Origin of the sequence: Alteribacter keqinensis (genome assembly GCF_003710255.1) — a bacterium.
Classification (GTDB): domain Bacteria; phylum Bacillota; class Bacilli; order Bacillales; family Salisediminibacteriaceae; genus Alteribacter; species Alteribacter keqinensis.
In genome coordinates this window covers 514,106-570,726 of the sequence record NZ_RHIB01000003.1, presented here as the reverse complement: position 1 = coordinate 570,726, position 56,621 = coordinate 514,106, and the positions used below count along the sequence as shown (strand labels likewise).

The 56,621-nt window shown below is 47.4% G+C and carries 64 protein-coding genes (2 of these 64 running past the window's edge); 14 read left to right on the top strand and 50 right to left on the bottom strand.

Going from position 1 to position 56,621, the window contains the following annotated elements; translation table 11 throughout:
• The 8 genes from EBO34_RS18205 to EBO34_RS18175 form a co-directional block, all read right to left on the bottom strand.
• Positions 1-960, bottom strand: the 5' portion of a protein-coding gene (locus EBO34_RS18205) for a hypothetical protein (RefSeq protein ID WP_183163952.1). 186 nt of this gene lie to the left of the window's left edge; 960 of the gene's 1,146 nt are visible here — the first part of the coding sequence; it begins with the start codon at positions 958-960; its stop codon lies beyond the left edge, outside the window.
• Positions 953-1,831, bottom strand: a complete 879-nt coding sequence (locus EBO34_RS18200; RefSeq protein ID WP_122901244.1) for an ABC transporter ATP-binding protein — start codon at positions 1,829-1,831, stop codon at positions 953-955. The genes EBO34_RS18205 and EBO34_RS18200 overlap by 8 nt, the downstream gene beginning before the upstream one ends.
• On the bottom strand, positions 1,815-2,633 hold the full coding sequence (locus tag EBO34_RS18195; protein WP_122901242.1) for a hypothetical protein: 819 nt from the start codon (positions 2,631-2,633) through the stop codon (positions 1,815-1,817). The genes EBO34_RS18200 and EBO34_RS18195 overlap by 17 nt, the downstream gene beginning before the upstream one ends.
• Positions 2,611-3,180, bottom strand: coding sequence for an RNA polymerase sigma factor (locus tag EBO34_RS18190; RefSeq protein ID WP_346725813.1), 570 nt, complete (start codon positions 3,178-3,180; stop codon positions 2,611-2,613). Before EBO34_RS18190 ends, EBO34_RS18195 begins: the two co-directional genes overlap by 23 nt.
• 296 nt (positions 3,181-3,476) lie before the next feature.
• Complete coding sequence (locus EBO34_RS18185; protein WP_122901240.1) at positions 3,477-4,358, bottom strand: aminoglycoside 6-adenylyltransferase; 882 nt, start codon at positions 4,356-4,358, stop codon at positions 3,477-3,479.
• Positions 4,359-4,370: 12 nt separating this feature from the next.
• The gene (locus EBO34_RS18180) at positions 4,371-5,183 is read right to left on the bottom strand and encodes a class I SAM-dependent methyltransferase (protein ID WP_249414148.1); all 813 of its coding nucleotides are present in this window, start codon (positions 5,181-5,183) and stop codon (positions 4,371-4,373) included.
• A gap of 110 nt (positions 5,184-5,293) precedes the next feature.
• On the bottom strand, positions 5,294-5,449 hold the full coding sequence (locus EBO34_RS20830; protein ID WP_183163951.1) for a hypothetical protein: 156 nt from the start codon (positions 5,447-5,449) through the stop codon (positions 5,294-5,296).
• A 115-nt stretch (positions 5,450-5,564) separates the two neighbouring features.
• The gene (locus EBO34_RS18175) at positions 5,565-5,882 is read right to left on the bottom strand and encodes a hypothetical protein (RefSeq protein ID WP_122901236.1); all 318 of its coding nucleotides are present in this window, start codon (positions 5,880-5,882) and stop codon (positions 5,565-5,567) included.
• A gap of 242 nt (positions 5,883-6,124) precedes the next feature.
• Between EBO34_RS18175 and EBO34_RS18170 the strand changes: the two genes are divergently transcribed.
• A complete protein-coding gene (locus EBO34_RS18170) occupies positions 6,125-6,532 on the top strand; it encodes a DUF5391 family protein (protein ID WP_122901234.1) in 408 nt (135 codons plus the stop codon).
• A 175-nt stretch (positions 6,533-6,707) separates the two neighbouring features.
• Here the strand turns inward: EBO34_RS18170 and EBO34_RS18165 are convergent, their stop codons facing one another.
• A complete protein-coding gene (locus EBO34_RS18165; RefSeq protein WP_142996813.1) occupies positions 6,708-7,271 on the bottom strand; it encodes a hypothetical protein in 564 nt (187 codons plus the stop codon).
• 115 nt (positions 7,272-7,386) lie between these two features.
• On the opposite strand from EBO34_RS18165, the gene EBO34_RS18160 reads away from it, so the two are divergent.
• Complete coding sequence (locus EBO34_RS18160) at positions 7,387-7,689, top strand: hypothetical protein (RefSeq protein WP_122901230.1); 303 nt, start codon at positions 7,387-7,389, stop codon at positions 7,687-7,689.
• A 15-nt stretch (positions 7,690-7,704) separates the two neighbouring features.
• Here the strand turns inward: EBO34_RS18160 and EBO34_RS18155 are convergent, their stop codons facing one another.
• The 8 genes from EBO34_RS18155 to EBO34_RS18120 all read right to left on the bottom strand — a co-directional run bounded on the left by EBO34_RS18155 (position 7,705) and on the right by EBO34_RS18120 (position 13,215).
• Positions 7,705-8,271 carry a DUF3267 domain-containing protein gene (locus tag EBO34_RS18155; protein ID WP_122901227.1) on the bottom strand — a complete coding sequence of 189 codons (567 nt, stop codon included), beginning with the start codon at positions 8,269-8,271 and terminating at the stop codon, positions 7,705-7,707.
• A 23-nt stretch (positions 8,272-8,294) separates the two neighbouring features.
• Positions 8,295-8,477, bottom strand: coding sequence for a hypothetical protein (locus EBO34_RS18150; protein ID WP_122901225.1), 183 nt, complete (start codon positions 8,475-8,477; stop codon positions 8,295-8,297).
• Between the two features lie 98 nt (positions 8,478-8,575).
• Positions 8,576-9,373, bottom strand: coding sequence for a serine hydrolase (locus tag EBO34_RS18145; RefSeq protein ID WP_183163950.1), 798 nt, complete (start codon positions 9,371-9,373; stop codon positions 8,576-8,578).
• Positions 9,374-9,467: 94 nt separating this feature from the next.
• Entirely contained in the window at positions 9,468-9,872 is a 405-nt protein-coding gene (locus tag EBO34_RS18140; RefSeq protein ID WP_142996812.1) for a hypothetical protein, read from the bottom strand.
• Positions 9,873-9,993: 121 nt separating this feature from the next.
• A complete protein-coding gene (locus EBO34_RS18135) occupies positions 9,994-10,482 on the bottom strand; it encodes a hypothetical protein (protein ID WP_122901219.1) in 489 nt (162 codons plus the stop codon).
• A gap of 298 nt (positions 10,483-10,780) precedes the next feature.
• On the bottom strand, positions 10,781-12,199 hold the full coding sequence (gene hemG, locus EBO34_RS18130; RefSeq protein ID WP_122901217.1) for a protoporphyrinogen oxidase: 1,419 nt from the start codon (positions 12,197-12,199) through the stop codon (positions 10,781-10,783).
• A 189-nt stretch (positions 12,200-12,388) separates the two neighbouring features.
• Positions 12,389-13,027, bottom strand: a complete 639-nt coding sequence (locus tag EBO34_RS18125) for a histidine phosphatase family protein (RefSeq protein ID WP_122901215.1) — start codon at positions 13,025-13,027, stop codon at positions 12,389-12,391.
• Positions 13,024-13,215: an SE1561 family protein gene (locus EBO34_RS18120; protein ID WP_026690909.1), complete on the bottom strand. Its 192-nt coding sequence runs from the start codon at positions 13,213-13,215 to the stop codon at positions 13,024-13,026. Before EBO34_RS18120 ends, EBO34_RS18125 begins: the two co-directional genes overlap by 4 nt.
• Positions 13,216-13,439: 224 nt before the next feature.
• Here EBO34_RS18120 and EBO34_RS20825 point away from each other — a divergent pair, with 224 nt between their 5' ends.
• From EBO34_RS20825 to EBO34_RS18105, 4 genes are all read left to right on the top strand, one after another.
• Positions 13,440-13,610: a hypothetical protein gene (locus tag EBO34_RS20825; RefSeq protein ID WP_183163949.1), complete on the top strand. Its 171-nt coding sequence runs from the start codon at positions 13,440-13,442 to the stop codon at positions 13,608-13,610.
• A gap of 22 nt (positions 13,611-13,632) precedes the next feature.
• Positions 13,633-13,773: a hypothetical protein gene (locus EBO34_RS21255; RefSeq protein WP_429699529.1), complete on the top strand. Its 141-nt coding sequence runs from the start codon at positions 13,633-13,635 to the stop codon at positions 13,771-13,773.
• Between the two features lie 608 nt (positions 13,774-14,381).
• Positions 14,382-15,059 carry an N-acetylmuramoyl-L-alanine amidase family protein gene (locus EBO34_RS18110; RefSeq protein ID WP_122901210.1) on the top strand — a complete coding sequence of 226 codons (678 nt, stop codon included), beginning with the start codon at positions 14,382-14,384 and terminating at the stop codon, positions 15,057-15,059.
• 333 nt (positions 15,060-15,392) lie between these two features.
• Positions 15,393-15,680 (top strand): HesB/YadR/YfhF family protein, encoded by a 288-nt coding sequence (locus tag EBO34_RS18105; protein WP_122901209.1) that lies wholly within the window; start codon positions 15,393-15,395, stop codon positions 15,678-15,680.
• Between the two features lie 196 nt (positions 15,681-15,876).
• Here the strand turns inward: EBO34_RS18105 and EBO34_RS18100 are convergent, their stop codons facing one another.
• The 5 genes from EBO34_RS18100 to EBO34_RS18080 all read right to left on the bottom strand — a co-directional run bounded on the left by EBO34_RS18100 (position 15,877) and on the right by EBO34_RS18080 (position 19,967).
• Complete coding sequence (locus tag EBO34_RS18100; RefSeq protein ID WP_122901207.1) at positions 15,877-16,713, bottom strand: ABC transporter permease; 837 nt, start codon at positions 16,711-16,713, stop codon at positions 15,877-15,879.
• Positions 16,710-17,684, bottom strand: a complete 975-nt coding sequence (locus EBO34_RS18095) for an ATP-binding cassette domain-containing protein (protein WP_122901205.1) — start codon at positions 17,682-17,684, stop codon at positions 16,710-16,712. The genes EBO34_RS18100 and EBO34_RS18095 overlap by 4 nt, the downstream gene beginning before the upstream one ends.
• Positions 17,685-18,220: 536 nt before the next feature.
• The gene (locus tag EBO34_RS18085; protein ID WP_122901201.1) at positions 18,221-18,565 is read right to left on the bottom strand and encodes a YolD-like family protein; all 345 of its coding nucleotides are present in this window, start codon (positions 18,563-18,565) and stop codon (positions 18,221-18,223) included.
• A gap of 134 nt (positions 18,566-18,699) precedes the next feature.
• The gene (locus EBO34_RS21125; protein ID WP_283234599.1) at positions 18,700-18,831 is read right to left on the bottom strand and encodes a hypothetical protein; all 132 of its coding nucleotides are present in this window, start codon (positions 18,829-18,831) and stop codon (positions 18,700-18,702) included.
• Positions 18,832-19,124: 293 nt separating this feature from the next.
• Positions 19,125-19,967 carry a pirin family protein gene (locus EBO34_RS18080; protein WP_249414147.1) on the bottom strand — a complete coding sequence of 281 codons (843 nt, stop codon included), beginning with the start codon at positions 19,965-19,967 and terminating at the stop codon, positions 19,125-19,127.
• Between the two features lie 319 nt (positions 19,968-20,286).
• Between EBO34_RS18080 and EBO34_RS18075 the strand changes: the two genes are divergently transcribed.
• Together EBO34_RS18075 and EBO34_RS18070 are read left to right on the top strand one after the other, a co-directional pair.
• On the top strand, positions 20,287-20,724 hold the full coding sequence (locus EBO34_RS18075) for a MarR family winged helix-turn-helix transcriptional regulator (RefSeq protein WP_122901197.1): 438 nt from the start codon (positions 20,287-20,289) through the stop codon (positions 20,722-20,724).
• Between the two features lie 90 nt (positions 20,725-20,814).
• The gene (locus EBO34_RS18070; protein WP_122901195.1) at positions 20,815-21,441 is read left to right on the top strand and encodes an FMN-dependent NADH-azoreductase; all 627 of its coding nucleotides are present in this window, start codon (positions 20,815-20,817) and stop codon (positions 21,439-21,441) included.
• Positions 21,442-21,663: 222 nt separating this feature from the next.
• On the opposite strand, the gene EBO34_RS18065 is transcribed toward EBO34_RS18070, so the two are convergent.
• The 3 genes from EBO34_RS18065 to betB all read right to left on the bottom strand — a co-directional run bounded on the left by EBO34_RS18065 (position 21,664) and on the right by betB (position 24,913).
• A complete protein-coding gene (locus tag EBO34_RS18065) occupies positions 21,664-21,975 on the bottom strand; it encodes a hypothetical protein (RefSeq protein ID WP_122901193.1) in 312 nt (103 codons plus the stop codon).
• A 124-nt stretch (positions 21,976-22,099) separates the two neighbouring features.
• Complete coding sequence (gene gbsB, locus EBO34_RS18060; RefSeq protein WP_122901191.1) at positions 22,100-23,308, bottom strand: choline dehydrogenase; 1,209 nt, start codon at positions 23,306-23,308, stop codon at positions 22,100-22,102.
• 144 nt (positions 23,309-23,452) lie between these two features.
• Positions 23,453-24,913: a betaine-aldehyde dehydrogenase gene (gene betB, locus EBO34_RS18055; protein WP_249414153.1), complete on the bottom strand. Its 1,461-nt coding sequence runs from the start codon at positions 24,911-24,913 to the stop codon at positions 23,453-23,455.
• Between the two features lie 282 nt (positions 24,914-25,195).
• On the opposite strand from betB, the gene cudC reads away from it, so the two are divergent.
• Both cudC and EBO34_RS18045 read left to right on the top strand, forming a co-directional pair.
• Entirely contained in the window at positions 25,196-25,750 is a 555-nt protein-coding gene (cudC, locus tag EBO34_RS18050; RefSeq protein WP_122901187.1) for a choline uptake/conversion transcriptional regulator CudC, read from the top strand.
• Positions 25,751-25,874: 124 nt separating this feature from the next.
• Positions 25,875-27,506, top strand: a complete 1,632-nt coding sequence (locus tag EBO34_RS18045) for a high affinity choline transporter 1 (RefSeq protein ID WP_122901432.1) — start codon at positions 25,875-25,877, stop codon at positions 27,504-27,506.
• 128 nt (positions 27,507-27,634) lie between these two features.
• Here the strand turns inward: EBO34_RS18045 and EBO34_RS18040 are convergent, their stop codons facing one another.
• The 4 genes from EBO34_RS18040 to EBO34_RS18025 all read right to left on the bottom strand — a co-directional run bounded on the left by EBO34_RS18040 (position 27,635) and on the right by EBO34_RS18025 (position 31,649).
• Positions 27,635-28,903: an MFS transporter gene (locus tag EBO34_RS18040; protein WP_122901185.1), complete on the bottom strand. Its 1,269-nt coding sequence runs from the start codon at positions 28,901-28,903 to the stop codon at positions 27,635-27,637.
• Positions 28,900-29,400, bottom strand: a complete 501-nt coding sequence (locus EBO34_RS18035; protein ID WP_122901183.1) for an ArsR/SmtB family transcription factor — start codon at positions 29,398-29,400, stop codon at positions 28,900-28,902. The genes EBO34_RS18040 and EBO34_RS18035 overlap by 4 nt, the downstream gene beginning before the upstream one ends.
• Positions 29,401-29,632: 232 nt before the next feature.
• Positions 29,633-31,054, bottom strand: coding sequence for a serine hydrolase domain-containing protein (locus EBO34_RS18030; protein ID WP_122901181.1), 1,422 nt, complete (start codon positions 31,052-31,054; stop codon positions 29,633-29,635).
• Positions 31,055-31,082: 28 nt separating this feature from the next.
• Complete coding sequence (locus tag EBO34_RS18025) at positions 31,083-31,649, bottom strand: TetR/AcrR family transcriptional regulator (RefSeq protein WP_122901179.1); 567 nt, start codon at positions 31,647-31,649, stop codon at positions 31,083-31,085.
• 160 nt (positions 31,650-31,809) lie between these two features.
• Here EBO34_RS18025 and EBO34_RS18020 point away from each other — a divergent pair, with 160 nt between their 5' ends.
• The 3 genes from EBO34_RS18020 to EBO34_RS18010 all read left to right on the top strand — a co-directional run bounded on the left by EBO34_RS18020 (position 31,810) and on the right by EBO34_RS18010 (position 35,479).
• Positions 31,810-33,243 (top strand): 4-hydroxyphenylacetate 3-hydroxylase family protein, encoded by a 1,434-nt coding sequence (locus EBO34_RS18020; protein WP_122901177.1) that lies wholly within the window; start codon positions 31,810-31,812, stop codon positions 33,241-33,243.
• A 266-nt stretch (positions 33,244-33,509) separates the two neighbouring features.
• Positions 33,510-34,637 (top strand): radical SAM/CxCxxxxC motif protein YfkAB, encoded by a 1,128-nt coding sequence (gene yfkAB / locus EBO34_RS18015; protein ID WP_122901175.1) that lies wholly within the window; start codon positions 33,510-33,512, stop codon positions 34,635-34,637.
• Between the two features lie 38 nt (positions 34,638-34,675).
• Complete coding sequence (locus EBO34_RS18010) at positions 34,676-35,479, top strand: AAC(3) family N-acetyltransferase (protein WP_221175162.1); 804 nt, start codon at positions 34,676-34,678, stop codon at positions 35,477-35,479.
• Positions 35,480-35,970: 491 nt separating this feature from the next.
• On the opposite strand, the gene EBO34_RS18005 is transcribed toward EBO34_RS18010, so the two are convergent.
• The 3 genes from EBO34_RS18005 to EBO34_RS17995 form a co-directional block, all read right to left on the bottom strand.
• The gene (locus EBO34_RS18005; RefSeq protein WP_122901171.1) at positions 35,971-36,783 is read right to left on the bottom strand and encodes a YfkD famly protein; all 813 of its coding nucleotides are present in this window, start codon (positions 36,781-36,783) and stop codon (positions 35,971-35,973) included.
• Positions 36,784-36,861: 78 nt separating this feature from the next.
• On the bottom strand, positions 36,862-38,226 hold the full coding sequence (locus EBO34_RS18000) for an MATE family efflux transporter (RefSeq protein WP_249414146.1): 1,365 nt from the start codon (positions 38,224-38,226) through the stop codon (positions 36,862-36,864).
• A gap of 58 nt (positions 38,227-38,284) precedes the next feature.
• A complete protein-coding gene (locus EBO34_RS17995; protein WP_122901169.1) occupies positions 38,285-38,665 on the bottom strand; it encodes an OsmC family protein in 381 nt (126 codons plus the stop codon).
• Between the two features lie 353 nt (positions 38,666-39,018).
• On the opposite strand from EBO34_RS17995, the gene EBO34_RS17990 reads away from it, so the two are divergent.
• Complete coding sequence (locus EBO34_RS17990; RefSeq protein WP_122901167.1) at positions 39,019-40,221, top strand: MFS transporter; 1,203 nt, start codon at positions 39,019-39,021, stop codon at positions 40,219-40,221.
• A gap of 501 nt (positions 40,222-40,722) precedes the next feature.
• On the opposite strand, the gene EBO34_RS17985 is transcribed toward EBO34_RS17990, so the two are convergent.
• From EBO34_RS17985 to EBO34_RS17900, 18 genes are all read right to left on the bottom strand, one after another.
• Positions 40,723-42,003: a TRAP transporter large permease gene (locus tag EBO34_RS17985; RefSeq protein ID WP_122901165.1), complete on the bottom strand. Its 1,281-nt coding sequence runs from the start codon at positions 42,001-42,003 to the stop codon at positions 40,723-40,725.
• Positions 42,000-42,479 carry a TRAP transporter small permease gene (locus EBO34_RS17980; protein ID WP_122901163.1) on the bottom strand — a complete coding sequence of 160 codons (480 nt, stop codon included), beginning with the start codon at positions 42,477-42,479 and terminating at the stop codon, positions 42,000-42,002. Before EBO34_RS17980 ends, EBO34_RS17985 begins: the two co-directional genes overlap by 4 nt.
• Positions 42,480-42,504: 25 nt before the next feature.
• Complete coding sequence (locus tag EBO34_RS17975) at positions 42,505-43,545, bottom strand: TRAP transporter substrate-binding protein (RefSeq protein WP_249414145.1); 1,041 nt, start codon at positions 43,543-43,545, stop codon at positions 42,505-42,507.
• Between the two features lie 38 nt (positions 43,546-43,583).
• Positions 43,584-44,114 carry an FAD synthetase family protein gene (locus EBO34_RS17970; RefSeq protein ID WP_122901161.1) on the bottom strand — a complete coding sequence of 177 codons (531 nt, stop codon included), beginning with the start codon at positions 44,112-44,114 and terminating at the stop codon, positions 43,584-43,586.
• Positions 44,115-44,129: 15 nt separating this feature from the next.
• On the bottom strand, positions 44,130-44,330 hold the full coding sequence (gene thmT, locus EBO34_RS17965) for a 2-hydroxymuconate tautomerase (RefSeq protein ID WP_122901159.1): 201 nt from the start codon (positions 44,328-44,330) through the stop codon (positions 44,130-44,132).
• Between the two features lie 12 nt (positions 44,331-44,342).
• Positions 44,343-45,122 (bottom strand): 2-keto-4-pentenoate hydratase, encoded by a 780-nt coding sequence (locus tag EBO34_RS17960; protein WP_122901157.1) that lies wholly within the window; start codon positions 45,120-45,122, stop codon positions 44,343-44,345.
• Positions 45,123-45,131: 9 nt separating this feature from the next.
• Complete coding sequence (gene dmpG / locus EBO34_RS17955; RefSeq protein ID WP_122901155.1) at positions 45,132-46,151, bottom strand: 4-hydroxy-2-oxovalerate aldolase; 1,020 nt, start codon at positions 46,149-46,151, stop codon at positions 45,132-45,134.
• 2 nt (positions 46,152-46,153) lie between these two features.
• Entirely contained in the window at positions 46,154-47,065 is a 912-nt protein-coding gene (locus EBO34_RS17950) for an acetaldehyde dehydrogenase (acetylating) (RefSeq protein ID WP_183163947.1), read from the bottom strand.
• Between the two features lie 39 nt (positions 47,066-47,104).
• Complete coding sequence (locus EBO34_RS17945) at positions 47,105-47,887, bottom strand: 2-keto-4-pentenoate hydratase (RefSeq protein WP_122901151.1); 783 nt, start codon at positions 47,885-47,887, stop codon at positions 47,105-47,107.
• A gap of 20 nt (positions 47,888-47,907) precedes the next feature.
• Complete coding sequence (locus EBO34_RS17940; RefSeq protein ID WP_122901149.1) at positions 47,908-49,389, bottom strand: aldehyde dehydrogenase; 1,482 nt, start codon at positions 49,387-49,389, stop codon at positions 47,908-47,910.
• A gap of 74 nt (positions 49,390-49,463) precedes the next feature.
• The gene (locus EBO34_RS17935) at positions 49,464-49,925 is read right to left on the bottom strand and encodes a RidA family protein (protein ID WP_122901147.1); all 462 of its coding nucleotides are present in this window, start codon (positions 49,923-49,925) and stop codon (positions 49,464-49,466) included.
• A complete protein-coding gene (locus EBO34_RS17930) occupies positions 49,918-50,934 on the bottom strand; it encodes an amidohydrolase family protein (protein WP_122901145.1) in 1,017 nt (338 codons plus the stop codon). Before EBO34_RS17930 ends, EBO34_RS17935 begins: the two co-directional genes overlap by 8 nt.
• Entirely contained in the window at positions 50,919-51,458 is a 540-nt protein-coding gene (locus EBO34_RS17925; protein ID WP_122901143.1) for a 3-hydroxyanthranilate 3,4-dioxygenase, read from the bottom strand. The genes EBO34_RS17930 and EBO34_RS17925 overlap by 16 nt, the downstream gene beginning before the upstream one ends.
• A gap of 73 nt (positions 51,459-51,531) precedes the next feature.
• Positions 51,532-52,281: an IclR family transcriptional regulator gene (locus EBO34_RS17920; RefSeq protein WP_122901141.1), complete on the bottom strand. Its 750-nt coding sequence runs from the start codon at positions 52,279-52,281 to the stop codon at positions 51,532-51,534.
• Positions 52,282-52,303: 22 nt separating this feature from the next.
• Positions 52,304-53,788, bottom strand: coding sequence for a 4-hydroxyphenylacetate 3-hydroxylase family protein (locus EBO34_RS17915; protein WP_122901139.1), 1,485 nt, complete (start codon positions 53,786-53,788; stop codon positions 52,304-52,306).
• A gap of 14 nt (positions 53,789-53,802) precedes the next feature.
• Positions 53,803-54,282 (bottom strand): flavin reductase family protein, encoded by a 480-nt coding sequence (locus EBO34_RS17910; RefSeq protein WP_122901137.1) that lies wholly within the window; start codon positions 54,280-54,282, stop codon positions 53,803-53,805.
• A 371-nt stretch (positions 54,283-54,653) separates the two neighbouring features.
• The gene (locus EBO34_RS17905; RefSeq protein ID WP_122901135.1) at positions 54,654-55,448 is read right to left on the bottom strand and encodes a VLRF1 family aeRF1-type release factor; all 795 of its coding nucleotides are present in this window, start codon (positions 55,446-55,448) and stop codon (positions 54,654-54,656) included.
• A 639-nt stretch (positions 55,449-56,087) separates the two neighbouring features.
• Positions 56,088-56,621: the 3' end of a CitMHS family transporter gene (locus EBO34_RS17900; RefSeq protein ID WP_122901133.1), read on the bottom strand. It continues 798 nt past the right edge of the window; the window shows 534 of its 1,332 coding nt (coding positions 799-1,332); its start codon lies off the right edge, out of view; the stop codon is at positions 56,088-56,090.

Here is a 56,621-nt window from a genome sequence, read left to right as displayed (position 1 = left end):
GTACTCCATCATCCCGTGCTCCAGCCCCAGCTGCCTGATCACATAAGGCGCCGCCAGAACACAGCCACTGATAAAAAATGCAACCATGGCATTTCTCGTAAGCTGGGAGCATACAAGAACCAGCACACCGAAAACGAGACTTCCGAAGAATTGAACGGTCAAAGTGGCACCCCAAAATTCAAGAACGTTCCACGCAAACGGGGACTGACCATAAGGACTCCACCAGGCAAACATGGACGACCACAGGCTCTGGATCGGAGCGTCCCACCCTCCCAGACCGCCAAATTTGACTACATGGATAACGGTATTTACCACATGCAGGGAAACAAAAATCGCTGCAATATACGTGATTCCGGCCAGAAGCTTTGCAGTAACCAGTTTCTTTCTTCCATGCTTCGTTGCCAAAAGTAAGCCAGCCATTCTTTTCCCGTGCTCGTCTGCGAAAACGGGAGAAAGCCCCACCAGAATAAGAACAGCCAGCAGTATGACACTGAAAAAAGGTTCAAGAAAATCAAACATCCCCCGCCACCCTTCAACAATGAAAAAACCATGGGCTTCTCCTACTTTTTCGTACATCTCCTGCTCTTTTGAAGCGACACGCCAGGCATACGATGAAGGAGTAAGCTCCTCTTTCTTCATCTGCAGATCGGCTTTTCGTTCTTTCATTGCTTCTTTATTTCCCCATGCACTTGCGATTGAAAAATGCACGTTGCCTTCAATAGGATGGAGGTTGTCAGGACTCTCTCCACCGTCCTGCATGACCATCTCTTCCCTGACGATCTCATTCATTTCTTCCGTTACCGGTCCTCCCCAACGCTCAATCAGTTCCTCATGACTCTCATCGAAGACCGGTTCCGGAGGTATAGATTGTTCTCCCCACAGAAGGAGGCCTGTAATGAGGGCAAACACGAGATAGATGCTTGGCTTTGAGAAGATTTTAAAACATTCATGCTTATACACCGTCATCCGCCTCCTCATCAAAGAAATGAACATACACATCTTCCAAAGTGGGTTCTGTATTTCCAGCACGGACATGGGGTTTTTCTTCACTAATGATTCGAAGTGTATTGCCCGCGGCCGTCCGCATTATATTGCTCACCTGATAACGAGCCTGAATCACCTTGGCTTCTTTTTCATCCACAACCGTACGCCACACTTTCCCGGTCATTTCTTCAAGAAGTACCTCTACCGGACTCTGTCTCACCAGCGCTCCCTCTTTCATGAGCAGTACCTCTTTGGCAACCGACTCGATATCAGACACAATATGGGTGGAAAGGAGCACAATTCTGTCCTGGGAAATGTCAGAAAGAAGGTTCCGGAAGCGGATCCGTTCTTTTGGGTCGAGCCCCGCTGTCGGTTCGTCAACAATGAGCACCTTCGGATCGTTGAGGAGCGCCTGAGCAATGCCGAGCCTTCGTTTCATTCCCCCTGAGAATCGGCCGGCTTTTCGTTTCCTGTCACCTTGAAGGTTCACAAGGGTCAGCAGTTCATCAATTTTTTCCTCAGCTTCTTTTTTCCCAAGCCCTTTCAGGCTGGCAAAATACCGGAGAAACCGCTCGGCGGTGAAGTTTTTGTACACACCGAATTCCTGAGGCATGTAGCCCAATACATCACGGTAAGCGTCATCAAGGGTCGCAATGTCCCTGCCGTCGAGGAGAATCCTCCCGGAGGTTGGCCTTAAAATCGAGGCCATCATCCGCATGAGCGTGGATTTCCCGGAACCGTTTGGACCGAGGAGGGCATACACACCTTCTTGAAGATCTGCTGAAAAATGATCTACTGCTTTTTTATCTTTGTATGTTTTTGAGACACGGTCAACGGTCAGATTCAATGTACTCTTCCTCCTCAAACGTAGAAAACCTTTTTGCCAGTTGTTTTGCCTGCATTAAAAACAAACCCACTCCTGTTACAAGTACAGCCCCCTGAAACAACAGACTTCCGTGAACATACTTCTCAATCCAGGTATAGTTGCTTGCAAGAGCCACCATTGTGACAAACCAGATCGAGATGATCGTGATTGGAGCGTTTCTCCCTCTCAGGCGGGATAATACCGCTAATGAGACAGCCGCAAAAATCGTAAACGCTGTTAATGATACGAGAATCATCTCCCACAGTGAAACACGGGCATTCACTGGGACAAAACCGATGATCAGCACGCCATTTAACAGGACATTGTAAGCACCGATAATGAACAACCGCGAAAGCATGACTTCATGTGAGGAATGCCTGCAGCTCATCTCCATTTCCAGCATCCCTTGTTCACGTCCTTTCACAACCTCGGAAACACCTATGATAAAAGGCAGAGATCCGAGTACAATAAACATTGTCAAAGGTGCATCGGTAGAAACCGTCGTCATGGCGTACCCCAACACAAAAAGGAGAACACTCAGCACCCAGTAGGCCGGGCTGATGAGAGATACTTCTGCTGCCGACCGCTTTACAAGCGCGTGCAGACGCTCCATGGACCGGACACGGCCCTTTTGGGGAACATACTGGCGGAGCGTACTGATGGTGGCATCGATCTGTTCTTCGTCCGGATACTTAACAAGAAACTGGTCGAGCTCTTCCTTCAATTCCTTATCGTCCAAATGCCACATGCCGTCCGTTTCATTATCCTTCACGTCTCTCCTCATCTCGGTTCCCTCCTTGTAACAATGCCTTTAACTTCCCCACACCCTGTTTGAGTCTTGATTTCACTGTTGCTTCTTTTGAATCTGTAATCGTAGCGATCTCGTTAATTTTCATTTCGTGATAGTATTTTAGAATGATTGCTTCCCGTTGCATTTCCGGGAGCTCTTTGATCGCAGTCTTCACCTTTTCGCTGTCTTCTTTTTTGCTGAGCATGTCCCAGACGTTTTGTTTGTGATCAGGGATGAGCGGGTTAAGCTCGTTTTCCCGGTTCTGCTGCTTGTATGGCCGGCTTCTGAAGTAATCCCGGCAGTGATTCACCGCAATTCGTGACAGCCAGTGGGTAAACTTCCCGTCATTCTTGTACTGGTCCAGGGCTTTCATCATTTTCACGAACACGTCCTGGGTCAGGTCGTAAGCAAGATGATGATCACCAATCTTGCGGTATATGTAGGCAAACACTGTTTTGTAATGCTTCTTGACGAGTACTTCCATGGCCGCTTGACTGCCGTCTTTTATTTCTTTAATGAGTTCTTCATCTGTAGGCATCATTTTGCTGCGGCGCCCTGCCACTCCCGGGGTATTGTCGACATAAAAGCGGGCACCTCTTTCACCACCTCTACTAATAGTAACGAATTTTATTTGGAAATGGTTTTATGAATTTGGAAAAAAGAGTAGATTTGGATAAAAAAAGAGCCCGGGCTTCTGGCTCGGGCTTGTAGGTGAGGAGAGGATTCATGATAAACCGGACAAATTCATGATATTCTCCTACGGATTCATGATAAACTCCTGCGGATTAAGGAAAATCTAATAAATTCATGATAAACCACCGTCCCGGCTCACTCCGGTCAGAATATCCCCTCCGCATCCCGGGGCAGTTCCCGCACACGCTCCAGATACACGGTCATATTCCGGTCGTCCGCCTCCGGATATTCATAGGACAAGTTCTCTGCGACCTCTCTTGCAAGCGTCCGGAACAATTCGCATGCGGCGAACACCGCTTCCCACGATTCCTCCACACCAGGCCCTGCATACGTCTTTTTATACAGATCCCAATAATGCTCCGGAAGGTACGTCTTAAAGTACTTTCCCATCTTCCCCGGCGACATGACGAAATCTTGTTGCATGCTGATCCACCAGGAAACGATCTGATCCAGCGGCCTTCGTACCACCTGCTCAAACATCCCTTTCGCGTAGGGAAGTTCATCACGCCACAGCCCTTTCCCGACGTTTTGCATGCACCACCAGAACTCATTGCATGCACCTTCGAATCTCGCTTTTTCAGGCCACGTCACATGATAATCAACGTCCGTCGACTCTGGAATGGCAGGCAGAACAGCATCTTTATCCAAAAGCGGTATCGTAAGTGAATCCTGACCATACTCTTCTCTCATGACCTCTTCTGTCTGAATGTGAAGATCAATCCGGTTCCCGTCCTTAAACAGCATCAGGTAGCAGTAGGAACGGTTCAGGTTCACATCCATGCCGAGCAGCTTGTCATTTTTGTCCGGCTCCTGAATCATAAGCAGGTCACCAAACACAGAGATCCATTCTTCATCCTGGATAAAGCTCATTGTCTCTGTCACCACATAAACAATATCGTAATCCTGGAAAATATCTTTCGGCACATTGGGATTTGTACGCGACCCGTTCATATAAACCGCTCGGATCCGTTTGTCCTCTTTTGCCACAGTTAAAATCACATCCAGCATTTCCTGTTCCTTACGCAAGTATCGTCCCTCCTAGTCTTCCCTTCCTACGGTGCCACCCTTTTTTATAGCCAGCTTAAGTTTTAACGTGATTGTTTCTTTAAAAACACCGGACGGGTCAATCATCATAAGGGCCTCTCTCATATGCCCTTCAAATGCTTCCGCTTTTTCTCCTAAAAATGCTTTTCTCCCATAAGACGTGGAATACAGGTAGCCGATAATAACATCCACGGTCCAGCTGACCTGAAAGGGAGGCAGCTCGTGAACCTCCAGGGTAAACCGCGAGTCTTCGATTACTTCTTCATGACTCACCTCTGGATGGGAATACGTCGTCTTCCCTGCACGCCTGTTCCTGCCGTACCATTCTTCAACCACGTCATTGACCGTCCCCTTCCACAAAGGACGGCTTTTGGGCGGGGCTTCATCAATGATGATCACCCCGCCTCCCGGGGAAACCTTCGGGTACAGCGAATCCAGCAAAGCACGACGGTCCATCCAGTGAAAGGCTTTTGCGATGATAACAAGCCTGAACGATGAAGGAGCGGTCTTAACAAACGTTTCCGCATCACTGTGAATCCACTCCGCATTGTCCACTCTGTTCTCTTTACTTAGGCGGCTCGCTTCATCAATCATTTCCTCCTCTGTATCGATCCCGGTTATCGTTTCAAACCAATCGGAGAACCGGCATGCAAGCTGACCGGGACCACACCCGGCATCAAGCATCCGGCCGGTACCATCAAGACCAAAGCGCTTCACAGCAAAACGGACGAGCGAGGCCGGATACAAAGGACGGCAGCGGGAATAGTAGCTTGCTGTTCCTTTAAACAAAGTGCTTCCATATTCCATCACACAGATCCTCCTCTGATCATTCTTCTTTGACCATTTTAACATCTTTTTCCATTTTCTTGCGATAAAAAATACCAGCAACTTTCCACAATGTATGCGGTATCCTGTTGCTAAATGTGATTGTAATAGTTCTCTTCAATTCCAGCTTTTTGTTCACTCACTTTTTCATTGAGTAGAGCTTCTTTCGTACGTGCGCTCCATCTCTTGCAGCACAACTCCACCTGTCTTATACCGAACCATCTGAGCAACCGGCTGTTTCTTATCATATCGTATCCTCCTCATGTAACTGTCTCTCTTACATAAAGAATACGCGCTGACAGCTCCCGCTTCCCCGGAGCACCGGTTGAACTTTTCTAAGACTACAGGTGGAGTTTTTACCGGTTAAAACAGCAGTTCCCCTTTGAAAAACGGTACGGTCACTATGTATAAAGCTCCGGCAAAACCAACCAAGAAAGAAATGGACCTGATCCTTTTACGGTAAAATTCATTGCTTTTTACGAAAACAAATTTGGCAGCCAGCGAATACACCGCAAACAGGAGAAACGATACAGCGAACCAGGTCACCCATGTGTTACCTAGAAACATGATTCCAAAGCCTTCGTAAATGTCCCTCAGGACCAGAAGTGTGACAACAAGTCCGAGTCCCAGGAATATGAATGCTTCTGTGTACCTGATCATCTCCTTTTTCCACCAGACCATTTTGATCACCACCTTTACTAGAACAAATGCAGTAAACCGAGCTTCGCGATTCCACTGCAAATGTAACCTTCCTCCTGTTTGTTCTTATCACCTGAAAAAAACAGCGTCAGTCGAATACTTTCATTATCCAATACAAGTTCGGTTACGACTAAAAGAGCCTTGCGTTTCATATAAAAGTAAAAGTTTTACAGATCATGCTATAGTAAAATCAATTCAGGGATTTGGAAGGAGTTTCGTTACTTATGAATAAACAAAGACTAATCTGGCTTACCCTGCTTTCGGCTTGCTGCTTTGTCTGCTTCATGATCGCCGCTTCGTTATCCCCACTCAGCAGCACAGGACCCAATGCAAACGAGTACGGCTCTCCGGTTATGTGGGCAGCTGTCTTTTTCGTTACTGTTCTTTACACAGTCCCTCTTGCTTTATACACGCTCGGCATCGGCTGGATGAAAAAAGTGATGACTGTGTTATGTATCGGAGGCATTTTGACATTAGCGGTTGCCAGTATCGTTATTGCTGGATACAGCTTCTTTTTCGTTACCTTTTCGTCACCAATGGTCTGGACACTGATCTTTTCGTTAATGACGGTTCTCGTGAATGCTGTATGGTTAACTACCGCATTCCGTCCTGTGCATTTGGCACCTTCATAAAAACAACCGTTATTCCCTGCCTCCTTTTTTATATGACTTAAATGTTGTAACCTCTGTAGTAATCTCTGGTATTGTTCGGACAAAATGTCCGTTCGGCCTGAGAAATGGATTCTTGAAGCTTCAAAATATTAATGCCGTAAGTAGTACCCCCTTTTATCTCTGCAAGTACCGAGCGCTATATAATCGCTCCCTTCCCACGGTTATCAGTGGGCTTCTCTAAAGAACACTGCGGTCTATCCTTAACCCTTTTCGATTCGAAATATTTTACAAATGATTCAACATTTCTTAAATTGACCCCATAATCAATCAAAGTAAAACGATAAGACGGTTTACTCTCTATCCAAACCTTCGTTGTTATTTCCGATACAGCTTCAGCCTTACATTCCAGCTTCTCACCAAATGAATAGACCGACGTTTCTTTCTCCCCTCGAATCACGCCTTCCTCTTCATTTACGTATGTGAGCTTTGTTTCTTCCATCACAGATAAAGCCTCTTTACATAAGGAGAATGTTTCTTTATAAGGCATCGAGATAACCATTCCTCTTCTTTGCTTAAGTCTTCCGTCCGCCTTTCTTGCGTCTTTATGCATTAAAATATTCATTGATCCCAGAAAAACAGCCATTATACCGCCAAAGGAAAGGCCGGTTATGAGTGCGATTTGAACAGAAAAAAAGTAATAGTACATGCCTGCTCCAAAAAAAACAGACATTATCACAAACACGAGAAACATTCGTATCATAATATCCCCTCTCATTCTTAATTACTCGTTCCAATTCTACTAATCTACCTCTTTTCAAGAAACCGTTTTATTCTACTTAACTAATGGGAAGAAGTTTGTAAGGAGGGGATTGACCATGAATCCGTATGCGAAGTTCTTAGGGGTAAAAAAAGAAAAGGACCGGCACACGGGATTCCGGCTTCTTAATTATTTTTGCTATGCCGCTTTTATCCTGCTTCTGGCAGCCATTAACACCCCGTTTACCTTGTTCCCCGAAGAGGTTTATTATGTGCCTGCTGTTTTTCTCCTCTTCACTCTTTACCTGGGTGGAAAGACCATTGAAGGCTTTGTGGATGGCCTGCTCCGAGTTGTGTTTATTTTTGGCCTGCCTGCTGCGATATCTCTCGTAACAACCATCGTGTTGTTCCTTGCAGCCTGACAGCTCTTTTTTCATTCAACCGGGAGTAACATTCAGCGGGATCCCGGGCTTCTTATCCCCGGGGGATGCGAGTGTCATAAACACCCCGATGAGAAAAAGAAACGGACTGCCGGTAAAAAAAGCATATGTAAGAGGAATCACCCCGAGAATAACAGGAAGAAAAACGGCCATCCGGTAATGATTAATTCGAAGCGGTCCCCTGCAGTGAGCATAGGGCATAAACTGCTTCCAAATAATGCCGAACTTCACATCCCTCCACGACGCTTTCCCGATATAAACATACCCTGCCGCGTGCAGAAACTCGTGAACAACGATCAACACAATAAATGCAACACCCAGAGGGAATAATATTTCAAATCCGAAACCTTCAACTCCCCAAATGAGGGAGAAGAGAACAAAAAAGAAGAAGTAGCATCCAACGCCCCAAAGGAAGGTGTATTTATTTACTTTTTTGGGGCTGATGGTCCGGTCCTCTATCACGTAATCCTCATTATTCACCTGCATCATCCTCCACCTGCTTTCCCCGGAAAAATGAGCACCGACGAATGCCGGCGTTGCAGCACCGCCAATAATGATTCTCATGGAAACTTCCCAAGTGTGAACGTTTATTTGCGCTCCTCATCATCCAGATCCCTATTCAGAAACGATTCTTCCTCTTCTTTGATCCCGTGCTTTTCTTCTAAATACCTGCCTAAATTTGAGCGGTTAATGCCTTTTCGAACTTCAATGACCAGGAAAAGAATAAGCATGAATACCGAGAAATAGAAGATGGTAAATAAAATATCCATAGTTCCTTCCTGGAATTTGCCGTGCTCAAAGCCTATCGAACATCCGGAGATTTACCATTTCAGTCTCCAAAGGGGAGAAGACGAAACTCCCAATCTATTTAAATGTACCCGGAAAGATAATTATACACAGCTTTTCCTACTTTTCTTATGTACTCCTGTCCCTCAATGTTTGTTTCCAGTTTAACCGTCATCACTGTCACATAAGCCGTTTTCCCATTGAGACAAATCATTCCTCCGTTATGTTCCATGCCGATGTCATCTCCGGTTTTATGGGCAACACGCACGGTTGGAGGCAGTCCGTCGGAGAACAAGTACGGAAGCTTATGATTAATCTGCTGCCCGGTCAGACTTGAGAGAATAAATTCCCTGTTTTCTTCAGTGAGGTTTTTTCCCTGATTGATTGCCATTAAAATGCGGTTGAAATCCCGTGCTGACATGATGTTGTTTAAGGGCTGGGTGTTCGGGTCCGTGTGAATGATTTTTCGTTTGATCCAAGACGAATCGCACCCTGCAGAAACCATCGTTTTTTGAATATAAGGGATGCCAATCCGGTCAATAATGACATTGGTCGCCGTGTTGTCAGAGACCGTAATCATAAGGGAGAGGAGCTGCCGGTTCGTGATCCGGACCTCCCCCGGCATATGGAAAAGCACACCGGTTCCTCCTATTTTCTGTTCCGCTGAAACGATTGTTTCTTCGTCCAACTCAAATGTCCCTTCCTTACTCTTAAGCACCGCTGCGTACACACACGGCACTTTTATCAGACTTGCTGCGATCAGGGGAGTGGCCGAGCCGTATCCGATCTCTCCTTCCTCTGTGTGGATGTGAAGGGAAATGTCCCCTTTTACTTTTTTACTAAGGGTTTGAACGGTGTGGCCAAGTGTCTCAAAATCCAAGTGATTTCTCTCCTTTATTATGCAGCATTTATTACGACCACAAACTTTCAAAAAAAGAACCTGCTCCCTGCGTTGGGCATCGGCTTACTGGATTTTATTCAGCCGTCACCAGCAGTTCTTTGACATGATTGATATCATAATCGCCCCTGATAATATGAGTCGACTGGCTCGAAGGGGTTGTACGGTCGGCAACTTCAAGGTAACCGTCCTTATAAAACGTGAGTGTTGCTACAGGTGCGGAAGACGTCCGGAGTAGCTGGACATTGACGTTTTCACGGGGATGGACATACGTGCTTCCTGGCTTTCTTAAGCTGATTTCACCCAGGGACTCAAGCACTTCATTGATCTTTTCTTCCTCTTCAATAACGGTTTCTTCAACCACGTGGTAATGGTCATTATAATGAGTAATGCTGATCGTACTTACATGATCCCGCTCCAAATCATCAAGGACCGCCTGCTGGACGGAGGTGAGTGTACTGATATAAAACCAGCCAGCCACAGCGGCGGCAGTGAGACTGAAACCTATGAGAACCAGATATGTTTTCTTAATGAAAAATCCCTCCCGTACAATGAACGAATCTACCTTACTTTATACCCTTTCCGCTTAAAACAAGTCTGTTTCACGGTTTAGGAATGGACCAATTTACTGCGTAGTCGTTCTCTTCTGCTTTTTCACCATCATAAAGCAGGTTCATGATCTCACCCGGACCTGTATAGATAAATAATGACGTCTCCACTTTCTCATCCGGCTGGAGTTCCCCGGTAAAAACGTCAAAAGGAAATAAATCAAGGTCCATTCTGGCGAGATGCTCTCTTCCTGTGATCTCATCATCCATAAGAATCGCAAACCTCCCATAGTAAAAGTCCCGATCGATGATTACTGGTGTCTCCGAACGGTTTGCCGCTTCAAACTCAATGATTGCAACCTGTCCAAACTCGATTACTTCGAACTTCTCGATTTGATTATCGTAGCTTCCATTCCGAAAGGTTAACGGTGTGACATGAACCGATGATTGGTCGGCCGTTTCTCCCCAGGCAATCTCAGAAGTCTCTGAACCGGTGCAGCCGATCATAAGTAAAAAGAAAAATAGTGTTAGCGTGTTTTTCAAAACGGCTCCCCCTCTGCTCTCACTGTTTTACGGCTGAAAAGGGTGAGAGGTTTCGCTTTTTTAGAAGATGTTGGTAAAAAAGGGGCAGGTGGTGGACCACAGAAAAACGCCGGTCCCTAAATGGGTCCAGCGTTCGTAGTTGCTCTATTCATTTTCCGAATAAAGTCCTATGGTTTCGACAAAATCCGGGTGGTGACAGGCACCAACTCGTGGATACGTTTGATGTCATAAAGCTTCCCGATCCGCTCCCGGATGCATTCTTTTTCCTGATTATGAAGCGCGTTGTCGTATATAGATTTTACTGACCATCATCTTCGCCCCTATCCATTTGCCGTGTCAGGTGCGCCACCGTTTCAGCCGTATCTTTCCCGTTTTGAATACACGCCCCGATGCCGACGCCGTAATAGGAGCATCCGGCAAGGATCACATTCGGATACAGTGACGCCATCTTGGCTTCCAGCGCCGCTACTGATTCCGTATGCTTCTTATGATAGTTCGGCATGAGGTTATCCCAGTTTGTGACTTCCACTGTGGTCGGCGCTTCCTGAATGCCGAGGCTTTTCTCAATGTCTTTACGGGCAAACGCGGCAAAGGTCTCATCATCCATTTTCTTAAGCTCCGGGTACGACAAGTTTGTGCTTTTATAAAACAGCCTCACAAGGAGTTTCCCGTTCCTGGAGGTGTGGGCCCATTTTTTGCTCGTCCATGTGCACGCATCACAGTGGATGTCATTTTCACCCGAAACGATAAAACCCGTACCGTCAGCCGGCAGCCTGTCTGCCGGGATGTCATACCCGAGGTAGACGGTTTTGATTGAAGAGTTCTTTAACTCGTTAAAATTCACATCCACTTCAGGGCTTCCGAGGAGGCGCTGGGTCACGTCATGAGGAGTACTTAAAACAACCCCGTCAACGGTGAGCTCATTGCTGTTTGACAATTCCAGCCTGTACATTCCGTTTTCTTTATAAATCTTGGACACGTGGACACCTTTAAGGATCGTGTGATCACCGAGCTTCTCTTCCATCCGGTCAATGATGGTGGAAAGCCCACCCTTAAACGAAAGGAACTTCCTGCTCGATCCGGCCTTAAACTGTTCTTTATGTGCTTCCAATCCTTTTATGATGGAACCGTACTTTTCCTTATAATCGATTAAAAAAGGCAATGTTGCGCCTACTGTGAGCTTATCGAGCGTTCCTGAAAAGACTCCGGATAACACCGGTGCAATCTGTTTTTCCACCAGTTCTCCGCCTAAAAAGAACGTAAGGAAGTCCCCCACAGAGCTTTCCTTTGTAAACCCTTCGTTTGGCGTTTCAAGGTCTTTTAAAGCGGCCTTTTTTCCCGCTTCAGATACGAGGGTACTTTCATACAAGGATTTCACACTCGTTGGAATGCCGAAAATCGTATCCACAGGGATCGGGAAAAGCGTATTGTCTGTATAAATGAATGAAACACCCGAGGAATTGTAAACAACGTCGTCCTTTAACCCCAGGTCTTCAATCAACGGCATTACACTTTCGTGCCGGGCCACGATGGAGTCTGCCCCTGTTTCCATAATAAAGCCGTCACGCTCGACTGTATGTATTTTCCCGCCGAGGTGATCGTTCGCTTCGATCATCACAAGCTCTGTGTCCGTCCCGCGTTCTTTCATTTTCCTATTTAAATAGTACATGGCTGTGAGGCCTGTCATGCCTCCGCCGATAATCGCAATCTTCTTCATCGTCATCACACCTACACTGATTTGTCTACCTTCACTTTACCATAACCAAGCTGTGGAAAAAATGAACATACCAAGGACATTTGCGGTCACTCAGACAAAAAAATACCGGATTCCAAGGAAGGAACCGGTATTCAAACATCTATAAAAGTCCTATGAATTCGACAAAATCCGGGTGGTGGCAGGCACCATTTAGTACAGCACCGTTGTGGTTTTCAGGTCCTTCTCCCGCTCAAGATGATTGGTCCGGTTCACATAGTGAAACTTTACCTGCTCATCCGAGCGCCATTCGACCTTTGTAATCCCCGTGTTTCCGATCATAAACGGACGGGTCAGCTCCTGCCACTTCGGTCCGGCAATTAAATACATAAGGAAAATACTAATAAATCCGCCGTGAGACACAATCACAACTTTCTTGTTGTCGTACCCTGCACGAAGTTGTTCAAGAACATATTCGCAGCGAGCAGTAATTTCTTCGACGGTTTCTGAGCCTTCAATACCCGATGTCAAAAGAGATTTTGTTTCAAGATCGGGAAAAGCGGCTTTCATTTCCGCCCGGGTCTTTCCTTCAAGGGGACCGAGCCCAACCTCCCGCACTTTGTCCCAGGTGTGAACCTCAAGTGGGTGGTGCTTGGCGATCGCTTCTGCCGTCTTTTTTGCCCGCCCCAAATCACTTGTGAAAATAGCGTCGAGGTGTTCAACTTGAAATGCCTCTCCTGTAAGGGCCGCCTGTTCTTTTCCCAGGTCGGATAAAGGGAACTCTGCGTGCCCTTGAATGATGCCCTTCAGGTTGGCTTCAGACTGTCCGTGCCGGACCAGATAAAGGATCATTGGCCGTCCCAGCTCTTACGGTATTGTTTTGCCTTGTTTTCAAGTTCATCAAGCATTTCAATAATGCGGTCGATATCTTCAACGCCCGCTTCTTCCGGGTCAATGCCATCAAGCATCGTCATGAGAAGCTCAATACGCTGGTGAAGATATTTCATTTGTTCCTGTCTATCATTAATTGCTCCGCCCATAAATTACGGATCTCCTTTCGAATAAAAACCGTAGTTCTAACAGTAGTTAATTGTAACAAAGGCAGAACAGAAAACTCAATACTCCACGCTGTTTTTCGACAAATTTCTATTCATTCGTTAACCTGCCTTCATTGGCAATCTGCAATATTTCCATATTGGTCAGTTGTGTAGGTTTCTTCTTTATTCCAATACTGACGAAGCATTTCTTTAAGAAACACATTCTCATGACGATTTTAATTATCGACATTGTTGTTCGGATTGCTTTCTTCATGTCTGGTTACTCAAACACCATGGTTGTTATGGCATTTCTGACGGTGACGATGATTCTGTATACAGCACCCGGTCCGCTTATTTCCACGATGCTTGCTGAAACGATTGAATTTACCCGAGCTTAGAACCGGTCAGCGCTCTGAAGCTGTGACGTTCTCCGGACAGACATTTACGGGGAAATTATCCGTGGCCATCGCAGGTGGTGCAACAGGGGTCATCTTAACCATTATCAACTATGTGCCGAATCAGGCCCAAAGCCCCGTACGTTACAAGGTCTGTTCTTTGTGATCGCCTTACTTCCTGCAGTCGGGTCCCTTATCCGTCTGATCATCATGTACTTCTACAGATTCACGGAAGACAAGTACAAAAACGTAGTTGCATAGATTCATGCCAAAAAAGAAAACTGATTTTTCTTCTAAGGAGCCTGGGACAGAAATGTTTTAGTCAACGAGAATCCGAACGAATAATATGCGGTGCAAAAAATCGCTCCTGAAATATACTTCGCTTTCCGCGGGAAGCGGGTTACCCTCCTCTAACATACCTGCTTCTTCCTCTGCCAGCTAACCTTTGCAGCTGTCTGCGTCGAAGCAACTCGTCGCATTGTCATGAAGTAAACGCTCGTCACCATGGGGGCTCACCTTTGCTTTTTATCCCGCAGGAGTCTGCGTATATTTATGTTAGCGCATGGTTCGGATTCTCAGCTAAACACTTTCTTTATGTCCCAGCTTCTTTTATTCCCGTAATCGACCCTTATGATCGTCTCGAATACGATACAACAAATGTGGTTATGACCAAAAACCTCTAATACCAACTCTATCTATTTTTTAAAAATCTAGTCTCCCACCTCTACCAAAATGATTCAGATGCATATGCTGATATAAAGAGGAGGTGAGAATATGGTAAAAATTTATATAGATCCTGGTCACGGAGGAACAGATCCAGGCGCAACAGGAAACGGACTTTTGGAGAAGAACGTGAACTTGAATCTGGCACTCAGACTGAGAGACATTCTCTTAAATGACTACCAGGGTGTTGAGGTACGTATGAGTCGTACAACGGATGTTACACGGACCCTCGCCCAGCGAACGAACGATGCCAACAGCTGGAGCGCTGATTATTATATTTCCATTCACTGCAACGCTTTTAATGGAACCACAAGAGGATATGAAGATTTCATTCACAGTTCCTTGTCGCCCACTTCCGTTACCGCACAAAGACGGGATATCATGCATCAGGAGATCACGCGTGTAAACGGCCTCGTTAACAGAGGAAAGAAAAGCGCAAACTTCCACGTCCTGCGTGAAACCAATATGTCTGCCATCCTTACGGAGAACGGATTTATTGATAACGCCCAGGATGCTGCATTAATGAAAAGTTCCGACTGGCTTCATGCAGTGGCAAAAGGGCATGCAGACGGGGTTGCAAGAATCTTTAACCTCACTCCAGTATCCAGAGTTTTCAGAGTCATCGTTGATGGCGTCCAGATCGGCGCTTTTCAGGAACCGCAAAACATTTCAAACGCCGTGCTTCAGGCCCTTCCTACTGCCGGCAGCATTGTTATAGAAAGAACGTAACAAAAGGCCCAAAAAATCAATGAGAAGCCTGTTTGCAGTGTAAACATCCGATCATCTGCAAATAAGTACTATTCTGGTATTCCTTTCCTTTCCTCAATTCACCTACTTTTCACCTGTTTCAGCCTCAGCCAGAATGCTTCGAAATCCATGTTTACTAACAGGCTCAACCATTGTACGATTTTAGTAACCCCTTTATTAATAAAATAAAAAAAGGCAGAGCCAACCGTCTGCCTTTTTTTGCTGTCTTTTTTCCAGCTTCCATCACCTTCTCCTCACTTTTCTGTCAATTATCTGATAAGATAGAGAAATCAGTTTCAGAGGGGAAGTGAACGTGTGGAAATCAAGATTACACAACCGGCTATCCGCTGGTTTCAAGATGAATTTGACCTCACTGAAGGAGACTCTGTCAGAATCCATGTGCGGTATGGAGGATGCGGCTCGGTGCAGACAGGCTTTTCCCTGGGGTTAGGTAAGGAAAAGATCGACGAACCTGGCGCTCTGTTTGAAAAAGACGGCATTACATATGGAATAGAAGCGAAAGACCTCTGGTACTTTGAAGATAAAAACCTCACAGTCAAATACAGCCGTAAATTCGATGAAATTCAGTTCGTCGTTGAATAACCACACCAAGGCAGCTCCTGATGCATATCTCAGGAGCCGCCTTTTTTTATTCCTTTCTTATGGAGCTGATTCGTTCCCGTCCCTAACGACGGGTGTTATTTGTAGTGCAAAGACGTGAAAGATCCCTTTTTCATTGATTTTTCCCCATAGAAAAAGCCTTTAGAGAATGCACCCTAAAGACTTTTTCAGGTTGAAACTATTTTTTGTTGCGGTACAGATACATCGTGAGGGGGGCGAAAATAACAAGGAAAATTCCCGATGCAACAAACACCCACATAATTGCTTCTCCCGTTACATTCCCATGCATGAATCCGCGAACGGCGTTCACAAGAAGGGAGATCGGGTTCACATCCACAAAGCTTTCCAGCCATCCCGGCAATGTCTGGGGATCGACGAATACGTTACTTACAAACGTGAGAGGAAAAAGAACCATGAAACTCATCATCATGAGTGACTTCTCCGAGCGCATGATGATTCCGAGCGTCGTCCACACCCAGGAAAGACAAAAACAGAAGATTAAAATCATCCCCACTGCACCGAGAACCCCGACGACTCCTCCGTCAGGCCGGAACCCGAGAATCAGACCGAGGGTAATCATAATCGCCGATGCTCCCGAATAGCGGACCATATCCACAAGGAGCGCACCGACCAAAGCCGATGGCAGCCAGATCGGCAGCGTTCTGAACCTGTCAAAAATTCCTTTCCGGATGTCGTTATTTAAATCAATGCCTGTATACATTGTAATCTGCGCCACTGTCATGACGAGGATCCCCGGAAGAAGGAACTGCAGATATTCCGCAGTGGAGCCTGCAATCGCCCCGCCGAAAAGATACGTAAACATGAGTAAAAAGATAACTGGAAACACCGTTACATCGAAGAGCTGTTCCGGAACGTGCTTGATCCGGAGGAGTGCCCGTGATGAAAAAGTAAGAGAAGAGCTGAGCGGGCTCGGACGTTTCGGACGCGTCCTGGAAGCAATCGCATCCCTGAGACGTTCTTCATTCATCGCTGTCTGATCGGTTTGGTTTGTCATACTCCGCCCTCCTCTTTGTGTTCTGCTTTTTGCCCTGTAAGGGTGAGGAACACCTCATCCAGACTCGGCTGCCCGAGTGAAAAGTCGCTCACACTGATTTCCTGCCGGACGAGTTCCCCTAAGGCTTCTGCCACGAGTGACGCATCGGAAGCCTGGGCAGAAAGAGAAGCTGAATCTCCTGATGGGTGAATGGCGGTCCCCAGTTTTGCCTCCAGAATTTGAATTGCTCTTTCCCGGTCTAAAGGATCGGCAAGACGGACATTCAACGTGCCCGCTCCCACTGATGCCTTCAGCTCACTGCTCGTTCCTTCTGCAATGATTTTTCCCTGGTTGATCACTGCAATGCGGTCAGCCAGCTGGTCCGCTTCTTCTAGGTATTGTGTTGTGAGAAGCACTGTCGTCCCTGCGCTTACCAGCGTCCGAACGATGTCCCAAACCTGGTTGCGGCTTCTCGGATCAAGTCCCGTTGTCGGTTCATCGAGAAAAAGAAGTTCCGGTGTGACCACGATACTCGCGGCAATATCAATCCGTCGCCTCATCCCTCCGGAGTAATTTTTTACCTGTTTTTTCGCTGCGTCTTCAAGACCGAAAGCAGCGAGGAGCTCTGCGGCACGGGCTTTTGCTTCTTTTCTCTTATAACCCATGAGCCGGGAGATCATGACGAGGTTTTCCGTTCCCGTAAGGTCTTCATCGATGGAAGCGTACTGGCCGGTCAGGCTGATCCGCTCTCTAACGTCAGCTGCTTCTGTTACGATGTTGTGCCCGAAAATATGCGCTTCTCCTCCGTCCGGCTGAAGAAGAGTGGCAAGCATGCGAATCGTTGTTGTTTTCCCGGCCCCGTTTGGCCCTAAAAAGCCGTACACCGTTCCTTTTTGAATGGACAAATCGACCCCGTCTACAGCCCGGTGTTTCCCGAACACTTTAACGAGCCCTCTGGCTTCAATTGCTAATTGGTCATTCACTTGCTTCACCCTTTGCTTTAATGATTGATTCCACTGAAAATCATACTCCGGCGAAATGGTTTTACTACACTTATTTTCTCATACTTTTTCTTTAAGTCACCACCCCGGGGATGATTTTCCGTGAAATGTTGACACAGAGATCGTTATTTCCGTTCTTCTTTACGTTGTTTTCTTATAAATTGTTTCTATTCGCACTTCCTTTAGAGTACAAAGATTAAAGATGAGGCCGAAGTGCACTTTGCTTTCCTGGCGGTGCCGACAAGCCTTAAGCTAAAGCAAGGCCACTATCTTTAAAATACGCTCAGAAAAGGCAGGTGTTGATTTCCGCTCTTTTGCGCTCCCTTTCCGCGGGCGGTTCGGGAGCCTCCTCGACGCTTTGCGTCTGCGGGGTCTCCCCGGAACCCGCTTTTCCCGCAGGAGTGTCACGCATTCGCTCCAATCAACACTTTCTTTAAAAATAACAATGACCTTTAGGACATCCAAAAATCAAAACCCACTTTATGCTGCAAAGAACCCTAAAGTGGTGACGTTCTTAAAAATCGTGCTCAACCGCTTTTTACATCGATTATGTTTTTAAGGGGAATCACGTGCTGCTCCTCTTCTTTATCCCGGATATACAGTAGCTTTTTGTGCGTATTCACGTGCTCGGCATACCCTGAGACCTGATAAAAAAAGCCATCCTCCCAGAAGGTGAAGACGAGCTCCGAATGAAAGGCCATTCCTTCGCAGACGGTCTGCCCGATCTCTTCCCACTGCTGTTCGTCAAGCTCAGGCCGCGGCTGCTTTTTTGTCCCCTCAAACCAGGTATTCAGCATCCCAACGTGCTCCGGCAGCATGAGACTCGTCCACTTGATCGTACCCCGGTCTCTTAGTTTGTTGTCTTTTTTCATCGTTCCTGAGCCTCCCTTCCGTCCAGTTTATGCGAACGTATGTTCTTTTATGCCCCGTGCTAAAACATCCTCCCTTTCTGCCCGTACTGACGGGAAGGAAGAAGCCCTTTAGGTAATCGGACCATTTGTCTCTCCTACCGCCTGGATAAGTGGTGTTGTTTACGGACGATCTTTTGGAGGGCATCGAGAATGTCCTCTTTTGTTTTGCCTTCCTTTATAAGAGTATGCAGGGTCTCTTTGAGCACATAGGTATCGTCTTTCTTCATTGTTCAGCACCTCTTTTTTCCCTTTGTTTTATTTTAGCGGAAAAAAGGCAGATGAACAAGAACGTTTGTTCTTATTTAAATTTGGAGATACCATTCAAACTGGATGTCACAAGAGTCTCAGGCACTTCAGTTTCATTACTTTTCAGCTGAAGCAACACCATTTTACGAAATAGCTAAAATAAAAAAAGCTGTACGAGCAGTCAACGCTCGTACAGTTTTTCGGTTAGTTTTCAGATCAGAAAATTCCTTTTACATATACACCTGAGGTCATTCCGGCTTCATTCAACCTGACATTACTTAGGCGCTTTAAATTTCCCGGCATGAAAATCCTGAAAAGCCTGTTTGATTTCATCCATGGAATTCATCACAAACGGACCGTAGGGAACGATGTCCTCTTGGATCGGCTTCCCGGAGTAGACGAGCACTTTTGACCGGCGGCTCTTTGCTTTGATCTCAAGCTCGCTCTTCCCCTCTGCTCCTCCTTCGTACGTAAGAGTTGCGACTCCGTGCCTTTTCAGCGTGACCGGGTCTTCGCCAAAGGCCATTTCTCCTCTTAATACATAAAGAAAGGCGTTGTGACCGGCAGGCAGCTCGTGGATGTACGAAGCTCCTTCCTCAAGAGACACTTCAGTCACAGTCATAGGAACAACGGCGTTTAACGGTCCTATCTTCCCGTGTACCTCTCCGGCAAACACCTTCGCCGATCCTCCTTCTACTTCCACAACGGGTGCGTCTTCACTTAGCACGTTCTGATAAAACGTTTCCGAGTTTTTCAATTCAGCAGGAGAATTAATCCAAAGCTGCAGTGTGTGAGCGATGTCGTCCTCCACGCCCTCTTCGGCATGGCGCGCCGTCCAGCCTGCGTTCATATACTGAATGTCACCGGGCTCGAGAATTCCGTGTCCACCAGCGTTATCGCTGTGTTCCAGCCGTCCGTCAATCACATAGGTGAGCGTCTGAAAGCCCCTGTGGGGATGATCGGAGAATGCCCCCTTTTTAAACCAGTCTTCGGCCATCAAAATGAATGGATCAAAATCCTTCCACCGGTCAGCGGGCAAAACCCAGCCTTTCTGGATCAAGGGAAAATCAGCCTCTTCATACTTCACGTACCAATGCTCTTTTACATTTCGTCTCACGGTAATCACTCCTCTGATTATGAAGGTACCAGCAATTCGTTGCTATAGCAACTTATTTGCTCAAACCTATTGACAAAGGACCTGAGCTTTCTTTATACTCGTACCAGCATCAGCGAAGGTACTGAAAAAGTTCGATCTTTACCTTTTTCCAGTGCCTTCTAAGCAATGAGCGTAACGGTTGCATCATTTAAAAGCCAGTTATGTGTGGGATTCCCGTAACAGGCCGAATGGAGCCATTGCAACTTAAATAAAAGGTACTGAAAAAGTTGTTTTGTACTTTTTCAGTGGCCTCAGCATCAGCAGCCAGGAGGCGAACCCGATGAAGCTATCATTTACAGACTATATCAGCATTAAAATTCATAAGACAGACCTCATTCTCACGAGCTTTATTAAAGAAAAGCTCAAGGAATTTAATCTGGCACCTGAACAGAACCTGATTATGATGCTTCTCTGGGAAAAAGACGGCATGGAACAAAGCCAGCTTGCCTTTCACTTAAACAAGGACAAAACGAACATTGCCAGAATGGCGTCCAGCCTTGAGAGGAAAGGGTTTATTAAACGGCTCCCTGTAGAAGGTGACCGACGCTCGCTGCGTCTTTGTCTGACCGAAGAGGGAAAAGCTCTCGGAGATCAAGTCATTCCTGTGGCAGAGGCGTTCAACGAGACCGTCTGTGACGGCATTTCCAAGGAAGAACTGCTGGAGCTGGAAAGATTGCTTACGAAAATGAACAGCAATGTGCTTCATGCTGGACAATAAGCTTCATGATCCTTTATAGTTGCTATAGCAACATTATCCATCCCTCAAGGTTGCTACAGCAACTAAAATACTCTAATGGAGGAATTCACCATGGCAAACGTATTATTCATCAAAGCAAATCCTCGTCCCTACGAGCAATCCGTGAGCGTGCAGCTTTACCACACGTTCCTTGAGAATTATAGAAAATCCCACCCGGACGATCAGATTACAGAGCTCGACTTGTTTGAGGAAAACCTTCCTTACTATGACCTTGATAAAATCAACGGTATGTTCAAACGTGCGAAAGGAATGGAATTGACCGAGTCTGAAATAGAGGCAACAGAAACGGTTTCCCGCTACCTGAATCAGTTCCTTGATGCAGACAAGATTGTCTTTGCTTTTCCACTTTGGAACTTCACCGTTCCTGCGGCGCTTCATACGTATCTTGACTACCTTGCACAGGCCGGCGAAACGTTCAGCTACACGCCGGATGGACCCGTTGGTCTTTTAGACGATAAGAAGGCTGTGATCCTGAACGCCCGCGGCGGTGTGTATTCCGAGGGGCCGGCGCAGTCCGTTGAGATGGCGGTGAACTACGTGCAGAATATGCTCGGCTTCTGGGGCATACAGGATATTTCTACGGTTGTTGTTGAGGGCCACAATCAGTATCCGGATAAAGCACATGAAATTATCCGTGATGGTCTTGAGCGTGCGGAAGAACTGTCCCATCAGTTTTAGAGTCTGAATATGCACATTTCCCCCGGGACGATCACCATTCACAGGTGATCGTCCCGGGGTTTTGGTTTTATGAACTCGACCGGAGGATTGCTCCTCCGAACAGCATCATGCTCAGGTCTAAACGTTTGTTTATCCTGAACATTTAGAGATATATCCTGACAAATTCTATTTTATCTTAAACAATCGAAGGCTTATCCTGAAAACCATATCATTTCAGCCCCATTATATCAGGATAAAAAACCGGACGAGCAAAACGAAAAAAATGGTTCCCAACAATATATAGGAAACAACTCTTCCAACCTTCTGTTTTTTCGAAGGCTTTTTCGAAGGACCGTTCTTCACCGCTTCCGGCTTCCATTTCACGGCTAAAAAATTACCGATGAAAAACCCCGTCATAATTCCAAACAATGAAACAGGATTCGGCCAGCCAACCTCAAGCAAGATGAGCGTAACAAAACCAGCGGCGCTCATCATCACCGGCCTGTATAAATAAACACGGCGTTTCTCTTTCTTCGTTAATGAAACGTCTGCCATAACGAAGCCTCCCATATAAATCCATCTTCTACACTCATTCCCTTTTCCCTGGCCAGATTAAACGCATCCTACCAACAAAAACACCCCGGAACCAGTGTCCCGGGATGTCTGTCTGAATCAATAATTAAACTTTCTTATCAACCTGGCCGAAGCAGCGCTTGTAGATCCACTCGTAGTCACGGACAGTGAGGTCACGTGGGTTTCCTACAGTCTGCGGATCATTCATCGCTTCTTTAGCAAAGCGCTCAAGCTGATCTGCAGGTACGCCTTGCTCTTCAAGGGATGGAATGTCGAGGTCTTCCACAAGCTCGTACATCCAGTTTACTGCAGCTCGTGCCGCTTCTTCTGTTGTCATGTTGAATGTGTTAATGCCGAATGCCTGTGCCATACGGGCAAACTTCTCAGGGTTTCCTTTCCAGTTGAACTCCATCACTGGTCCCATCATCGCTGCCACAGCCTGACCGTGTGCGACAGGGATGATACCGCCCAGTGTCTGACTCATGGCGTGGGCAGCACCGGCAGATTCACTTCCATAGGAAAGCCCTGCAAGCATCGCAGCCTGAGCCATACCATAGCGCGCTTCAAGGTCTTCCCCGTCAGCGTAGGCACGGCGGATATACGTTGCTGCGTATTCCATTGCTGTTAACGCAACAGAGTCCGTAATCGGCTGGGCAAATTTCATTGTGTAGCACTCGATGGCGTGGGCAAGTGCGTCTACACCTGTCATTGCCGTTACATGTGGAGGCATGGATACGTGCAACTTAGGATCAATGATTGTCAGGTGAGCCGCGATTAATGGCCCGCCAGTGTTAAATTTGAATTCACGGTCTTCGTCTGTGATAACTGCCCACTGCGTAACTTCAGAACCAGTACCGGCAGTTGTCGGGATGGTTGTCAGTGGAGGAATGCGGTTTTCCAGCGGCTTTTTGCCTTCTGCTGCTTCATAGTCAAGAACCGTTCCTTCGTGTGTCGCTTCTACCCCGATCGCTTTCGCTGTATCCATGGAGCTTCCGCCTCCAACAGCTACAAGACCGTTACAGCCTTCTTCTGCATACACTTTAGAGCCTTCAGATACAAGGCGTACTGGTGGGTTTGGCTCAACTTTGTTAAAGACAACCACGTCAACGCCGGATTTTTCAAGATGTTCAATTACCGGGTTTACAACACCTGCATCATAAATACCAGGGTCAGTTACGAGAAGAACTTTGTCTGAGCCCAATGCTTTAACTTCTTCCCCGATATGCTCAATCGCACCGATTCCGTGCTTGATAGTAGTAGGAATTTCAAATGTGTGATAGTTCATCATGTGTTCGACTTTCATGTTTAAACTCATGGTAAAAAACCTCCTGAAAAAGTTTTAGTCTTGTATTTGTTACCCAGGCGGCGGACGGACCGCCAGCCCGGTTTTTAAAATCTGTATGTTGATTTCCGCTCCTATGCGCTTCAATCAACACTTTTATAAATCAAAGAATACGGCCTAGGAATTAAACCAGTTAACCGGTGCCGGCTTTTTGTTTCGGAAAATGTGCTTCGCTTCCGTGTACTCTTCAAAGCCGATTTTCCCCAGCTCACGGCCGAAACCGGACTGCTTGAAGCCGCCCCATGGCGCTTGCGCGAAGTATGGGTGGAAATCGTTGATCCATACCGTTCCCATGCGGAGTTTCGCAGCGGCGTCTTCCGCTTTACTGATGTCATTTGACCAGACAGCGCCGGCAAGACCGTAAATCGTGTCATTTGCCTTTTGAACCGCTTCGTCAGCTGTCTTGAACGTTTCTACAGTGAGCACCGGACCGAAGACTTCTTCCTGAACGACACGCATGTCCGATGTGCATCCTGTAAAGATCGTCGGTTCAAGGAAGAATCCGTCTTTCAGCTCGGAAGCTTCAGGGCGTTTACCGCCAACGGCCAGCGTCGCGCCTTCATCCTGGCCGATCTTAATATAGCTTTCTACTTTATCACGGTGTTCCGCTGAGATTAGAGGACCGCTTTCTGTCGCATCGTCAAATCCGTTACCAAGACGGATGCGTTTCGCACGCTCCACAAGAGCTTCAACGAACTTGTCGTGGATGCTTTCTTCCACAAGAAGACGGGACCCTGCTGAACATACCTGACCAGCGTGGAAATAAACCGCATTAAGGGCCTGGTCCACAGCTGTTTCAAAATCAGCATCTGCAAAGACGATGTTCGGGTTTTTCCCTCCAAGCTCAAGGGCAATCTTTTTCACATTGCCGCTTGCCGCCTGCATGATCTTCTTGCCTGTTTCAATTCCGCCTGTGAAAGAAACGAGATCAACCAGATGGCTTTCGGACATTTCAGCGCCGACAGTGCTTCCTGCACCAAGGACAAGGTTCGCTACGCCCTTAGGTACTCCTGCTTCTTCCATCAGCTCAAATACTTTTACTGTCGTAAGCGGTGTGATTTCACTTGGCTTCATAATGATTGTATTTCCTGTTGCAAGAGCCGGAGCAATCTTCCATGCTGCCTGTAACAGCGGATAGTTCCAAGGTGTGATCTGCGAACATACACCTACAGGCTCTCGGACAACCCGGCTTTCAGAATCAAGAATTGGTGATGCGATTACTTCGCCCGCATCTTTATCTGCAAGTCCGGCAAAATACTGAAAGACATTTGCAATGTCTGCCATATCTGCACGGCTTTCTTCTATTGTTTTTCCTGTATCAAGGGTTTCAAGCTTGGCCAGTTCTTCCTGATCGCGACGGATGAGGTCGGCAATCTTCTGAACGAGTTCTCCCCGTTCACTGGCAGGCGTTTGGGCCCAGGAACCTTCATCAAAGGCACGGCGCGCAGCTTCAATAGCTTTTTTCGCATCGTTTCGGTCACCTTCTACTGCTGTTGCAATGACTTCCTGGTTAAATGGATTAATAATTTCGCGAGTCTCACCGGACTGCGCATTGATCCATTCACCATCGATAAACATTTTTTGTAGTGTCAATGAACCTTCCTCCTTTGGCATTCATTCCAGGAATTAAGTTTGTTAAATTTTTATTTAATGTTCTGAACGAACAATACAAACCTAACATGACTAAAAAAAGTTGTCAAAGGATAACCTAAAAAGATTTTCACCGCCAAATCAGCCTATATAAGAAGAAAAAATAAATTCGGACATATGTTTGACAAATCTCTATCTTTCGTTAGTATAAAGGTTGTAAAGAAAAAACTTAACGAACTTAATTTTGATCTGGGCGAAGGAGGTTGTTATATGAGCCCTAACGAAGATCAAGATAAGCAGATCATCGATGACGCCAAAGATCTTGTCATTGATTCTATTGCAGAAACAATGGATTTGTATGGGGTCACACGAAGTACGGGTACGTTATACGGTACGATGTACTTTGAAGAGGATATGACGTTGGACCAGATGCGCACGAAGCTGGAAATGAGTAAACCGAGCATGAGTACCGGTGTCAAAAAACTTCAGGATTATGAAATTGTGAAGAAATCGTTTAAGCGGGGCAGCCGCAAAAACATCTACCAGGCTGAAAAAGATTTCTTCCGCTTCTTTAATAAGTTCTTTACACATAAGTGGGAACGGGAAGTAAAGCTGAATCTTGAAGCGATTGCCGATGCTCAGAAGATGCTGGACGAAGTGTTACACTCAGAATCTTCTTCACATGAAGCGAGAGAAGAAGCATTGAAAGTGTACAGACAGCTTGAAAACTCGAAGCCATACTACTACTGGCTTGAGAGTCTCGTTGCAAGCATCCGAAGCGGAAGGATTTTTGAATCTGTTCCGGTGGAAAACAAAAAGGAGTAACATCTTATTTAAGAAAATGCGCGCACCTTTGGAATAGGTCCGTCTATTTTTTCAAAAAGGCGCATTTCCGAATGTAAATAACTGAATATTTAGAATTATCAATAAAACATCGTCGTTGGAGTTGATACAAGTGACAGAAACACAGAAAAATTCGTACAAAACCATAGGGTTTATTGCAATATTTGCAGGACTATTTGTGTATTTGGCTTTTAGCAACACCGACATGCACTGGGGCGGCTTTATAAGCATGCTCGTCTTTTATGCTCTCATCTATTACATCGGAGCCTTTGTTGCTGCCAAGCAGTCGAATACACTGAGTGATATGATGGTGGCAAAACGTAGCATCCCGATTACCGTTGCCATGTTCACGATGGCGGCAACCTGGGTCGGAGGCGGATACATTAACGGAACCGCCGAATTTACTTACAGTGACGGGCTTGTCTGGGCGCAGGCTCCGTGGGGATACGCACTCAGTTTAATTGTCGGGGGTATCTTTTACGCACGAAAGATGCGCCGCTATGAATTTATGACAATTATTGACCCTCTTGAACAGCGATTCGGAAGCAAGCTGGCCGGGGTTCTATACATTCCGGCGCTTCTCGGTGAACTGTTCTGGAGTGCGGCAATCCTGACTGCTCTCGGGACTACCTTTGGCACGATTTTAGGGATTGATTTTACAACTTCCATCATTATTTCAGGTGTTATCGCAATTGCCTATACGGTACTCGGCGGTATGTGGGCCGTTGCCTACACCGATTTGATTCAATTAGGTATTTTAATTGTAGGTTTATTCCTTGTTCTTCCGTTTGCCTTGCCACACGTCGGAGGTCTGAGCACGGCATGGTCAACGTACTCAGCTGAGCTAGGCTCCTATGCGAACCTGTTTCCTCCGCTGGATGGCTGGCGTCATGAAGACTGGGGCAACTGGTACTGGCACTGGTGGGACTACGCCCTCTTACTAGTATTTGGCGGTATCGCCTGGCAGGTCTACTTCCAGCGTGTGTTATCGGCGAAAAATGAAAAAACAGCCATGTGGCTTTCCATCGCGGCCGGTTTCATCTGTATTTTAGCTGCTATTCCGGCTGTCCTTATCGGGGTTATCGGGTACAATGCAGACTGGGCAGCTGTCGGTACAACGGCACCTGACAACCCGGCAATGGTTCTGCCGATGGTACTGCGCTTTTTAACACCAGAATGGATTGCAGCAATCGGGCTCGGAGCCCTGGCTGCGGCAGTCATGTCTTCCATGGACTCCTCCATTCTTTCTGCTTCTTCCATGGCAGGATGGAATGTGTACCGTCCACTGGTGAAAAAGCGTGTATCTGATGAACAAGTAAAGAAAATGATCAAGCGAAGCATCATTATCGTAGGAACAACAGCCATGATTATTGCCTTAAGCGTACAGAGTGTTTATACGCTCTGGTATCTGGCATCGGACCTCGTTTACTGTATTTTATTCCCGCAGTTAACGATGGCCCTCTTTTACCGGAACGCCAACTTCTACGGTTCCCTGAGCGGTCTGATTGTAGCCGTGTTCCTCCGTCTTGGCGGCGGTGAACCGACATTCGGACTGCCGGCATTCCTCCCGTATCCAATGGTGGAAGACGGTCTCGTATTGTTCCCGTTCCGTACGTTTGCCATGATTATGGCATTCATCACGATCTTCGTGGTATCTGAACTTACTAAGAAAAAATGTAAGCCGCTTCCGCTTCTCATGCCTCATGAGAGAGACCGGAATACGCCGAAAGCAGGATAAAAAAAAGGCGCCTCAAGGGAGGTGCCTTTTTTTCTTTCTTGGTGCCTGTCACCACCCGGTTTTTGTCGAAATCGTAGGTATTTTCTCTCTCTAATTAGGTATCAAATGAAACATTCACTTTCTTTCTATTAAACAGCCATCACTTCGGCTGTTTCTTTTTTTATAAACGACTCCTCATTGATCTCTTCAATTTTAGGCAGTGATCGTGTTTTCCGGTCCAGCAGCCAGAACAGGCCGGTTAGGGTAACGACGAGGCCGCTCAAAAAGATGATGGCAGTGCTTCCGATAGCCACCCCGAGTGCTCCTCCTGCCAGTGAACCGAGTGGAAGTGCAATACCGCTGATGCTGTAAACCGCTGAAAGGACCCGTCCGAGGAACGCTTTCGGTATCCCTTTTTGCAAACACGTCATGATTAAAATATTCGTCACTCCTCCCGGAAGCCACGCAAGACCGTACAACCCAATCATCATCCACGTCCAAGGACTGAACACAGAAACAGCCCACAAGAAACCGCTTAACACAAAGGCGATTCCATATACACGTCCAAGGCCGAATCGTTCAAGTTTTAAATAAGGTGTAAGTAGTGCTCCCGTTAAACTCCCTGCAGCCTGGGCCATAAGGAGAAAACCGAAAATCTCCGCCCCTCCCCGCTCATCACCGAACGCCGGCAGAACAACAAAGGTGGCCCCTCCCACAAGATTAATACCGATGACCCCGAGGAGTAACCGGGACAGGGTTTTGTTAAATAAAACCGCAATTCCTACTTTTAATTCACGGGTGTAAGTCTTAATGTGTGACGAGGCACCCGATTTCTGGGGGACTGTTTTTTTCCCAGGCAGTCGGAGAAAGAAGAAAAGAACCGCTCCGACTAAAAACATGACGGAATCGAGGAGGTAAATCGAGACCGCCCCGAGAGCAACGATGAGAACACCGGCGATGGCGTTACAGGCTACATCAATTCCCTGATAGGCCACGGTGAAATATGAGTTGGCTTTTGTCAGCTCCTCTTTTTTCACAATTTCCGGCAGCGCGGCCATCTGAGCAGGATAAACAAACGTGTTTAACGTAGCCAGGAGCGGCGTGATTACGAGCACAAGCGTGACGGTCAAAAAACCGGCGTACGCTGCCACCGGGATGAGCAGCAGTAACCCTGCCTGCAACAGCTGTGTCGTCAAAAGCAGCCTTTTTACAGGAAGCCGATCGATGATGGGGCCGCCCAGAAGCTGAATAATTCTTGGCACAATGGATAAAAATCCTGCCAGACCTGTGTAAAACGTGGATCCTCCCAGATCGTAAACGAGCCACATGGCAGCAACCGCGTAGAGACTGTCCCCGATGTTTGTCACAACCCGGCCAAAAAACATAAACGTGAAGTTCTTATTTAAAAAGAGCTTCATTCCCAGTCTCCCTTCGCTTCCGTTGACACGACTTTTACCCCGACGCTGAACTCCTCGCTTTCACCCCCAGGTTCGGCAGCGGTTCGTTTCACCCACTTTTCAAGTAAATCCATCACCTCTTCGCGAAAATCCTTCCGTTGTTCAGGACTAAGCTGAAGACGGACACTCGTGGAGGCCGAATCTTTTGATTTAAACCCTTCTTCCAACGCGGGGTCGGTGGCACCTGCAGGTGAATGGAACCTTGAAGCCACGGACCGGTAGTATTTTTCCATCACACCGCCGAGCTTTTTTTCCTCAACCAGTTCAAGTAGTCCCCCGTCATAAAGCTTCTTAATGTGATAATGCACATTTCCCGGAGACTCTCCAATCAGGTTCGCCACCTGCTTTGAAGTTTTCGGTTCATCGATCAGCTGGCTGATAATTTTAACTCTGAGTGCACTTCCCAACAATTTCGCCTGTCCGATAGAGATGTTCATAGACTTGTTTTTTCCGCTCATTGTTTTCCCCTCCCAATCTGATCTAATTATTTAGTTCGATGATCTGTAAAATTAGATTAACACACAAAAGGAAAAATGTGTATGTTTTTCAAAAATAAAAAACACGGAAATTCTCTCCCGTGTTTCACGCAACAGCTATGCTCAGACATAACGCAAAAGCCAGTCCGGATATCGGCACGTCAGCGATATCCGGAAGAAACCGGACAGCACCTGAAATATCACCGTACCATCATCAGTCTGATATGGGGACTCTCTTGATACCTGCTTTTTTCATCTTAAACACACCAATAACACAGAGCAACATCCCATACCCCAAAAAAACAGCTGCATGAGCCTGAATCAAAACAGCGATGTCCGGTGTATAGAGACGAATCATAGTCCAAGGTGTTTGAATTAAACGTGAAAATAGAAAAATGAAGCTCAGGCCGAAAACGATGGAAAAAACCCCTATTCCTGTCCACAGTTTAATTGCCTTCATTTTTTTTGCAAGAACAGTCCCAGAAGTTACAGCGGTGAAAAGAAAAACGGTCACTGAACCTAAGAGAAACCACTGGATGGTATTCGTTAAGTCCGGTAAGGTGTGGATCTCTTCTTCATTCAAAATGGTACGAACCCCTTCCATGATGGAAAGGTACTGCTCTGCCTCCATCTGGTGAAACTTATTTGTGAGAAGCACTGCGCCTAGGTTTTCTTCAGGAAGCAGGAAAACTTCTGACCGGTAGCCCGGTGTTCCACCCGGATGCCATGGAAACGTGGAATTACGAAACGGATTCTTATAACGCCAGCCATACCCGTACGACTCCCCCTCTCCAGGTTCGGATAAATAAACCGCCCGCATTTCATCAGATAAAAGCACTCCCCCTTCTAAAAGAAAGGACAGAAACGTTGCTATGTCTTCAGCACTTGAAACGATATATCCGTACGGAGCTCCGGAGGGGTCGTAGAACCCGTCGCTTTTTACAGCCATACCAAACCAGGACTCATAGCCCGGCAAATACCCAAGTGCCAACTCCTCATAGTAATCCGCCGTTGTGTTGGTCATTTCAAGTGGTGAAAAAATGCGATTGTCCATAAATTCAGCAAAGGACTCGCCTGAAACGTCTTCAATGATCGCTCCCAGTAAAATGTAATTCACAGACAAATAGTCGTAGTGCTCTCCAGGAGCTTTTGCCAGAGTAATACCGTTTAACTCTTCTGCAGCTTCTCGTATCGTTGTCGTAGTGAAATCATCCGTCACCCGGTGACTGTCCTCAGGAGCGATTCCGCTCTTTAGTTCCAGCAGGTGCTGAATGGTGATCATCTCACCAGTCGGAGAATCATAGGAAAACCACGGAAGATGCTGGTCAATCGAATCCTCAAGCCCAACAACGCCGTCATCAGCCAGTATCATTATCGCCAAAGCGGTCAGGGGCTTGCTCACAGAGCCAATGATAAATGGAGAAACTTCGGTTACGTGTGACCCATCACTCCTATCTCCCCAGCTGTTTTGATAAAAAAGTCCGTCTCCTTCCACAATGGAGAGTGAAGCTCCGGGAATATCGTATTTCTCCAACGCTTCTTCCATGTAGCTGTCGAGCTCGTCACTCATGTCTGCAAGCGAAACTGAAGGAAAAATTATCAGAAACAAAAAGAAACAAACCATTGCTTTTTTCATTTAACAAGTCCCCCATAACCTAATTCGACTATTTATTTTTTATCATCCCGTAAAGGTATAAGAAGGCTGTCTGCTTCCCCAGTTCTTCAGCTGTTTTCTCACCGGTGACGAGATACTGGTATGTCAGTTGTTCGATTGATGCGGTAATGGCTTCTGCCAGGAGGTTTGGATCAACATCACCCCTCACAGCTCCGTTTGCCTGATGCATTTTCATGTTCGCTGAAAGGATATCGGTAATCTTTTTTCTTACTTTGATTCCTTGTTCGCTTGCGAGTACAATTTTCAGCTCATTTGAATGGTCTCCCAAAAACGTGAATATTGCCGTATAGGTCCGTGGCATTTCTTCTTCTAGTTTTCCTGACGGGTCTCTCAGCGTTTTACTGGCATCCGTAAGAGCTGCCAGGCGTACTTCAAACGTATCTACAATCTCAGCGAGCAAGTCGTCCTTGCTTTTAAAATGAAGATAAAAAGCGGCTTGTGTATAGCCCGCAGCCTTCACCACTTCGCTTACGGTTGTGCCCTTAAAGCCTTTTTCGGCGATTAATTGTGTGGCGGTATCGAGAATGATTTGTTTCGTTCGTTCGCCTTTTTTCATGATGATCACCTCTGTCGAAAACTAACTAATTAGTTAGTTATATTTTAAATAGTAAAGCGTTGGAAATCGATAGGTCTTTTCCCTTCAAGTTGGAAATTGTCACCTCCCGCCCGCCCAGTCATAAACTATATATTATTTGACTCGGATAGAGGTGTTTGTCGTGGCAGTAATTTCAGGTGATGAGTATAAACAGCGGATCGACCGGCTACAGTCAGATGTATGGATTACCGGAAAAAAGATTGAGGGTCCCATTTCCCGGCATCCGGCATTTAAGGGAGCGATTCAGAGCCAGTCAGAGCTTTACGATCTTCAAAAAACTCCTGATTATTGTGATGTTTTTATCCATACTGACGAGTCGGGGCGTTCATTCGGCACGTCTTATCTGATTCCAAAAAGCCTTACGGACCTGGCGAAAAAGCGGAAGATGGTACAAATGCGGGCCCGGTACACGGGTGGATTGATGGGGAGAAGTCCGGATTACATGAACACGGTTCTGGCTGCCTTTCGAAGCTCTGTTCACATTCTTGAAGGGGAGGAAAACTGTTTTCCTGAAAATATCGTAAAACTTTATGAAAGAGCCACAGAACTTGACCTTTCCTTTACCCATACGTTTATTAACCCTCAAAATAACCGGAGTCTTCTTGCGTTTATTGATGATGACCAGCCAAACGCCCGGGTGATTGACCGGACCGATGAGGGAATAGTGGTCCACGGTGCCAAACTCCTTGCGACACAGGGCGGGATGACGGACGAGATCATCGTTTTTTCTCCTCCTGGTGTGGTCGATCAGTCCCAGGCGTTTGCCTTTTCAATTCCCAGTGATACGAAGGGTCTCACCTTCGTGTGCCGCAAGTCATTTACCGGAAACGGATCAGGCTTCGACTCTCCGTTAAGTACACGGTTTGATGAAATGGACAGTCTCGTTATGTTTGACCATGTCGTTGTTCCATGGGAGCGGGTGTTTTACTACGATAACAATAAAGTGGCCAATGATTTTTTTACTGCAAGCAGTTTCGCTCCTTTTACCCTGCACCAGATTGTTTCCCGGCAGGTGGTGAAAACAGAGTTTGTTCTCGGGATTGCCCGGATGATTGTGGACTCCATTAATATTTCGGAATATGAACACGTTCAGACGAAAATGACAGAGATCATTAAAGGACTGGAATGTGCACGGGCGCTTCTCATTCAGTCCGAGGTGGAGGCGGAAAAGGATGAGCGAGGTGTGGTGATTCCCGGGTGCGGGCCTCTCTATGTGGCTGTGAATCTTTTTCAGGATACGTATCCACGCTTTGCTGAGATCATCCAGATTCTCGGCGCAAGCGGCATGGTCTGTCTTCCTGACGAGGGCCAGTTCGACTCTCCTATCGGGGAGGATTTATCGAGATACATGAAGGGGTGCGACATTGGAGGAAAAGAACGGGTGCAACTGTTTAACCTCGCGGCGGACTTGTGCATGAGTCAGTTTGGCAGCCGGCAGACGCTCTATGAACGGTTCTTTTTCGGGGATCCGGTCAGGCTGTCCAAAACGATTTACCAGGCTTACAACTTTGATGGTTACAAGACGTTTGCAAAGTCATTTTTGGAAAGAGAATAATGGTGGGTCCTGTGCGCAGGCGTGCATGGGGCTTTTTGTTTAGCTTGGTGGAGGGATATGATGAATGTTTGTATGCTTATCATGAATTTTCTTTTATTATCATGAATCTTCTCCTTTTATCATGAATCCTCCCCCTTTTTCCCTGAAGCAGAATCGTTTTTCCTGAATCAGGAACTCCCCCTCCCCGCCGTCCTTGCTGAAAAATTCTCTCCTTAATCTACTGACAACCGCTCCTGCACCCTGTATGCTATGTAATGAAGGAGCGTATGAACATGACTACTTTTAAACCGATTACTCCTTCCCACGATCCGTGGGAAGCTTATGAAGACATAAAGCAATACGGGGAGATGCGTCTGACCAATGTGGAGCTTACTACAACCACCCTCTGCAACATGAGGTGCGAGCATTGTGCAGTAGGCTATACCCTTCAGGCAAAAGACCCGGATCCTCTTCCTCTTGAACTGCTTCTTAAGCGACTGGACGAAGTGGAGCATCTGAAAACACTGAGCATCACAGGCGGAGAGCCGATGCTCTCCATGAAGAGTGTGAAGGAATACGTTGTTCCACTCCTCCGCTATGCCCATGAGCGCGGCATCAGAACCCAGATTAACTCAAACCTTACCCTTCCGTTAAAGCGGTATGATTTAATCACACCTTATCTGGACGTGCTGCATATTTCCCACAACTACGGCAGTGTGGACGACTTTGTGGATATCGGGTTTGCCGTGATGGATAAAAAACCGACCCGGGAACAGCGTGAACGTTATTTTCACCGAATGGTTGAAAACAGTAAGGCCCTCACGAGTGCCGGCGTAATCGTATCTGCAGAAACGATGCTCAACAAGCGGACACTGCCGCACCTTGAGAGCATTCACGAGCAAATTGTGGAGATGGGGTGCCAGCGCCATGAAGTGCATCCGATGTACCCCTCAAGTTTTGCAAGTGCTCTTGAAACCGCAACCCTTCCTGATATTCGAAAAGGAATTCACCGCCTTCTGGATCACAAAAAAGAAGACGTTTGGATGCTGTTCGGGACGCTTCCGTTTTACGCCTGCAGCGACGACGAAGAAGACCTTGCTTTATTGAAGAGATTGTACGACACAGAAAATGTGACAGTCCGAAATGATCCGGACGGCCGGTCCCGGGTGAACTTGAACATCTTTGACGGAACGATCAACGTTACTGACTTTGCTGATGCACCGCCCCTTGGGAACATCGAAGACACGACACTTCAGGAAGCCTACGACACGTGGCGTGCAAGCAGCGTCTCCAAGTCCATCGACTGCCACTGCCCTTCGGTAAATTGCCTTGGACCGAACCTTCTTGTAAAAGACGCCTACTATAAAAACATGGACTTTACGAAACGGGAATCCCGGATCGCATTCAGTAAATAAGAATCGAGGATAACGCCATGAGCTCAGAAAAACAAACCATGTCAAAACTACATGAACCAAATACCTTTTCTTCTTTACTAAAAGCGTTTCGTTCCATGGGTATTGAAAAAAGGGACAGCCTGATCGTCCACTCCTCCCTCAGCTCTCTCGGCTGGGTTTCAGGAGGGGCACAAGCCGTCGTTTTAGCCCTCATGGAAACGGTCGGTGAAGAAGGAACCCTTGTGATGCCGACACAATCCGCGGATCTCTCGGACCCGATGCACTGGGGCGACCCTCCTGTTCCCCGGGAATGGTGGCAGACCATCCGTGACACGATGCCCGCCTTCGATCCGCACTTAACACCAACGAGAGGAATGGGACGCATCGTGGAAGTGTTCCGCACCCATCCGGATGTTATCCGGAGCAGCCATCCCCAGCATTCGTTTGCCGCGTGGGGGAAAAACAAAGACTGGATGGAAGGACAGCCTCTCTCATTCGGCCTTGGTCCCGATTCCCCTCTTCAAAAACTGTACGACAATGATTGCAAAGTTCTTCTTCTCGGCGTCGGCTTTGACAGCAACACGTCCTTTCACCTTGCCGAGTACCGGTTAAAGGACCCGGTCATTGACGTAAGCTCCGCACCCGTCATGATTAATGGGCAAAGACGCTGGGAATCCTTTGAAGACGTAGAGCATTACGAAGAGTGGTTCATCGAACTGGGCATTGCCTTTGAGAAAAGTACTTCCGTGAAGACCGGAAAAGTCGGAGCAGCAACAGCGAAGCTCTTCCCTGCAAGAGAGTCTGTTCATTTTGCCCGGGAATGGCTTCAGGTAAAGCGGGACAACCGTCCGAAAGACTTGTAAATCATTTTAAAGCCCTTGGGGATGCTGATCTCCAAGGGCTTTTTGTTGGGGACTTTTCTATGGCAGCTTTTTTAGCATAACCAGGAGAAAGACTTGCTATTTGAAGGAGCACCGTCGTAAACCCTGATGCTCTTTTTTACAGATAGCCTGCTCTTTCTTACGGATAGAATCTTCTTTTCTACAGTTAGTCCCCCTCTTTCTACGGTTAAACAGCACGATTCTACGGTTAGCTTCCTTTTCCACCTCAATCGAACAAAAACACAAGCTCATCATAATATCTGAATACGATCAATGGGAAATTTGGAAGGAACAATGTAAAAAGTAGGAATTAAACGGCTTTCTTCTCTTTATTAACGGCTTGGGGGGGCGGTTATTAACGGCTTGAAAACAGCCATTAACGGCTTCCCCCTTCCTTTTAACGGTTTAGACCCACAACCACCAACCCCGCCATCCCACAAAAAAACGGCCCCACTAAAGGAGCCGCCTTCCTCTTATTTCGGCTGGTTGGCCGTGATGAACTTGAAGTCAAGATAGTCCTGAATTGGAATCCACGCGCCGATGCCCTGCTGGGTGACGTTTTTCACTTCGAGCCAGCGTTTGTCGCCTTTCATGCGGAGATACACTTCTCCGTAGGTGACTTTTCCTTTTTCGTTTACGGCAGGAACATACGCATACAGATAACCGACGTTTTTCGTTGGAATGTTATACGTGCGCTCCACCTTTGTGCCGTAGCCGATGACCGTGTGAAAGCTCAGCGGCATCTTCGTTTTTTCCCCTGCCTCAAGCATCATCATTTTCTGGACCATGTCGGCGTTTGGAATGTCGGCAGTCAGTCCGCCTTTGATTTTCTTCTGCTGTTCCTGGTTAAAAGAGATCGGCTTTACTGCTGTGCCGCCGCGGTTATCCTGATAATTCGTATTTACCTTCTCGAACTCCCAGTTTACCGTTGTTTCATCGGAATCGTATGCCAGGGGCCACTGTCCGAGAAAAATCGACACATTCATGCCAAGAGCGAGCTTTGATCCTTTTATGGTCGATTCGTTAAACATTTTAATCAGATCGGGATTTTCAATTTTAATATCCGTCGTGCTCAGTAATTCCGAAGCCAGATCGCTCGGATGAAGGCGCGGAAGATCCTGCGTCGGATTTGGATAAGTATTTTCCTTCGAGATATTCATGGCAGAGCCCGGAACAATGTTTTCATCCTGCTTCGGCTGTTCGGCCTCTCCTTCTGCAAAAGCATAGGTCGAGAAACTGAGTAAACAAATCATCACTGCAAGTGTTAATAAGATCAGTCGTTTCATGGTGTCCTCCTTAAGATGTCTTCGTAAGTGTAGTTTTTCTTGGAAAAATAAAAAATATCCAAACACCATGAAACAGTCTTATTTTTCTATCCCCTCATTCTCATCATCCAGGATCTTAATCTCACGCCATTTACCGAAATAGTAATAGCCGATAGCGATCACACTGCTGATCACAAAGCTTACGGCCATCCCAATCGGAATCCCCTTCTCACCGTACAGGCTGGAAAAAAGCAGTGTCATCGGGTAGCGTAATATCCAAAACGAAATGGTATTCAGTACAAACACCTGAAACATCGCCCCCGCAGCCCGGACAATCCCGTTCAGGACGAAGTTGATCCCCAGAAACGGATAAAAGAATGCGACGGTTTTGACATAAGTGGCACCGAATTCCACCGTTGCCGGATCGTCTACAAACAACGCAATAAGAAACTCGGCACTGAAAAATACGACTGCCCCGATGGAGAACGACACAAGGAGAATGAGAACCATTCCGCTCCGGGTTATATCAGACACCCTCTCCCAGAGCCTGGCCCCGATATTTTGCCCGGCCATGCTGTTCACAGCGGAACCGAGGGTAAATGCCGGCAGCATAATCAGGCTGTCGAGACGCTGGGCAGCGCCGAAACCGGCGACGACTTCTTCCCCGAAGTTGGTAACAACGGTCATGATCGCAAGCACACCGCCGGAAATCACCATCATGGAAAGCCCTGACGGAAGCCCGAGCTTAAAGATCATTTTTAAGTATTTCACCTGCGGAATTGACGGCTTCGTGAACGGAACCCCTGCCTTCGCGATCGAATAGATAAGTCCGTACACAAAAGCGGTTCCCTGTGACACAATCGTCGAGTAGGCAGCGCCGCTGATGCCCATATCCAATACCGAGATAAATACCGGCGTTAATATGATGTTCAAAATTACGGCAAGAAGCACAAACCGGACAGGCGTCTTACTGTCTCCCAGCGCCCTCAGTACAGTGGCAATAAAGTTATAGCCAAATAAAAACACTATCCCGATAAAGTTAATCTGTAAGTATGTGATGGCCAGAGGCAGGATTCCCTCCGGCGTTCCCATCCATCTGAGGATGGAGCCCGACAGGAAGAAGCCGACAATTCCCATCACAATGGTCATGGAACCCAAAACCACAACAAATGCGTTCAACGATCTTTTCAGCCCTTCTTCATCATTAGCTCCTTTTCGCTGGGACAATACCGTCAGAGCGGCCGTGTTGAGACCGATGATAAACGACAGGATCGTGAAGATAACGGTCCCGGAAATGGCAATCGCTCCGAGGGCATTGGCCCCGAGCAGGTTTCCTACCCACAGGCTGTCAATGATCTGATAGGATGTCTGCAGCATGTTGGTTAAAAAAATCGGAGCCGAGAAGAAGATCATTTTCTTCATAATACTGCCTTCAGTAAAATCATACTGCTTGTTCGCCTGCAAGATTCAGTCACCTCGTTTCGAAAAAAGAAGGAAGGGGAGCCCCCTTCCTAAAAACCATTTACACTAGTGTAAACGTTTCTTCCAATTCCACTCGTCCTTCGACGGTCTGGGCCATCGGGCAGTTTTTGCGGGCAAGATCAATCGCTTTCTCCACACGGGATTCTTTTAACTCTTCCCCTTTAATCGTATAGTGAAGGGCGATTTTAGTAAGGCGGTTTGCTTCCGAAGGCTCACGGGTGACGTCTGTCTCAATTTGAATATCCTCTACCTTCATTCGTTGCTTCTCCATCACCTTTCTCAGCACGCCGCCGCTGCATACGGCAATGGCACTGACCATAAGCTGATAGGGGCGGTACCCGTATTCTTCGTTTCCTGAAACGGTTAGCTTTCCGTATTCAGTTTCTGTTTCAAATGCGTTTTCTCTCATCCAAAATTTCATCTCTGCATCCCATCCTAACTGATTAGAAGTCTTGCTTTATTTTACCCTCTTTTTGTCGTCTCCGTCACGCGAAGCGGATTGGTGTTTGCGAGTGAGTCACTTAGATCCCAGCTTAGATTTCCAGTAATCTGGATGAGGATCTGGTTATCTTAACAAAAAACGTGCATAAATAAATATTCGTCCGTAATAAATCCACCCAAACCGGTCAAATCTTAACACGAACCCTCATAACCTCCCCCGTTAACGGACGTTCCGCTCCCTCCAAGCCTTTTTTGATTTCCCATAAAAAATCATTTGCAAACCGAAATAAACCGTCTACAATGGAAAAGGATTGTTTGAAGGGAGGCAGCAAAATGGAACAAACAGCACAGCCGGTTAACAACCCTGTATTCAGGTATTGGGTACTAGTAGGGATGGTTCTCATTGCCGGGTTTTCACAGGGAATGCTGCTGCCGGTTCTTGCGGTTATGCTTGAGAATGCCGGAATCGCATCGTCTGCGAACGGTCTGAACGCAGCCGCTCTTTATATTGGTATTTTACTGATTTCACCGTTTATTGAACGTCCCGTCCGGACGTTTGGATATAAGCCGGTTATTATTACCGGCCTTTTGTTAGTCACTGTTTCACTTATTCTTTTTCCTTTCTGGCAGGCTTTCTGGTTCTGGTTTATCCTGAGAATCATTGTCGGCGTAGGGGACAACCTGATTCACTTTTCCACGCAGGTGTGGATCAGTACAACCAGTTCAAAGGAAAAGCGGGGGCGTCAGCTGTCCATTTACGGACTGGCCTTTGGTATGGGATTCGGTCTCGGACCGCTGATGACGAGTCTCTTAAGCGTGAACGAGTTTCTGCCGTTTATCATTGCGTCTTCCACAAGCTTCATTGCGTGGATCTTCATTTTGTTTTTAAGAAATGAATGGCCCGATAACGAGATCGAAACGGCAGCTAAAATGGGAACGATGGGACGCTACAAAAAAGTGGTGAAACTGGCATGGTTTGCGTTTCTGCCAAGCTTTTGCTTTGGTTATCTTGAGGCATCCCTTCACGGAAACTACCCTGTATATGCACTCCGGGCAGGGATTGATATTGAATGGGCGGCCGTGCTTCTCTCAAGCTTTGTGTTCGGAAGTCTGTTTACCCAGATCCCGCTTGGCATGCTCAGTGACCGGGTCGGCCGGAGCAAGGTGCTCAGGGTGATTATCTTCTTCGGTCTGATTGCGTTTCTGTCCATGAGTACGGCGGAACAGAACATGTGGGTTCTCCTCACTTGCTTCATCATCGCCGGAATGCTTCTCGGTTCTCTGTTTTCCCTCGGGATTGCCTACATGGCTGACCTTCTCCCAAGTTCTCTTTTACCAACGGGGAACGTGATGATGGCCGTTTTGTTTGCCCTTGGAAGTATGACAGGGCCTCTGGCCGGCGGTTTTTTCATTGAACTCATCGGGGACGGTGCGATCTACTATTCCATCAGCGGCATGCTTCTTCTCATGCTGATTGCAGGCTTTATTTTCGACCGGACGACGGGGAAAAATCAGGAACAAAGCGAAGCGGCTTAACACAAACAAACAGCCCCTCCATCAAAAGGAGGGGCTGTTTGTTTACTTAGCAAAACTTATTTGAAGTTGCCCACCTTCCATGCCTTTCTCTTTCCGTGGAGGTGCCGGTAAGCTTCCTCAAGCTCCGTGAGGTCACTAAAAATGTCTATTGTCTTAAAAGCAGGTTCTGTTACAGGTAGATGTTGATTTCCGCTCATTGCACTTTCCGCGGGCGGTTCGGGAGCCTCCTCGACGCTTTGCGTCCGCGGGGTCTCCCCGGAACTCGATACTCCCGCAGAAGTGTCGCGCATTCGCTCCAATCAACTATTTTATAAAGTTAAAAGACTCTTTAATCCATCATAGGAAAAGCCCTGAAGTGGCGACGTTAATTTCAACGTTTGACCTTTTCAGTGGACCTCTTCCGCATTGCACTCACCCTGGCGTCCACTCCCACAGGAGTCTCAAGCAATCCGGCTGCATCAGCACACTTCTCGCAAGAAAGCTCTTAAGAACCACCTTCTCCTAATGCCCCATCATACGCGGGATAAATAAAACCGCATCCTCCCAGTACGTAATCACGATCAAAATCAAAATCCCCATCCCCAGAAAAGGCAGAATCGACTTAACAAGGCTTTCGAACCTGACCTCTGCTATGGAGGATACAATAAACAGCCCTGTTCCGACCGGCGGTGTAAGAAGGCCGATAGTCAAATTGATACAGATAATCACCCCGAAGTGAATCGGATCGATCCCAAACGCAATCACAAGGGGCATCAGCACCGGAAGCAGGATAACGAGCGCTGCTATCCCATCCAGTATTGCCCCTAAAAGCAGCAGCATCAGGTTAAGGAGAAGCAAAAACGCAATCGGATTATCCGTAAGGGACAGCATGCCATTTACGATCATCTGCGGAATCTGTTCAAAGGCAATCATCCATCCGAAAATATTGGCCATAGCGATCAAAAATGTTACTGTCGCTGTGCTGACAACCGTGCTGTATAAAATTGACGGTGCTTTTCGAAGCTTCAGTTCTTTGTACCAGAACGTCCCGATCAGATAGGCAATAAAGCACGCAATCGCAGCCGATTCTGTGGCGGTAAACGCTCCGCTCAAAATTCCGTACACGATCACAAACGGAACAAGAAGGGCCGGGAGTACATTGACTGCACTTTTCAGCATCTCACTGACCGGTGCCCGTTCACTTTTCGGGAAGCTGTATTTGTAACCGAGCAGGGCAATAACAGTAATAAACCCAGCTCCGTAGATGAGACCCGGTATGATCCCAGCCATAAACAAGCCGCCGATGGATGTCCCCGACAGTGTGCCGTAGATGATAAAAATCATACTCGGCGGAATGATAGGTGCCACGATGGAAGAAGACAGTGTCAGGGCAGCGGAAAAATCTTTCCTGTACCCCTCCTTTTCCATCTGAGGGACCATCACTTTACTCATCATCGCCGCCTGGGCATTGGCGGAACCGAGAATAGACGCAAGAAACATGTTGGAAATGACCGTTACGTAAGCCAGTCCCCCTCGGACGTGGCCGATAATAACACGTGTAAACTTTACAAGGCGCGAGGTGATTCCACCGCCATTCATGAGCTCCCCTGCCAGCATAAACAAAGGAATTGCCAGGAGTCCGAAGTTTTCCAGCCCAGAAAACAGCCGCATCGGTGTGGACTCAAGAAGCATGGGATTTCCAGCCAGGATAAAATACAAGACTGTTGTAATCCCCAACACGAGAGAGATTGGAATTCCGATCAGAAGAAACGCAAAGAAAAGGATAACAAGCAGTAATGTCATTTTGCTTCTCCCTCCTTTACGATGGTTGTCAGGTTCGCTGTAATATGTACAAAAGCACAGGCAAAGCCAAGAGGAACCACGGTATAAGGGATCCACATGGGGATATTAACCGAATTTGCCCGCTGATAGCTGACCCCTGATGATGTAATCCACTTCATGCTGTAATAAAGCATCAAAAGAAGAAACGAAATCATGATCAGGTGCCCGATGATGTGCAGCACTTTTCTCACCAAAAACGGCACATTGTCCAAAAGTATCGTCACAGAGGCCTGGGACTTGTATTTAAGCCCCAGGCTTCCGCCGATAAAGGTAATCCAGATTAACAGGAAGATGGAGATTTCCCCCACCCATGACAAGGGAGCATTTAAGAAATACCTGAACAGCACCGATGTTGTCATGAAAACTGCCATGAAGAAGATGAGAACAATAGCGAGACCTTTTTCGAATTTTGCAATGCCAGCACTGAGTGTATTCAAGGAAAAGCTCCCCTTTCTCTCTCTGTTATCTGAATGTGTCGATGAATTCCTGAATCAGTTCGTCACTTGGTCCGTACGTCTCATCGAACTGCTCAATCTGTTCTGCAAAAACGTCCTGATCAAGCTCGTAGATGGTCATACCTTCATCCATCAGCTGCTGCTTGAACTCTTCTTCCTGACTTGCCCGTTTTGTTACAGCGTGATCGGCAGCCGCTTCAAGAGCGTCTTGGACGATCTGCTGATCTTCTTCAGGCATGCCTTCAAATAAGTCCTGGTTGGCAATGGCGACCGCCGGCCAGACCATGTGGTTCGTTACCGCCCCGTAATCAACGACTTCAAAATAGTTGTTTGTGATTGTGGCATCAAGGTCCATATCCATACCATCGATCACGCCTGTTTGAACGGCTGCATAAACTTCAGGCAACGGCAGTCCTTCTGAAGCAGCTCCCGTGAATCGGTAGAAATCCTGCATCGGCGGACTTGGTGTCACTCGAAGCGTCATCCCCTGCATATCTTCAGGAGTACGTACTTCTTTATCTTTAAACAGCATGACCCGCTGGCCGGCAAACAGGTAATCAAGGCCCGTAAGCCCCTGCTCGTCCAGCGTATCGAGAATCTTCCTTGCTACATCGGATTTTCGTGCTTCGTGGGCTTCTTCCAGTGAATCAAAGGCATAAGGGGTAAACCAGGCCGCAAACGGGTTTGATCTGGAGCTCATGTATGCTGCCGTGATGAAACCAAAGTCTACAGAACCGGATTCAATCTGCTGTACCATGTCAGCCTCTGTTCCTAACTGACTTGCAGGGTAAATTTCAAGTGACATCCGGCCGTCAGAGCGTTCATCGAGCTCTTCCCCGAATTTTTCAGCAGCCTCATGCCACATATGGGATGTAGGTGTAATGTGAGCCAGCTTAAACGAATACGTTTCTTCAGAGCCTCCGCCATTATCGTTTCCGTTACTTGCATCGGCTGTCGCATCTTCATCTCCGTCATCTCCACAGGCTGCCAGTACCATTACCAAAACGGCCATCAACATTAACGTAAGTAAATGCTTAACATGTTTCACATTGTTTCCCCCCAATTTAATTAGTCAGACGGTCAATCCTATACAGGCCAGCCCAGAAGGGTTACCGCCTCTTTTCTTTTTCCGGTCTTCATCAGCCCTCTGATTCTTGTGGATGAAATGACCGCCCCCTTGTCACAGCAGATGGTCTCTGCTTTATTGACAATGTAATGTGTGCTTAACAAACCCACATCGCCTGCTCTGTTTTTTCCGAAGCGAAAGTCTCCTCCCACGTAAATTTCACGCGGGGAAAAAGCAGACAGGTCCAGAATAAATTGTGATGCTGTTCTCTCTGTATACGCCCGGTCAAAGCTGGCCACGATCACTGTATCAACGCCCAGCTTCTTTATTCTTCTCACCTTTTCACCGACAGGCGTGAGTACATCCGCTGCTCTGAAAAACGCCTTTGGAGGAGGATCAAACGTGAATACGGCACTCGGGATCCCGAGCAGCTCACTTTTTCTGATCATCTTCCGGATGATTTCCTGATGCCCCCGGTGAACGCCGTCAAAAGCCCCTATCGCCATGACACAGCCGGCCTCTTTCGTGCAGGCGTTTCCATATACGTTCATGATGCAGACCCCCGCTTACGTTGATTCTTTCATCTCTGCTGCTTTTGATATCCCGTTCGAACCCCAGTTTTCGTGCGGCATTTCATGAAGCAGCACCTTCACTCTTTCTCCGGGAACATCAAGGTTTTCGCTGATTGCAGTTGTAATATCCTGAATCAGATGCTGTTTCTGTTCCCGGCTTCTTCCTTCAAGAATATGAATGTGTGCAATGGGCACCGTTTTCGCCTCCTACTTGCTCAGGCTCATGGAAAGAGTTCCGAGCCCCTCGTAATCTACAAGAATCTCATCCCCTTCTTCCACATTCACAGCTTCTGTAAATCCGCCTGTAAGAACAACCATCCCGGCTTTAAGGCCAAGGTCTTCTTTATGCAACATGTTCACAAGTTCAGCTACGGACCTTACTGGATGACCGAGAACGTCAGATCCGACACCTTCGTGCTGTACTTCGCCGTTCTTCAGGATTGAAACGCCCATCTTATCCCACGCCTTCTCATACGGTGAAAAAGCCTGATCACCGAGGAGGAATTTGGTTGACGATGCGTTGTCCGCCACTACATCCTCAAGCGTAAAGCTGAAGTTGCGGTAGCGGCTGTCGATCACTTCAATTGCCGGCAGTACGCAATCCGTAGCCATCCATACGTCCCGTGGCCTGATGTTTTCCCCTTTCAGGTCCTTCTTTAAAATAAACGCCAGTTCCGGCTCCACTTTCGGATGAATCAGCCCTTCCATTGAAAGAACAGAGCTGTTCATTTCCATCGAAGACGTGAGTCGTCCGTAAATCGGCTCCTCAACACCCACCATCTTTTGTTTGGCTGCGCTGGTGAGCCCCATTTTCCAGCCAATCAGACTGTCGCCGCGGCTGGCCGCCTCTTCCATACAGATTCTCTGAATCTTGTAGGCGTCTTCCACTTTTAATGAAGGGTAGGAGAGGGTTACCTTGTCCATCTCCCTGCCTTGCTGCTGGTGTTCATCAATATGTCTTGCAATCTCCTGAAGATCCATTGCCATGCCCCTTTCCTAAATCAATGCCTCTTTCTTCTTTGCCAGATTCTGAGCCACATCCACAATCATGTCTTCTTGTCCCCCGACCACTTTCTGCCTGCCCAGTTCGACTAAAATGTCCCGGATATCCAGGTTGTATTTTTGCGCCGCTCTTTCAGAATGAAGCAAAAAGCTTGAATACACACCCGCATAGCCGAGGATAAGACTTCCTTTTTCAATTTCCTGCGGCTTGGGGAGAATTGGAGCGACAATGTCCTGTGCCAGATCCATCATGGTGGAGAGATCTACTCCTGTGTTAATGTCCATCTTATCCAGAACGGCCACCATGACTTCCGTCTGTGTGTTCCCGGCGCCGGCACCTAACGATCGGATGCTTCCGTCGAGATAGGTGGCACCTGCTTCCATGGCTGCTAATGAGTTGGCCATGGCAAGAGACAGGTTGTTGTGGCCGTGAAAACCGATATTAATTCTAAGGGACTGACGGAGAGCCTTGATTCGTTCAGTCACTTGATGGGGAAGCAGTGTCCCGGCTGAATCGACAACATAGACCGTATCAGCTCCGTAGCTTTCCATCAGTCTGGCCTGTGTGACAAGCTCTTCGACCGGTGCCATATGAGCCATCATGAGAAAACCGACTGTTTCCATACCGAGATCCCTGGCCATATGAACGTGCTGCTTTGATACGTCTGCTTCGGTGACGTGGGTGGCTATCCGCGCCATTTTCGCCCCTGCCTCTTCTGCCGCTTTCAGTTCATGAACGGTCCCGATTCCCGGAAGAAGAAGGACGGCAATTTTTGATCTGCTGCACACAGAAGCAGCTGCACGGATCAGCTCCAGCTCATCTGTTGCCGAACGGCCGTACTGTAACGATGAGCCCCCGAGTCCGTCCCCGTGAGCGACTTCGATATAAGGAACATTTGCTTCATCAAGTCCCCGGGCGATGCGCGTTACCTGATCGACCGTGTACTGATGGGCCATGGCATGACTGCCGTCCCGAAGCGCCACTTCTGTTATATACACATCCCGTTTATTCATACTTACTGCCTCCCCGCTGCTTTTGCTTTACCAGTGGATGTCTGACCCAGCTTGGATAAGGCAATTTCTTCAGCTACTTTTACGGCAGCCGCTGTCATGATATCGAGGTTTCCAGAGTAGCTTTCCAGATAGTCTCCAGCCCCCTCCACTTCAATAAAGACGGTCACTCTGTTTTCATCAAACACAGGTTCTGACCGGAGCCTGTAGCCCGGCACGTAGCGCTGTACTTCCTGAACCATGGCCGCAACTGACTCTGTTACTGCCTCTTTATCCATGGCTCCTTCACTCACTTCACAGTAAACCGTGTCCCTCATGATGATCGGAGGCTCTGCAGGATTTAAAATAATGATGGCTTTGCCTTTTCTGGCTCCGCCGATCGTTTCAATCCCTTTTCTCGTGGTGATCGTAAACTCATCAATATTTGCCCGGGTACCGGGTCCCGCACTTTTACTTGCGATCGTCGCTACAATTTCCGCGTAATCTACAGGTGCAACCCGGTTTACGGCATGAACGACCGGAATTGTCGCCTGGCCTCCGCACGTGATCATATTTACAACTGCCTCGTCACTGAAGTCATCCATATTCACCGGCGGTACCACCGACGGCCCTACGGCAGCCGGGGTTAAATCAATCAGCTGTTTACCGGACCCCTTTAACGCTTCCACGTGTTTCACATGGGCTTTTGCAGAAGTAGCATCAAACAGAATGTCTGCAAGTTCCGGCCTTTCGAGAAATCCGTCAATGCCGTTTACGATTACTTTCAGTCCGTTTGCCTTAGCACGCTTCAGCCCGTCCGAATGACGGTCGATGCCGATCATGGTCGTGACTTCCAGTATTTTTGAACGCATCAGTTTCATAAGGAGGTCTGTTCCGATATTTCCTGATCCTATGATGCCGACCTTCATTTTTTCCAAACAGGTACACTCCAATCTGTTATGTTTTCTATCTCTCATTTACGGTCCGAATGTAACCTTTACCGTCCCCAGCTGATCAAACTCAGCATGGAAGGTGTCTCCCGGCTCCATATCCACTGCCGCAGACAGGGCTCCGGATAAAATAATGTCCCCGGCTTTTAAGGAAGACCCCAGTTCATGCAACTTCTCTCCAAGCCATGCTACACAGGCAGCCGGGTGTCCGAGAACGTCTTTTCCGGATCCTTCATTTACAAATTCTCCGTTTTTATAAGCCCTCATCGTAAGTTCCTCAAGATTCACGTCGTCTGTGTTAAACGGCGTATTCCCGAGAACGAAAAGGCCTGACGAGGCATTGTCTGCGATGGTATCGGGGAGCTTGATTTTCCAGTCGGCAATCCGGCTGTCAACGATTTCGATGGCCGGTACCACATATGCGGTCGCTTTGAGAACATCGTCAACGGTGATCACTTTCTTTGCAAGGTCCTCTTTAAGGACAAACGCAACTTCAGCCTCGGCCTTTGGCTGCATCACATGTTTAAAGGAGACCACGCCTTCGTTTTCAATTTTCATCGTATCCAAAAGATGGCCGTAATCAGGCTCGTCCACACCGAGAAGCTTCTGCATCGCTGCCGACGTGAGGCCGATTTTTCTCCCTACGACCCGGTTTCCAGATGCCACTTTTCGTTTGATCGTTTCCATCTGTACCCCGTATGCTTCTTCAATACTGAGTTCAGGATGAATTTCCGTGAGCGGCTGGATGCCGTTTCTCTTTTTTTCCGCTTCCAGCAGGCAGTCGGCGTATTCCTTTACTTTCAGACTCATAGGTGAGTCACCTCATCTCTTTATAACTTAATCGTGACATTGGACAGTTCACTGTAAAAATCAAAGCTGTGAGCACCGCCCTCGCGACCTACACCGCTCTCTTTCATACCTCCAAACGGCGTACGGAGATCCCGCAGGTACCACGTGTTCACCCAGATGATCCCTGCTTCAATCCGGTGTGCCACACGGTGGGCACGTCTGAGATCATTGGTCCAGATGGAAGTACCAAGGCCGTACTTCGTGTCATTGGCGTAACCGATCACTGCTTCTTCTGTGTCAAAAGGCATGACTGTCACAACCGGACCAAAAATCTCTTCCTGTACACAACGGGCCGACTGGCCGAGACCGGTAATAATTGTTGGTCGGACAAAACAGCCTTTGTCCAAAGAATCGGGACGGTTTGTTCCACCGGTTACGACCATACCCCCTTCTTCTTTCGCCAGATCGATGTAACGAAGAACGTGTTCGTAATGCTCCCGGCTCACAAGGGACCCCACATTCACTTTTTCATCAAACGGATCACCGACTTTCAGCTCCTTAGTCCGTGCCGTAAACTTTTCCATGAATTCGTCATAGACGGTGCTTTCTACATAGATCCGTGACCCCGCGAGGCATACCTGCCCCTGATTGAGAAAGCTTGATTTAAGCGTAGTCTCGATCACTTCATCCAGATCAGAGTCTGCGAAGATGATGTTTGGATTTTTTCCCCCAAGCTCAAAGGAGACCTTTTTTAATGACGGCGCTGCCGACTGCATAATCGCCGTTCCTGTTTTTGTATCTCCTGTAAAGGTAACGGCATCCACTTCCGGATGCTTTGTAATGGCCTCTCCCGCTGAATCGGCACCGAATCCGTGGACAAGGTTTACAACACCGTCCGGAACCCCTGCATCTTTGCAGATTTCAGCAAGTACCGTTGCTGTCATCGGTGTCCACTCCGACGGCTTCATCACTGCTGTACTCCCGGCAGCAAGGCAAGGAGCCAGTTTCCAAGTGAGAAGGAGCAGAGGCAGATTCCACGGATTGATCATTCCTACAACACCGACAGGACGCCTGATCGCGTAGTGAAGCGCTTTTTCATCCTGCTGGTAGGCTTCAGTCCCCATGGAAGTGAGGTAGTCTGCGAAAAAGTAAAAGTTATGTGCTGCCCTTGTAATATCCATCTCGAGAGCAAGAGCATAGGGCTTTCCTGTATCCGTGGCTTCCAGGAAGGCCAGTTCTTCTTTTCGTTTTAAAATCTCGTCTCCGATTCTTCTGAGAATGGAGGAACGCTCAAAGGAGGACAGGGACTTCCATGGACCTGTTAAGGCCCGTTTGGCTGCCTGAACAGCTCTGTCTACTTCCTGTTCCCCGCCAATGGCAATGGTCCCGATCACATCTTCAGTGGCAGGATTGATGTTATTGACCTTTTTTTCTGAATCGATGAAAGCGCCATCGATAAAATGCCGGCAATCGACAGGCTTATATTTTTTTAACGCTTCGTGCTCCATCACTTTTGATTGCATACCGGTTCGTCCTTTCAATCTGGTTTGATGCAGCCCGATTTGTGCCGGTCTGTGAAGACCGGCACAACAGGACTCTACTCCTCAACTTCAACAACGAGCTCAATTTCAATTGCGGTGTTGTTCGGGAGCTGGGCCATGCCCACGGCTGATCTTGCATGTTTTCCTTTTTCTCCGAAAACCTCAACGAGTAAGTCAGACGCTCCGTTCATGACTTTGGGCTGATCCGTAAACATCTCCGTGCTGTTTACAAAACCAAGGAGTTTAACGATCCGCTTCACCTTACTCAGTTCGCCCACCTCGTGTTTGATCACACTGAGGAGGTTAAGCATGGACTGTCTTGAAGCAAGGTATCCTTCTTCCACATCCAGGTCACGGCCGAGTTTTCCGTGGTATTCATCGACTCCCTGTCCTGATGTATATATCAGGTTTCCTGTTCTCACATAGCCAACATAGTTACCGGCAGGTTTCCGCACAGGCTTTAGCTTCAGTCCGAGATTTTCAATTTTCTCTTCCGGTGTGAGGGTCTGATTAACCATTTTCGGTCTGCCTCTCTTTCACTTTAAGGAGACTTGCCGCTGTTTCTCCCATAAGTTTCGCCCGGTCTTCATGAGACAGGCTCTTCATCTGGCTGATCGTTTTACCCGGCGGTGATTCTTTTAACAGGAACGGATAGTCAGATCCCATAACAAGCTTGTCTACGCCGAACTTTTCAATCAGGTATTCCGTGTTCTGCTCATCGTACGTTAGGGCATCAAAATAAAAGTTCTTCATGTAATGACTCGGCGGATGCTCGGTTACTCTCAGATCCGGCCAGACATTCCACCCCTGATCGAGCCGCGGCAGGATGTATGGAAAAGATCCTGCTCCGTGGGCAAACCACACTTTCAGATCGGGGCATTTCTCAATCACACCGCCCCAGATAAGGCTGGCAGCAGCAAGGGCAGTCTCACTCGGCATTCCGACGGTGTACATAAAATTATGGCGCGGAGTACGGTCTTTGGCCAGCGTTTCCCACGGGTGGATAAACACCAGAACGTCCCATTCCTCAGCTTTTTGGAAAAAGGGCAGCAGTTCAGGAGAATCGAGGTTCTCACCGTTCACATTGGTTCCGATTTCGATGCCGGAAAGGCCCAGCTCATGAACACAGCGGTCCATCTCTTTAATCGCTGCCTCCACATCCTGCATTGGAACAGTGCCAAGTCCGATAAACCGGTCCGGACGTTCCTTTACCATCCCCGCAATAAAGTCATTTTGAAGCTGAATCATTTCAAGGGCCTGTTCAAGAGGCGCCCAGTATGAAAAGGTCACAGGAATCGGTGACACGACCTGCATGTCGATCCCTTCTTGGTCCATGTCTTCTACGATTTTTCCTGGTGACCAGACCTGTTCTGTTACTTTTCTGAACAGCTTTCCCGCCACCATAATGTCTGCTTCCGTTTCACTCGTTTTAACGACCACCGGCCAGCGCTCCTGTCCGTATTTAGCCTGAAAGTCCGGCATGTCAGGAGGCATGACGTGGGTATGGGCATCTATTCGCATTTCCACACTTCCACTTCTTCCGGCATTACATGTCCGCAGTTATCACACGTACGAAGCTCCTTGCTTCCGTTAAATTCTTCGATTGCCCCTTTTACCTGGGTTTCAATGTTGGTGAGCTGAACGGTCGCTTTATGCATAAGGTGATCACAGTTATCGCAAAACCATACGAAGTCCTCCAATTCACCTTCGCCCCGCTTTCTTTCAAGGACGATACCGTACGTATCAGCCACACGGTGCGGAGAGTGAGGGACGTTTGCCGGCAGCATAAAGACTTCCCCTTCTTTTACCGTAATCACTTCACGCTCCCCTTTGTCATTGATGCACTCCACGTAGCAGTCTCCTTTCATCTGATAGAAAAATTCATCAGACGGGTCCACATGGAAATCCCGGCGGCGGTTCGGACCGCCAAGAAGCATGGCAATGAATTCAGAGTCTTCCCAGAGAACTTTGTTGTTCACCGGCGGCTTGAGTAAATGCTTGTTTTCCTCGACCATCTGCATTAAATTAAACGCTCTCGATTTTAAATCCATTTTTCATTCCTCCTGGTATTTTGGCGGCGAGGATAAAGGGCCTCCTCCGCATTTTTAAAATTTGTAAACGCTTTCAAATCGAATTAATGTAACCTAGCTCTTTTGAAATGGACTGTGCTGTTCCCTTCACGCTTTGAATAATCTCGTTTCTGTGGCGTCCTTCCATATAGCTGACCGGACCGACCATGTTCAGCGCTGCGACCGTCTGTCCCGTGTAGGACTGGATCGGGGCTGCAATGCCGTACAGGCCGAGCTCGTTTTCGTTATTGCTGATTGAATAGCCCTGCTTTCGGATTTCTTTTAATTCCTGTCTGAACTTTTTCACACACGTAATCGTATTGGCAGCTCTCTGGGTCAGTCCCTTTGATATCGTTGGCTGGATGTACGAAGGATTGAAGGATAACAGTATTTTTCCGGTACTCGTACAGTACGCCGGTTTTTTTGCCCCTACATATGTAGGTACCGCTACAGATCCCTTGGCCGCTACTTTCAGGACAAACCGGACTTCCCCCGCATCAAACATGCCGATGTGAACAGTCCCGTTATACTTGTTTATCAGTCCTTCCACAAGAGGAATCGCCTCGTTGTATATGTCCTGCTGATACATCACATGATTACTCCATTCAAGGAGCTTCCATCCAAGGCGGTATTTCTTTTTGTTGTCCTGGATGAGCAGTCCTTCTGCACAAAGGGTTTTCACCAGGTGATGCACCGTACTCACATTCATTTCGAGCATTTCTGCAATTTCCTGATTACCAAGTACAGGTTTTTCATTGGTGAAACAATCCAGGATCCTCGTAATCTTCTGTACCGACGATATCATGCACTCCACCCCTTAAAGCCCCTTATTTTGCTTTGGTCACCTGTTTTTTTAACGGCGGTGAGGCGGCTAATGCCTGCTCCACTGACGTAAACTGCTTGTTTCTCTTGTACTGGTTATAGAAGATCGCCCGCTTACGGATCGGGTCTCCTGTGTAGTAACGCTCATATTGAAGAAGACGCTGTCCGAACGCTTCACCGCATAAATCCCATGCCAGCTTAAATAGATGAACTCTTTCTTCTGCCGATACTCCTTCTCGTCCGGCGTAGTATTTATCCAGGTGGCTTCTCAGCTCCTGATTTTCAAAATCGGCCGCAGTCGGCGACATGAGAAGGCCCCCCGCACCAATAATCTGCATGACTTCGATCGCTCTCGGATACATTTTCGGAAGCATCCCCCGGATCGTTTCAAGAGGTGCGGCCGCCGGTCTTACTTCCCCTGTCGGCATCGTCTCGTATTCCTGCTCGGCAACACGCAAGAGGGCACGGATCGTCTCCACGTTTTGAACGAGTTCCCCAAGGTCGGTCTGAACGTTTAAGTATTGATCGACCCCGATGGAATCAGCCAGCTTGCAGGCAACCTCGGTAGCAAACTCGAGCTTTACATAGCCCCGTACACCGGACTGATGGGCTGGTTGCTGATTGATTCCTGTTTTCGAGTAAAGGAGGTTCGCCGCTTCTACATTGTTATACATAAACACCCGGTTCCAAGGCACCAGAACATCTTCAAACGCAAGCACCGCATCCATTTCTTCAAAACGTGAGGCAAGGGGATGGTCAAACACCGATCGTGTCCCGTCCTGCATCTGCTCCCTGCAGAGAAGCTTCAGCCCCGGTGTGTCAACCGGCACAGCAAACGCAAGGGCATAACGCTCATCACCAGGCTGGAATCCAGGGAAAGAATAGATGATCACTTCATCTGTGATCGGTGCAAGAGTAGCAAGCATTTTTGCCCCCCGGACGATGAGCCCGTCAGGCTTCTCCTCCACCACCCCGAGGTGGGTAAACAAATCTTCCTGTTCATAGGATGCTTTGCTCCGGTCGTTTTGCGGATTGATAATCGCATGGGTTAAAAATAAATCGTTCTTTTTGATGTAGTTGTAATACTCGATCAGGTTTTTGGACCAGTCAGGATTATACTTGTCCAGAAACCATGGATTTCCCGCCATGTTGGTGACAACCGTATTTAAAAAGTCCGGTGTTCTCCCCATAAGACCAAACGTGGCTCTCGCATGAACCTCAAAGGCTTCACTCCGGGCTTTAATGTCTTCTGCTGTTCTCGGCAGTAAAAAAGAGTTATTCGCCCGCTCTCCGGTTTCGCTGCAGATGTGGGTAATTCGGTCCTGATACTCCGGATCGTGCTGGAGATCATATAGCTTTGCAATCTCCTTGACCGGCTGTCTGAACACATCGTGATTCACCACATCCGTGACTTTCTCTCCCCCGAGCCAGATCTCCGGCTGCCGGGATTTTAAGGCATTGATATACTCGTTCCCCGTTCTGATTCCCATTGCCTTACCTCCGTTTATTTGGTTATTTTCTTTTCTTCACTTTTATCTTTCAGGAACTGCCCTTTATAAAACATCAGCGGCGTTCCTTCATCGTAGGTATAGTCCGTTACTTCTCCGATGTAGAGAATGTGATCTCCGCCTTCATACCCCTGCCATGGACGGCATTCAAATGTAGCAAGCGCTCCTTTAATTTTCGGGCCGTGGTCTGTTTCTTCCCAGTCAATCGTCAGGCCTTCCTGAGGACGGCCGGCAAACTGCCATGCTATACTTTCCTGATCCCCTGCTAAAATGTTGACGGTAAAAGGATGATCCTCCAGCATGCTGCACGCTTTTGCTCTTTTGTCGATTGAAACAAGGAGCAAAGGCGGATCGAGTGAGACAGAGGTAAATGAATTCACCGTAATTCCGTGAAACTGGTCTTCTTTTTTCCAGGTTACGACGGTTACACCCGTGGCAAAATGGCCGAAGCAGTTTCTTAATTCACGAACATCCAACTGCACACACCTCCATAAAATGGTTTGCTGGTCCTGCAGTGACTTTTGACCTGGCTGAGGTCCTATGTATCATCAGCAACCAGCGATTTAACCATAGTATAGATAATTTAATATTCTAAAAAGTTAAACTATTTCACATTCTGAAATCCAAGAAAAAATTTCAGGTTTTTTATTTATTTAAGGGTTTTATGTATTCTTCTGTTCTTTTTTGTAATTTTCGGAATCATATTACATTTTACAGTCCGTGTATGAAATGGGCAATAGACCTATAGAATGAAGTGACTTTTTTCACTCAATAAAAATAGACTTCCGCAGAAGAGTGTTCTTCTGCAGAAGTCTTTTATTTGGGCCGCAATCCGTTTTGGCCGGGGTTATTTAAACACCTGTGCCAGCACCTGGGACGGGCGGGCGTTGCTTAAGTTTTTGTTTACAGACTTGCCGACTTTCACGCGGAGCTGGGACTCCATCGTTCTTGTCATTTCGGTTTCACCCACAAGGTAGACGGAATTCCACTTACGGTCCCGGTTCATCTGCTCAATGTTGGTCGCCATATCTTTATAGAAGCGGTTCAGGTTTTCTTCGAATCTCTGCTGAAATTTATCCACGTGGCTCGCTCCGGACTGAATTGCGTTCGTTGCACCCATTCCGTCTTTAAATGACCAGTTTTCCGTTTCCGGATCAAATGTGTACGTTCTTGTGTCGGTCACTTCCCCGAGTGCAGTATCGAGGATGGTAACTTCGTCCATATTCGTTAGAACAATTCCGCTCTTAGGATATTGTTTCGCCAACGCTTCGAGCTGGTCCACAACCGGCTGGTTTTCCCAGTGAAAGCTTGTTTCTACGGGCAGCTGCAGGTAATGAACCGACCAGAGATCTCCTTCTTCCGAGCCGAAAATCACGACACTTTTCTGCAGGTTAGTCTGGTTTCCTGTAATTTCTTTTTCCACTTTCGTTTTAATTTTGCGGTAATTTTTCAGCTGCTTCTCGTTACCGCTTGAATCTAAGTATTCATCGAGCTTCTTCAGACCGTTTTTCAGGCGGATCTTCCACTCGCCTTTTTGCTGATCCTGATTCGCTCGGTCTGTGTTTAGATAAACGCTCAGGACACATTTCCCCTCAGGACAGTGAAATTCTTTCAGTGACTCAAGTTCTTTTGACAATGCCATAAATGAACCTCCTTATTAAAGCTTGTAGTAGGTCTGTTTCCGTTACAAGCTCCGCTCAAACTTCCTTTTCGTCTCCCTATATGTACGCCCGTTCACATAGGGATATGATAGTTGTTTTCCTGATGATGGTGTAGATTTGGAAATTGGGGGAATTGCCGGTTCATTGGATTAACGGCTTTAGAGGCGGGATTAACGACTTTATGCCTCTGATTAACGGTTTGGTAAGTCCGATTAACGGTTTAGCCCCCTTAGCCGACAATTTAAGCAATTACATCAATATATCTTAAGACGCAGGATGCAGCCGGAATGTCCTTACTTTCCCCGTAGCTGCATCAACCTTCATTCACAAAGTAATATGGTAAATAAAAGATAATTCATTAAAGATTATTGTTGTTTTAAAAGTCGTTGATTGCAGCGAATGCGCGACACTCCTGCGGGAGCAACGAGCAGTTACACCAAGAATATACTGCGAGTTCTTCGACGCATATATCTGCGTAGCGTTACTGGCAGAGAAAGAAGCAGGTATAAAAATTCCAGGAGGCTCACCGGCGCCCCTCGCGGAAAGTGAAATGAGCGTAAATCACCAATTGCCCCCAAAAGAAAAACCCCCTTCCAATAGGAAGAGAGCTCTCCTGCAATTTAAATAACCCCGATTAAAAACGCCACAATGAGAAGAACAATGCTGAAACCCCATACCCAGAAAAAGGAGTAGCGGATATGTTTGCCCATCTCCAGTCCCGCAAGACCGAGGGCAAGCCACAACGCCGGAGAGAAAGGACTGACGAACGTACCGATGATGTTTCCGATAATCATCGTGTACGCCGCCGTTATAGAATCAACACCATGTGAAGTCACAATCTGCTCGACCACCGGCAGCAAGGCAAAGTAATAGGCATCCGTACTGAGCACGAGATCAAACGGTACGCCGAACACACCCATGATCACGTGCAGATAAGGCACGACAAACGCCGGTAAAATCATAACTAGATCTGTCGCCAATGAATCAAGCATCCCTGTTCCATTCATGATTCCGAGGAACGAACCGGCAGCAAGAATGATCGCCGCCATCATTAACGCATTCGGTGCGTGAGTTTTGATCCGTTCCATCTGGTCATTCACTTTCGGGTAATTGATCGGAAGGGCAATACTCAGCCCGAGCATGAATACCAGTCC

Excerpts from the sequence above, each read along its gene's own strand:
- EBO34_RS18190 (WP_346725813.1), bottom strand. The coding sequence starts at position 3,180 with ATGATGCCTACAGATGAAGAACTCATTAAAGAAATAAAAGACGGCAGT.
- cudC (WP_122901187.1), top strand. The coding sequence starts at position 25,196 with ATGAGCCCTAACGAAGATCAAGATAAGCAGATCATCGATGACGCCAAA.
- EBO34_RS18160 (WP_122901230.1), top strand. The coding sequence starts at position 7,387 with ATGAATCCGTATGCGAAGTTCTTAGGGGTAAAAAAAGAAAAGGACCGG.
- EBO34_RS17945 (WP_122901151.1), bottom strand. The coding sequence starts at position 47,887 with ATGAGTCTGAAAGTAAAGGAATACGCCGACTGCCTGCTGGAAGCGGAA.
- EBO34_RS18040 (WP_122901185.1), bottom strand. The coding sequence starts at position 28,903 with ATGAAGCTCTTTTTAAATAAGAACTTCACGTTTATGTTTTTTGGCCGG.
- EBO34_RS17935 (WP_122901147.1), bottom strand. The coding sequence starts at position 49,925 with ATGGTTAATCAGACCCTCACACCGGAAGAGAAAATTGAAAATCTCGGA.
- EBO34_RS18070 (WP_122901195.1), top strand. The coding sequence starts at position 20,815 with ATGGCAAACGTATTATTCATCAAAGCAAATCCTCGTCCCTACGAGCAA.
- EBO34_RS18175 (WP_122901236.1), bottom strand. The coding sequence starts at position 5,882 with ATGGTCTGGTGGAAAAAGGAGATGATCAGGTACACAGAAGCATTCATA.
- EBO34_RS18100 (WP_122901207.1), bottom strand. The coding sequence starts at position 16,713 with ATGACAAACCAAACCGATCAGACAGCGATGAATGAAGAACGTCTCAGG.
- EBO34_RS21125 (WP_283234599.1), bottom strand. The coding sequence starts at position 18,831 with ATGAAGAAAGACGATACCTATGTGCTCAAAGAGACCCTGCATACTCTT.
- EBO34_RS18180 (WP_249414148.1), bottom strand. The coding sequence starts at position 5,183 with ATGGAATATGGAAGCACTTTGTTTAAAGGAACAGCAAGCTACTATTCC.
- EBO34_RS17990 (WP_122901167.1), top strand. The coding sequence starts at position 39,019 with ATGGAACAAACAGCACAGCCGGTTAACAACCCTGTATTCAGGTATTGG.
- EBO34_RS18155 (WP_122901227.1), bottom strand. The coding sequence starts at position 8,271 with ATGAGAATCATTATTGGCGGTGCTGCAACGCCGGCATTCGTCGGTGCT.
- EBO34_RS20825 (WP_183163949.1), top strand. The coding sequence starts at position 13,440 with ATGACGATTTTAATTATCGACATTGTTGTTCGGATTGCTTTCTTCATG.
- betB (WP_249414153.1), bottom strand. The coding sequence starts at position 24,913 with ATGTTTATCGATGGTGAATGGATCAATGCGCAGTCCGGTGAGACTCGC.
- EBO34_RS17970 (WP_122901161.1), bottom strand. The coding sequence starts at position 44,114 with ATGAACGTATATGGAAACGCCTGCACGAAAGAGGCCGGCTGTGTCATG.
- EBO34_RS18025 (WP_122901179.1), bottom strand. The coding sequence starts at position 31,649 with ATGAAAAAAGGCGAACGAACGAAACAAATCATTCTCGATACCGCCACA.
- EBO34_RS18030 (WP_122901181.1), bottom strand. The coding sequence starts at position 31,054 with ATGAAAAAAGCAATGGTTTGTTTCTTTTTGTTTCTGATAATTTTTCCT.
- EBO34_RS18110 (WP_122901210.1), top strand. The coding sequence starts at position 14,382 with ATGGTAAAAATTTATATAGATCCTGGTCACGGAGGAACAGATCCAGGC.
- EBO34_RS17960 (WP_122901157.1), bottom strand. The coding sequence starts at position 45,122 with ATGGCAATGGATCTTCAGGAGATTGCAAGACATATTGATGAACACCAG.
- EBO34_RS18170 (WP_122901234.1), top strand. The coding sequence starts at position 6,125 with ATGAATAAACAAAGACTAATCTGGCTTACCCTGCTTTCGGCTTGCTGC.
- EBO34_RS17995 (WP_122901169.1), bottom strand. The coding sequence starts at position 38,665 with ATGAAATTTTGGATGAGAGAAAACGCATTTGAAACAGAAACTGAATAC.
- gbsB (WP_122901191.1), bottom strand. The coding sequence starts at position 23,308 with ATGAGTTTAAACATGAAAGTCGAACACATGATGAACTATCACACATTT.
- hemG (WP_122901217.1), bottom strand. The coding sequence starts at position 12,199 with ATGAAGAAGATTGCGATTATCGGCGGAGGCATGACAGGCCTCACAGCC.
- EBO34_RS18065 (WP_122901193.1), bottom strand. The coding sequence starts at position 21,975 with ATGGCAGACGTTTCATTAACGAAGAAAGAGAAACGCCGTGTTTATTTA.
- EBO34_RS18085 (WP_122901201.1), bottom strand. The coding sequence starts at position 18,565 with ATGAAAAAAGACAACAAACTAAGAGACCGGGGTACGATCAAGTGGACG.
- EBO34_RS18075 (WP_122901197.1), top strand. The coding sequence starts at position 20,287 with ATGAAGCTATCATTTACAGACTATATCAGCATTAAAATTCATAAGACA.
- EBO34_RS18150 (WP_122901225.1), bottom strand. The coding sequence starts at position 8,477 with ATGGATATTTTATTTACCATCTTCTATTTCTCGGTATTCATGCTTATT.
- EBO34_RS17940 (WP_122901149.1), bottom strand. The coding sequence starts at position 49,389 with ATGCAATCAAAAGTGATGGAGCACGAAGCGTTAAAAAAATATAAGCCT.
- EBO34_RS18195 (WP_122901242.1), bottom strand. The coding sequence starts at position 2,633 with ATGAGGAGAGACGTGAAGGATAATGAAACGGACGGCATGTGGCATTTG.
- EBO34_RS17985 (WP_122901165.1), bottom strand. The coding sequence starts at position 42,003 with ATGACATTACTGCTTGTTATCCTTTTCTTTGCGTTTCTTCTGATCGGA.
- EBO34_RS17920 (WP_122901141.1), bottom strand. The coding sequence starts at position 52,281 with ATGATATCGTCGGTACAGAAGATTACGAGGATCCTGGATTGTTTCACC.
- EBO34_RS18035 (WP_122901183.1), bottom strand. The coding sequence starts at position 29,400 with ATGAGCGGAAAAAACAAGTCTATGAACATCTCTATCGGACAGGCGAAA.
- EBO34_RS18125 (WP_122901215.1), bottom strand. The coding sequence starts at position 13,027 with ATGATCCTTTATCTGGTCCGGCACGGACAGTCTGAAGCCAACCTGAAG.
- EBO34_RS20830 (WP_183163951.1), bottom strand. The coding sequence starts at position 5,449 with ATGATAAGAAACAGCCGGTTGCTCAGATGGTTCGGTATAAGACAGGTG.
- dmpG (WP_122901155.1), bottom strand. The coding sequence starts at position 46,151 with ATGAATAAACGGGATGTGTATATAACAGAAGTGGCGCTTCGGGACGGC.
- EBO34_RS17905 (WP_122901135.1), bottom strand. The coding sequence starts at position 55,448 with ATGGCATTGTCAAAAGAACTTGAGTCACTGAAAGAATTTCACTGTCCT.
- EBO34_RS17915 (WP_122901139.1), bottom strand. The coding sequence starts at position 53,788 with ATGGGAATCAGAACGGGGAACGAGTATATCAATGCCTTAAAATCCCGG.
- EBO34_RS18010 (WP_221175162.1), top strand. The coding sequence starts at position 34,676 with ATGTCAAAACTACATGAACCAAATACCTTTTCTTCTTTACTAAAAGCG.
- EBO34_RS18005 (WP_122901171.1), bottom strand. The coding sequence starts at position 36,783 with ATGAAACGACTGATCTTATTAACACTTGCAGTGATGATTTGTTTACTC.
- yfkAB (WP_122901175.1), top strand. The coding sequence starts at position 33,510 with ATGAACATGACTACTTTTAAACCGATTACTCCTTCCCACGATCCGTGG.
- EBO34_RS17925 (WP_122901143.1), bottom strand. The coding sequence starts at position 51,458 with ATGGATTTAAAATCGAGAGCGTTTAATTTAATGCAGATGGTCGAGGAA.
- EBO34_RS18165 (WP_142996813.1), bottom strand. The coding sequence starts at position 7,271 with ATGATACGAATGTTTCTCGTGTTTGTGATAATGTCTGTTTTTTTTGGA.
- EBO34_RS18120 (WP_026690909.1), bottom strand. The coding sequence starts at position 13,215 with ATGGGCGGAGCAATTAATGATAGACAGGAACAAATGAAATATCTTCAC.